Genomic DNA, 57,671 nt, shown 5'->3' with positions numbered 1-57,671 from the left:
GTTGCGCATGCCGGCCATCTATGCAATGTCAGTGGGTATTTTGTTGAATGTCCTGGAAGTGGACCTGCCTGTTTTCTTGTTTAAACCGGGAGAGTATATAGGTGACGCCATGATTGGAATGGCTTTGTTGACCTTGGGAGCACAAGTGGCACAACTGACATTCCACCCCAAGCTAATGATTGTTTATGTCAGCTTGGCAGTAAGGCTGGCTCTGGGTCCCGGGTTAGCGGTTCTTTTGATATGGTGTCTTGGTTACGAGGGACTGCTTGCCAAGGCGCTCCTCGTCTCATCAGCAATGCCAAGCTCGGTGAATAGCGCAATAATCGCCCAAGAATACAAGAACGAACCGGAGCTTGCGGCACAGACTGTTCTTGCTTCGACGACACTCAGTATGTTTACGGTGACGCTCACAATCTATCTTTCCAACTTGCTTTATTGAAAGGGAAACCTTTAAAGGTGTATGTTCGGCCATTCCATGATCCAGGTGAAAGCTGTCATCACAGGATCAAGGTAACAGGGGGATTTGGTATAAACCTTGCCGGGGTGGAAGGCCCCGGAGAGATTTCGCAGAGCGCTGCATAAGGAAGCTTACCAGTCGCCTGCGAAAACACAAGGTATTTCCGCAGCGGTGGATTTGCACTATCCTGATCACGTGACAAAGGTCTGTCCAGTTTTACAGCATCAGTGTAAAACGTAAAAAGTACAAAATCTGCGAAAAACCTATTAAAAAGAGATAGCCTCTCGTGCTAGTTTTAGCTTTCTATCAAGAAAAGCTTTTGAGACTTGTCGTTGTTCTGGGGTATTGGCGGCTTCCATAATAATATCCACTTCAGGCTTATAACGTTGAAGCAACTGAAAATACAAGTCATAGTTGAGTTGCCCCTTTCCCGGAGGAACTGTGACAATCTGCCCTTGTTCGATGATTCTGTCTTTTGCATGACAGGCGATAATCCGGCTTCCCACTCGACTGAAGGCATGTTCGATAACTTCATCCTGTCTGAAGAAATTATCGGACGTGAGCAAGTTTCCGGGATCTAAAACGACGCCTAAGTTGCTCGCGGGTAATTGTGCCATCATTCTCTCGAGTGTATCGATATCACCGATCAAGTGATCATTCGCTGGTTCGATTCCGATGAAAACGCCATGTTTCTCTGCTTCAGCTAAAAGAATTTCCAGGCTCTCTTGTAACACCCTCCAATCATCGGAAGTGAAGCCGCCCGGCATTTTTCCTACTTCTGACTTCTGCTGCCACAACGCAGCAGTCGAAGAGAGGCGCAAATCGAATCAGTTCTTTGAACCTTTCCAGATTTTCGTGGCGTTTTTCCAGATCCCTCTCATAAAGATGTAAGTAGCAGGCAAGTACCGAGATAGAAATCCGGTGTGCAGCGAATGCAGCTTTGATATTTCTTGCCAGGCCTGGACTTAAATATCCCGGGCGTTGGAAATCTGGAGAATCGATCGCTTTCCACAAAGCAAGCTGGACATGGGAAAACCCTTCTTTTCCTGCTGTTTCAGCCAAATCATCATATGGTTGTTTTCCCAGTAGATGTGCTAATACTCCTACACTCATCACGTCACCCCACTAATTTAATATATTAAAAGATGGTGAAAGGTAATCAAGCAATGGAATCTCCATTTTCTTCATGTTTTTGCAGACCAGATTGGCGATTGTTATTGCTCCTTGTTCGTTAAAGTGCGTGTTGTCTTGTAATCCGTCTGGATAATTCTTAGACTCGCCTTGTTCTATCCACATGAACAATTTTTTTGAATCTTTATGACCGAGTGCTTCCAACAGTGCCGTAGTTTCTTTCGTTAAATCGATTAACGGGACTGATTCCCGTTCTGCCAAGGCACGCATAGCATCTGGATAATTTCCATGGGTGTCTTTCAAACTTCCGATTTCTGAAAAAATCCTACGCTGCACTGGGGTCAGTAAAACAGGGCAGGCTTGCTTTTGCCTGGCGACCGCAATATACTGTTTCAAACAGTCTTGATAAGTAGTGAATGGATCTGTACGTCTTTCGGGGTCGGGCTTGTTATCATTGTGACCGAACTGGATGAACAGGTAATCGCCAGGATGCAGATCATTAGTTATTTCATTTAGTTTGCCTTCTGTGATAAAACTTTTGGAACTCCTGCCTCCGGCTGCCCGATTGATGACTTCAGCTTCCGATTTAAAGAAACGCGGAAGAGCCTGCCCCCAGCCTGCTTGTGGGGCTCGATCCTTTCCATAGTTACTTACAGTCGAATCTCCAGCCAGAAAAATTCGTACCCTATTCATGTTTATCCCTCCTCATCCAGTCGCCAATCAAGGAAACTGCCGGCAAGAACCGGATATTTTCAACTCGGGTTCCAAATAAATGGCTGATTCTAAAGGCTTTTCCTCAATGGCTGCCATCAATGCTTCTGCGAGCTTTTCGGCAACAGTATCCAGCGGTACACCGACGGTCGACAAAGATACTTCCATTCCTTCGTTTTGAGGAAGATTATCGTAACTGATAATGGAAATGTCCTCTGGAATTCGCAAGTCCTGCTCATGAAAAGCGCGCAGGATACCTTTTGTCAAATCGTGGCTTCCGCTGACAACCGCAGTAGGCAATTCATGCTGTTGCACCATGTTTTTTACTGCGGCATACCCGTCATATTGTTCCAGTCCAGATACTTGAATCAACCGTCCGGTTACCGGTAGCGAAGCGGAAGAAACAGCCGATTGGAATCCACTTACTTTGTCGGCTTGCAGTCGGTCTTTATCTTGCATATCACCTACATAACCGATGTGTCGATGTCCCATCTTAATCAAGTGCTCGACTGCTGCTTTGATGGCCTTATGGCGGTTGGCATCAATGACCGGATATGGCGTATTGCCGCTGGCAATGCCATAAGTAACCATTGGCACCAACGTATCCAGGTCCGTTTGACTGGTTCCTTCTTCGAAAGTGAGAATCGCGTCGACCTGATACCTGTTAAAGGTCTTCACAGCGTCCTCTAATTCATTGATGGAAATCAAGGTCGTATAGGATAACTGCTCCAATTGTTTGTTCAACCTCGTGACCAATGCAGCATGGGCGGCCCGCTCAATTGTCGGCCAGACAACGCCGATGGTATGTGACCTTTTCGATACAAGGCTGCGGGCTGCGGCATTGGGTTGATATCCTAGCTGCTCTGCCAACTCGATAATGCGTTTTTTGGTAGGTTCTTTCACCAGGGGACTGTCCCTCAATGCCTTAGAGACGGTGGAGTAACTGACCCCTGCAGATTTTGCTATATCTTTAATCGTGACGCCCATGAATGTTCCTCCATTATGATCAGAATGTATACCAAGTATATAACGGCAGGGTGCAGGAGACAACGAAGCCAAGATACGGAAGAAGGCAGCCAGCCACCAGGCTCCCATTGACAGAATATTCGTTGCACTCTATAATAATAACAACGTTGTTATTATTTTTCAAATTAATCATACAGGAGGTTAAACATGCGTGAGTCCACTATCGTGATACATGAGCGTGACAATGTAACAATAGCCCTTCGGGACTTGACTCCGGGAGAATCCATTATAATCGAAGGGGAAGAAATCATTGTCCAGCAGGCAGTCCGGGCTGGACATAAACTCGCAAGAAAACCTATACCTCTAAATGAAAACGTTGTCAAATATGGTTATCCGATTGGCAAGGCATCCAGCCCGATTGAAATCGGAGAGTGGGTGCATACCCATAATGTCGAGACTAATTTGTCGGGGACATTGGACTATGAATACCAGCCGACAACAGATAAAGTAACGAGTCAGGGACAATCGGAACGAACTTTTCAAGGTTATGTAAGAAAAAATGGAGAAGTCGGCATCCGAAACGAGATCTGGATCATCAACACAGTCGGCTGTATTAACAAAACAGCAGAAGTCGTGGCGAAAATGGCCAATGAACAGCACAAAGATGAACAAATTGACGGAGTTTTTCACTTTTCGCATCTATTTGGCTGTTCCCAGCTTGGAGATGATTTGCATAATACACAGAAATTATTGAGCAGTCTAGTGCATCATCCGAATGCGGCAGGTGTACTGGTAATGGGCCTCGGCTGTGAAAACAACTATATAGCTGAGTTTAAAAAAGTGATAGGGGATTTCGACGAAGACAGAGTCAAATTCATCAGTGTGCAAGAGACCACTGATGAAATCGAGCATTCCTTGGATTTGATTGATGAACTGGCTGATTATGCCCGTTCCTTCAAAAGAGAAACTTTACCAGTTTCCAAATTGAAGGTCGGACTGAAATGCGGCGGATCGGACGGCTTTTCGGGTATTACCGGGAATCCGCTGCTCGGCGCCTTCTCAGATAAGCTGATTCAGCAGGGTGGTGCTACCGTCCTGACCGAAGTTCCAGAGATGTTCGGGGCGGAAACAATATTGATGAGCAGAGCGAGAGACGATGAAACTTTCCATAAAATCGTCGATCTAGTCAATGATTTCAAGGAATATTTTTTGCGCCATGACCAGAATGTTTATGAAAATCCTTCACCTGGAAACAAGCAAGGCGGGATTACCACGCTGGAAGAGAAATCGTTGGGGAATGTGCAGAAAGGCGGATTCGGGGAGGTTGTCGATGTATTGCCATATGGAGAAAGGATGGCATCTGAAGGGTTGAATTTGCTCCAGGGACCTGGAAACGATTTGGTTTCCACAACAGCACTAGCGGCTGCCGGAGCACATCTTGTCCTCTTCACGACTGGCCGGGGAACCCCTTTTGGCGGTCCGGTCCCTACAGTGAAAATTTCCACTAATTCAGCCCTCGCCGAGAAGAAAAAGAACTGGATCGATTTTAACGCAGGTGCATTGGTAGAAGGAAAAAGCAAAGAAGAACTGACGGACGAATTTTTTGATTATATAGTCGAGCTCGCTTCAGGCAGCAAACAGACGAACAACGAAAAATTTGGTTTTAAGGAAATTTCGATATTTAAAGACGGTGTTATTTTATAGACGGACATTCAAAAGAGGAGGGAAAGCATGGGGGTCAAATTAAATTGTAGAGCCCTGGAGGAATCGTTTACTGATCAGACATACCGAAAATCTGACAAAAAACACCCGGAAAAAGTGCTGCAAATCGGGGAGGGGAATTTTCTCCGCGGATTTGTGGATTGGATGATCCACCAGATGAACAAACAAGGAATTTTCAATGGTTCCGTAGTGGCCGTTCAGCCAACCCCGCATGGGCGTGTACTTCCGAAACTTAAAGAACAGGATTGGCTTTATACCACAATACTTCGCGGTATTTCCGATGGAAGGAAAGTGGACGAAGCAGAAGTGGTTCCTGTTATTTCCAGAGGAATCAATCCTTATGAAGAATGGGGGCAAGTACTGGAAACGGCTGCATCTGAAGAGTTGGAATTAATCATTTCCAATACTACCGAGGCGGGAATCACCTATGTGCAAGAACCTTATCGGCATGATTCCTCGCCGATGTCCTTTCCCGGAAAGCTAACCGCTCTTCTTTACCATCGCTATCGATACTTTTCAGGTGACATAAATGCAGGTGTGCATATCCTTCCTTGTGAGCTGATCGAGGAAAATGGCGGAAAGCTTAAATGTATTGTTAAACAGATTGCAAGGGATTGGAATCTGTCTGAAGGTTTTTTACGGTGGCTGGAAACTGCCAATCGATTTTACGATACGCTGGTCGACCGGATTGTTACAGGATATCCAAAATCGAATGCGGCAGATTTTTCAAGTAAGCTCGGCTATGAAGATACCTTTCTTACAGTGGGAGAGCCATACCATTTATTTTGTATTGACGGATCTGAAGAGATAAAGCAAGTGTTTCCCCTGGATCAAGCCGGTTTGAATGTTAAATGGGGAGATATAGAACGATACAGGGAATTGAAGGTCCGTTTACTGAATGGGCCTCACACAATGATTGCTTCTGCTGGTTATCTGGCGGGTGCAGATACGGTGCTGGATGTCATGGAGGATGAAACGCTTCGCATGTTTGTCGAATGTGGATTTGATGAAATCGGTGAGACACTTCCTTTCGCCAAACAGGAAAAACTTGATTATGCCGAGGAGGTAAAACACCGGTTTTTGAATCCGTATAATCGACATTATCTTCAAGATATCAGTATGAATGCCGTGGCCAAATTCAAATCCAGACTACTTCCCACTCTCATCAAATACACTGAGAAAACAGGACGTATTCCCGAATCCGTGGTTCTAGCCCTGGCGGCCATTCTCGTCTTTTATCGTCCGGTACATATCAACGATACCGGGATTGTCGGCGTAAGGAATGGACAAAACTATCAAACTCGCGAAGGTGAGGTTGTCAGCAAGGCACTGGCGAAAAGTTGGGAAGAATACCGACTGGAAAAGGTCGGTGTCGAGGAATTTGTTTTTTCCGTTTTGGGGAACCGTGCCATTTGGGACGAAGACTTAAACGAAATAGAGCAGCTGACACAGACGGTCGGCAAATATGTCCAGCAAATCTTTTCTGTGGGGATGAAGGGTACAATATCGCAAATGCTTCAAAAAAGTTACTCTTCGTTATCGTGAATCGAGGGCGAAGGTGAAAATATGTCTTGTTATCCTTTCAATTCTTTGTTAAAATCATACTATATCGAACAAAAACGAACATAATGATACGGAACAAGAGAGGAGATTGGTTATGGGCGAACTATTCTCATTAAAAGGTAAAACCGCACTAGTGACGGGTGCAACCAGGGGACTTGGCCAGGGCATGGCCGTCGGTCTTGCAGAAGCTGGGGCAAACATAATCGGAACGGGGACAAGCGATTTGCGTGAGACCCAAACGAAAGTGGAAGCCGTCGGTCGAACCTTCCATGGTTTGAACAAAGACTTATCCCGCCAAAGGGCTGCAGTCGAGCTTGCCGATGAAGCGATTGAATTAGGAGGAACCATTGATATTCTCGTCAATAATGCCGGGATTATCCGTCGATCGGACTTGGAGGATTTTACAGACGAAGACTGGTATCAAGTAATCGATATCAATCAGCATGCAGTTTTTCAGCTGAGCAGGGAACTGGGACGGCATATGTTGGAGAATGGTTCAGGAAAAATCATCAATGTAGCTTCGATGTTATCCTTTCAGGGCGGCTTGAAGGTGCCTGCCTATACAGCTAGTAAGCACGCTGTTGCCGGATTGACGAAGTCATTCGCCAATGAGTGGTCGAGCAAAGGGATTAATGTAAACGCTATCGCTCCTGGATATATGGCCACGGATAATACAGCTCCAATTAGAGAAAACAGTGAACGTAACGCTTTCATTACATCGAGAATCCCGCAAGGCAGATGGGGAACCCCGGATGATTTAAAAGGTGCCGTGGTATTTCTTGCCTCGGACGCTGCCAATTATGTGAATGGCCATGTGCTGTGCGTAGATGGCGGATGGATGAGTTCATAAAAAATTAAGGAGAGGGGAAAAAGAAATGGAAATCAGGCATGCGACCAATCCAACAGATGTGAAACATTACGACACAGAAAGAATCCGAAAAGAGTTTTTAGTGGAAAACCTTTTTAACATCGGAGAATTGAACCTTGTTTACTCTCATTATGATCGTCTGATCACAGGAGGGGCAGTACCGGTAAAAGAGGCGCTAAAGCTGGAAGCCGGCGATCTTCTTAAAACAGAATATTTTCTGGAGAGACGGGAAGTGGGGATTATCAATATCGCCGATGGCGCCGGAATAGTTACAGTTGACGGAGAAAAGTATGAATTGAACAAACGGGATTGTGTCTATGTTGGTCTCGGACATGAGAATGTAACTTTCGCCAGCCAGGATAGCAGTAGTCCTGCCCGGTTTTATATTGTCTCTGCGACCGCCCACAAACAATACCCGACCAAAAAAATCGCCATTGAAGAAGCAACGCCTAATCATTTGGGTTCTGACAGCCAGTCCAACAAGCGGACCATCTATCAATATATCCATGCCGGTGGTATCCAAAGCTGTCAGCTTATGATGGGGATGACGCTTCTGGCGCCGAACAACATGTGGAACACGATGCCACCGCATCTTCATGACCGCCGCATGGAAGCATATTTATATTTTGATATGGAGGAGGATTCCCGTGTCATTCACTTTATGGGACGACCGGATGAAACGAGACACATTGTCATGAAAAATGAACAAGTCGTTTTTTCACCGCCATGGTCCATCCATTCTGGTGTAGGTACCAACAACTATACGTTCATTTGGGCGATGGCAGGGGAAAATTACACATTTACCGATATGGACGGCGTATCCATGGATGAACTAAAATAACCCTTTCCAACAGAAAATTGAGCGAGCCTTATCCGGTTCATTGTTTCTAAACAGTGAATCGGATTTTTATTACAAACGTCTTTTGCGTTTCCTTGAAGTTCTACATCATCAGCTCCAGGCGGAAGGAGTGTGTCGTAATAATGCCGCATGTACTATCCTGAGCTGAGAAATAACTTTTTCCCGGAAACAGCTAATTAAAAGAAGACATGATCGGGGAGTTGGAAAAAATGGGGAAGACATTAGAGCGGTTTTTCAATGATGAATATACAAGGAACACCGTTGAGAAACCAGCGCTTGAACAGTATCAAAGTAAGTGCTTCGAGCTGAAACAGAAACTGAAAGAGTTGTTGGGGGATTTTTCCGAGTGGGATAAAGCGACGTCGAGCCCTGTAATTGAAGATGTCGAGCAATTTGACTCTTATCGGCGGGAACGAATGCATGTGCGATTAGGCAATCAGCTTGAGGTTCCTTTCTATGTGCTTACACCCAGGCAGGAAAAAGCGGCTTATCCAGTTGTCCTTGCCCTGCACGGACATGGTTATGGTCCCAAACAAATCATCGGGCTTACGAAACAAGGGAAAACCGAGTCCATTTCAGCTAATCAGGCAGACTATGCATTACAATTGGTGGAACAGGGGTGTAAAGTGTTCGTACCGGCATTATTGGGCATTGGGGAAAGGATTTTTCAAATAGATGCCAAGGAAGGGAAAGACAAGTCGTGTGAGCGGCTCGCCCGTTTGTTTTTAATGCAAGGAAAAACGCTTCTAGGTGCCAGGGTTTGGGAAACCGGAAAGTTACTAGATGTCATTTCATCCTTTGATGATGTTCTTCCATGTAATATAGGAGTATTTGGCTTTTCCGGCGGGGCTGCAGTAGCTGGTTTTACAGCGATCTTAGACGAGAGACTGAAGGCGACGGTGTTGGCGGGGTATCCAGGTCTGTTTCGGGACAGCATTCTGCAGCAGCCTCATTGCCTGGACAACTATCTTCCTGGCATTCTAAAACTATCTGAGTTGCCAGGCTTGCTAGGACTCATATCGCCGCGCCCATTTTTTATAGAATCGGGAGAAAAAGATCTACTCTTTCCAGTAGAAAGTGCCCGCCTTGCTATCTCGCAATTGGAAATGATTTATCAGCAAAACGGCAAACCAGGAGCATTTGATTTTCATATTCACGACGGCGGTCATGAAGTCGATGGTAGCGAGTCCTATGCCTGGCTTATACAGCAGCTTAGATAGCAAAACGCTAGAGGTTCTATGAAGACATTCTATCTCGATTATGGTAGGTTAAAAATATGTGTAACTGCAGGAGGGTTGATATGCTATCAATTGAACGCTATCAACAGATATTAGCTGAACTGGAAAAAGAGAAGATTATCAAGGTATCAGCTCTTAGCAAACAATTAGGGGTTACCGAAAAGACGATCAGAATCGATTTGGAAACCCTGGAGAGCCGCGGGTTGCTCACCCGGATCCACGGCGGAGCAATGTTGGTGGAGTCAGAGGAACGATTGTTGCCGATCGAGGAACGGCAGTCCAGTCAAAACGAGATAAAACAAGCGATAGCAAGACGTGCAGTTCAATTGATTTCGCCAGGAGAAACAATCCTGATGGATGGAGGCAGTACGACAGTGGAAATCGCCAAGCAGCTAGGAGACAAGGATGTCACTGTCATCACGAATGATTTGAATATCGCTCACGTATTGCAAGCCAAACCGAAAGTGCAGCTTCTGGTTCCGGGTGGAGAGAGGATTGCCGATTCCAGCTCTCTTTTTGGCACACAGGCCACCGAGTTTCTGCAAAAGCTGCATGTAAACCGGGTGTTCTTTGGAGCTACGGGTGTATCGGTGGAGCAAGGATTATCTGTATTCACCAGTTTGCATGCAGATTGGAAAAAACAAATCGTAGAATGTGCAGATACAGTGACACTTGTCGCTGATTCTTCCAAGTTCGGCAAAGTGGCCCTCATCCAGTTCGCCGACATTGCCCAGGTAGATGTCATAGTCACGGATGATCGTCTGGATAAGACTTTTCACCAGAAGCTAAAAGGAAAAAACATTCAAGTATTGCTTGCAAAAAAATAAAGGAGGATTTTGGCATGGATGTGGTAACTCTAGGAGAAAGCATGGTTCTATTCACACCGGATACAGAAGGACCGCTCCGTTATGTCAGCGGCTTCCATAAAACCGTCGGCGGGGCGGAGTCAAACCTGGCGATAGCCTTGACGAGGTTGGGGCATCAAGCAGGCTGGATCAGCCGGCTCGGTAACGATGAATTCGGATTGTTTGTCCGCAATTTCATTCGCGGTGAAGGCGTCGATACATCGAAGGTCTCCTTTGATGAAAAATTGCCGACAGCTGTTTTTTTTAAAGAAAAGCTTTCTGCAGGCGATCCGAAAATATATTATTATCGAAAACTGTCCGCTGCCAGCGGATTAACACCTGATGATCTAGATGAAGAATACATAAAACAGGCGGCCTACCTTCATGTGACGGGCATCACGCCAGCTTTAAGCGAAACTTGTAAACAAACAGTCCTGGAAGCAATCCGCCTGGCTAAAGCGAACGGTTTAAAAGTGGTGTTTGACCCCAATCTCCGTCTGAAGCTGTGGTCCGAACAGGAAGCGGCGAAGACGTTGATGGAAATAGCAGCTCTAAGCGATATTGTGCTTCCGGGACTAGATGAAGGCGAGCTGATGACCGGCCACAACGAGGAAAAAAAAGTAGCTGAAGAACTGTTGGAGAACGGTGCAGATGTGGTGGTCATTAAACTCGGGGCAGCTGGTGCTTATTATGCTGCCAAGGGGGAAGCCGATTATGTAGAGGGGTACAAAGTAGACAGGATTATAGACACCGTTGGAGCCGGAGATGGTTTTGCAGCAGGCTTTATATCGGGACAGCTTCGTGGTTGGACGCTTGCCGAATCCGTTAAGTTGGGGAACCGCATAGGGGCCTATGCTTTGTCCGTCGCCGGTGATGTGGAAGGATATCCTTTCTGGCACCAAGTCGATCGCGAGCAGGAAAACAAGGAGATTTTGCGCTGAACAATAAGGAGGCAGAAAAAATGGAAAAAGCTGCAATAATGAAGAAAATGGTCGAAAATGGGGTCATAGCTGTTATTCGTAAAGTACCGGGAAAAGATGTAGAGAAAGTGGCTGAATCGCTGATAAACGGGGGGGTAAATGTACTTGAAGTAACGCTTGATGCTGAAAATGCCAATCAAATCATTCAAAGTCTAAGCAATAAGTTCGCCGGGAAAGCGGTGATCGGTGCCGGTACGGTTCTAGATGCGGCCTCCGCAAGAACAGCCATAGAACATGGGGCACAGTTTATTGTCAGTCCGCTTCTCGAACAAGAAGTAATCGAGGCAACCGTTGCTCTTGACAAAGTTTCTGTTCCAGGAATCATGACTCCGACAGAAGCGATGAGAGCGGTTAAGCTGGGCGCCGATATCGTCAAGGTTTTTCCAGCTTCGGCAGTTGGTCCTTCTTTCCTCAAAAATGTCAAAGGACCATTACCTGATATCACAATGATTCCAACCGGAGGCATTACGATAGAAAATGCTGCCGATTTCATCAAAGCGGGAGCAGCTGCGGTCGGAGCTGGTGGAAATCTTGTCGACAATCAGGCGATCAGAGAAGGGAACTTCACTCAGATTGAACAAGTCGCTGCCAAATATACGATGGCGGTTAAACATGCCAGGGCCAAGATATGACAGATTGCTAGCTTCACGAAATCATAACGACAAATCCCTTGTCATGAAAGGTAATTATTTGACACAACAAAGGAAAAGATTTATGTTTGTGAAGATAGTAGCATAAGGAATATTGCCTCTTGCCCATGGGTGTGTGCTCACGGATTGGAAGATACATAGGATGTAATGTTCTTGCTTCGTCGAGCGTTGGCAAATAGAAGTCTTTGATATTCTGGAAATGGTAGATTTTTCCTGCTTTTAAGTGTTCCTCATTGGAGGTATTGCACTTTTATATAAAAGAGAAAGGTGGACGATGAATATGAGCAACAAACCGAAAATTGTCGTTCTTGGTGCTGGTTATGCCGGCATGATGACGACTAAACGACTGACACAAAAGCTAGGCCAAGAAGAAGCAGACATTATTCTGGTCAACAAGCATAATTATCATTATCAATCCACGTGGCTTCATGAAGTTGCTGCGGGCACGATCGATGTCAACAAAGTCCGTATGCTTATCAGTGATGTTATCGATACGAACCGTGTGAGACTTGTCTTCGATACAGTACAGGAAGTGAAAAAAGATGAGCAGCGCGTCGTTCTGGAAAACGGTGAGCTGGAATATGACTATTTGGTGTTCTCCTTAGGATTCGAGAAGGCATCTTTCGGGATTCCCGGAATGGAAGAAAACTCCCTGTCAATTGAAAGTGTGGATAAAAGCCGCTTGATCAGTGAACATATCGAGCATCAGTTTGCCCGGTATAGCAGTGGGGAAGAAACAAGCGACGAGGCGCTGAACATCGTTGTAGGTGGATCTGGTTTCACCGGAATCGAATTCGTCGGAGAACTAGCAGAAAAAGTGCCGGAACTCTGCCGGAAATACGATATCGATCGCAGTAAAGCCCGTATCATTAATGTAGAGGCTGCACCTTCGATACTCCCTGGATTTGATGAAGAGCTTGTTGCTTATGCCCGTAAATCTTTGGAAGACCGTGGTGTAGAGTTCCGTATTGGCACGAAAATCCAGGAATGCAGAGAAGATGCATTTATTGTGGGTGACGACAACGAAGAAATTAAAGCAGGCACGATTGTCTGGACTGGCGGTGTACAAGGAAGCTCTATACTGGATAAGTCCGGTTTTGAAGTGTTCAAAGGCAAAGTCAATGTAAACGGCGACCTGCGTGTGCCGGGCCATGATAATATCTTTATTCTGGGCGACTGTTCCTGGGTAATGGATAAAGAAAACGATCGTCCATATCCTCCGACCGCCCAACTTGCTATCCAGGAAGCTGACACTGCTTCCGACAACCTTGCTGCATTGCTGCGTGGCGGCAAGCTGGAAGATTTCGTTTTTGATAACAAAGGGACGGTGGCTTCATTGGGCGGCAGCCATGCAATGGGAAGTGTATTCTCCGGCTATAAATTGTATGGAAAAACAGCCCGTGCCATGAAGAATGTCATTGATAACCGTTATTTATTCATGCTTGGCGGACCAAAGCTTGTCTTGAAAAAAGGGAAACTTCGTCCATTTTAATAACTAATCATCAAAACGCTCAGGGAGGGAAGTAGGTTGAAAAACACATTTCTAGTAACACTGCTTGCGGTCCTTTCTACGGTTGTCTATGCCGTAGTTTTGAGGAAACAGGAAGACAACAAACATTTTTGGTAATAAGCGTAACCGGAATCTTTCAGGGGTTCCGGTTTTTTCTTTAGGTTCTTATCACAGTCGTTGGTTTCATGTTTTTACTGTTTTTAACAAACAAGCGGTATAGCTTGAATGATACATCTTCATTTGCGGCAAGCGAGTTGGAGTACGACACTGCGGCCAAGACCCTGTGTTTTCCGCAGCGACATTCCTCGCTCTGACACTGTCAGAGTCACAATGAGGCCTCTTCTCCGGAAAAACTTATAGATGAATATTCACAGTTGAATGAAAAGAAGATGGAAAAGGAGCTTGCACTTTCCCGAGGAAAAAGATAAAACGAAAATGCAAACGTGCGTTCCTGTGATTGGTTGTCCGTGTTATAATGGAGGAGCATTACATGGAGTTTAGACAGTATTCCCCTTCTGCATTCCCTTCACAATCCGTTCCGCTATACATTCCTCCGAAAAAAGTGAAAATGGGTGATGACATATGAAATTGATTTTAGCTGAAAAACCTTCTGTGGCGAAAAATATTGCAGACGCTTTGCATATACGAACAAAACTGGATGGTTACTTTCAAGGCAATGACTATTTGGTTACTTGGGCATTTGGTCACTTGTTGCAATTATATGATGCAAAAGATTACGACCGTTCGATGACAAAATGGAGAATGGAAAATTTTCCTTTCATACCGGAGAAGTTTCTGTATAAAGTGAAAACGGACATCCGCAACCGCAATCGGGCCGATGGAGGGGCCCAAAAACAACTTCAAGTGATTAAGCGCTTGATGAAGCTGCCCGACGTGGTAGCAATCGTCTCTGCGTGTGACTATGACCGGGAAGGCCAGTTAATTGGTGACAGCATCATCAATTATATCCAACCGCAACAACCGGTTTACCGATTATTGATCAATGAGTGGACGAAAGAAGAAGTGCTTCGCGGACTAAAAAACATGCAACCCAACGATAAGTTGCGACCGCTGCAAGATGCAGGAATCAGTCGCCAATGGGCGGATTGGGTGATCGGTATCAATCTGACCTCTGTGGCTACACTCAAATACCAGCAGGGAAGTGGGAAGGCACTTAATATCGGCCGTGTTCTGATGCCGACATTGAAAATCATTTATGACCGGGATAAAGAAATAAAATCATTCGTCCCCGAGGATTATTTCAAGCTGACCGCGACTTTTACCGCAAAGTCCGGGGATACGTTTCAAGGCGTGTATCAAGAAAAAGAACAAGAAAAATTCAAGCAAAAGCAGCCTCTTGAGGACATCGCCGATGACATTACGGACAAGCAAGCCACCATCATAGATAAACAAGTGGAGAAAAAGAAGGAGTTCCCTCCATTCCTGTTCAATTTGTCCAATTTACAGGGGTATATGACAAACAGATATAACGGATGGACATCAGATAAAGTGCTAAAAGTCGCTCAATCCCTTTATGAAAAGAAGTGGATCACTTATCCCCGTACAGCAAGCACAGCTCTGGATGAAAGCCTGACTGGAAAAGCTGCTGCTGTATTGAAAACGTTGGCTGAAGACGTTCCGTACAAGGAAGAAATCCGTTTCTCGAAGTCAAAACGAGTCTTCAACAATGCAAAAGTGGAAAGTCATAGTGCGATCATGCCTACTTATTTAAAACCAAAACGGCTTACAAAGGACCAGGAACTCGTCTATCAGGCAATTAAGAACAGATTTATCATGCAGTTCATGCCGGTAGCAGAATACGAAGAAACGAGGCTCTATACTAAAGTAAAAGAACCGGAATTGCCGGGCTTGTTCTATACAAAGGGCAGAGTACAGTTGAAAGCGGGATGGAAACAGGTAGAAAGTATCCAGTCAAAGGAAACGATCCTTCCTTACGTAGAATCCAAAGAAATGGTCACCGTTAAGGACAGTGAAGTTTCCTCCCATGTGACAAAGCCTCCCAAACCTCACACTGAAAAAACATTGTTACGATTAATGGAAACATGCGGCAAGGTCCCGAAGAAGAAAGGACAAGGTGAGGAAGAAGAAATGACAGAAGTGCTGTCCGGCTTTAGCATTGGTACTCCGGCGACAAGGGCGGAAACAATAAAGAAATTGAAAGATGTAGGTTATATTACGATGCAAAGAAAAAATTTGATATGCACCGAGCTTGGAAACAAACTTGTGGAAACCTTTCCGATTGACCGGTTGTTTGATTTAGAATTCACTGGAAGATTGGAGAAGTCCCTTGCGGATATCGAAAAAGGCAATATGGATAAGGACCGCTTTTTGCAAACGGTGTTCACTTTTACCAAGCAATCTGTAGGCACGATTAAGCAGGAAACGGAAGTGACGATAAATAAGGTTGTCCGGCAAAAAGCATCTAGAGAGGTGCTTGGGAAATGTCCTGTATGTGGAAGCAAGGTTGTCGAAGGCAGCAAAGGATTTGGTTGCAGTAATTGGAAAAGCGGCTGTAAGTTTGTCGTTTGGAAAAATGACAAATACTTGGCGACAATGCGGAAACGGGCGACCAAAACGTTAGTAAAAGCATTGTTGAAAAATGGACGAGTATATGTAAAAGGCTTGACAAGTAAAAAAGGAAAAAAATTCAACGCCTATTTAAGCTACCAAAAAAATGCATCAAATGATTACTTCAGTTGGAAAATGGATTTTAATAAATAAATCGAAAAAGTTTGTCAGATGTTATGACAATAACGAAGCGGAGACCAACAGCCTGTGTTACATTTGACTCACAGAACATAACTGCAGACCAAATGGAACCTCTGCCATCCGCCATTTGGTGGTTAGCTGCAGGTTTTGTTCCGAAAGTTTGTGTCTCCCTCTTTTCTTTGCAAGGTGTCTGAGTGATTGCCGCCCATCCAACGGTAATCGCGAAAAGCCAAACCGGCTCTCCAAACAGTCGGTTTGGCTTTTTTGTTGAAGTAGCAGAGAAAATCAATCAGGAAGCAACATGGCGCTTCAGTGCGGAATAGCGTGTCAGCAGAAATAAGTTATGAACGCACAGCAGGTTTTGTGGGAGGCTCGATCCGCTTGTCCACGGCACGCAGGTTTATTCCCTTTATAAAGGGAGCACCACCGCATTTGACAGAGAGGCTCGAAATAGCCACTTCCTGTTCATTGGTAGCATACATTAAGTGCGTTTGGTTAGTAATTGTTGTGAAGGATTAGCTATGTAATCATTCCCGATATTTCTCAATACTCGTTTTGACAGACTCCATCATCTTTTGGAATGAATCTGCTGCAGCAACCGTGTCTCGCTTCTGGATTGCTTCCAACAAAGCTTCATGAAAAGGATAGCTCTGATTGAAAATATCATCCTGGCCAAAGGGCTCATTCCAGAATTGGTGGAAAGTGTCCCAGACAGAATCGATAATACTGGTAAGTAACGGATTGTTGGCTGCTTCATATAAAGCCCGGTGAAATCCGGCATCGGCGCGATTTGCTTGCTCTCGTTCACCTTCTTTAATGTGATCTACATAGTCGGATAAAAATTGCCGCATGATGGAAATGTCTTTACTTGTCGCTTTGTGGACCGCCAAGTCAACAGCTTTTCCTTCTAAAGCCGTTCGGACATCAAGCGCATCCAGTAAAAATTTCTTTTCATTTTCCACATCGAAAGCAGTCCTGATATAAAAAGGTTTTGCGTCTTTTATAAATGTCCCTTTTCCATTCAATACTTCAACAATGTCTTGTGATTCAAGCAATTGCAGTGCTTCGCGGAGAGTGGATCGGCCAATCCCCAAAGCACTCATTAATTCGGCCGCAGCAGGCAGCCGATCTCCGGTAGTAAGGTTTTCATTTTTAATATACTGTTTAATTTCATCGGCTACCATTTCGGATAGCCGTTTTTTCTTTACTGTTTTCATGTAATAAGCACCTCGCAAATCAATTACCTTCATTATAGCAAAAAAAGCAAATAAGAGATGGAGAAGCAAGAGGAATGAAATAAAAAGATAAATTATCAGAAAAATTTAACCTTTCATACAGGTTGATAGTATGATAGTATAAATACACATATTACTACAAACAGAAATCCTGCAAGAAAGAAGGATGAAAAAATGCATTACACCGATGAAGAAATCTGCACACAATTAGGGGAGTCTTTCAGTGACCATCATGGAGCTGTGTCACCGCCTGTTTACCAAACGAGCCTGTTTGCGTTCGAATCATTTGAAGCTTTCACGGAAGCGCAGAAAAGAGAGCGCGAACATTACGTTTATACGAGGGGTGTCAATCCTACGACAGAAATACTGGAAAACAAGCTCGCTTTACTGGAGAGGGGGGAGAAATGTAAGTGCTTTGCATCTGGCATGGGGGCCATAAGCAGTATCTTTTTATCCTTGCTGCAAAGTGGTGATCACGTTTTGTTTGTGAACAACATTTACGGACCTACCATACAACTGTTGGATCACTTAAAACGCTTTTATATCGATCATAGTACTGTAGGCAATAGTCTGGAGGAAATAGAACAGGCTATTAAACCGACTACTAAGCTCATTTATGTAGAAAGCCCGGGAACCATGTTAATGAAAGTAGTGGATCTTCAACAAGTCACACGGATTGCCAAAAAAAATGAAATCATCACGGCTATAGACAATACGTGGTCCACGCCTATTTTCCAAAAACCTTTACTCCATGGATTCGATCTATCGGTTCATTCCTTGACGAAATATATAGGAGGGCATAGTGACGTTGTAGGCGGAGCGGTAATTGGAAATGAAGAACTTATTGATACTATCTCGAAATTTGGTTTTCAACTAAATGGAGCGGTTTTGTCTCCCCATGATGCAGCCTTGATTATCAGGGGACTCCGGACACTTCCCATCAGGCTAAGGCAGCATCAGCAACATTGCCTGAAGGTGATCGATTACCTGAAAGGCAAGGAAGAAATAAAAAGTATTCACCATCCAAGTCTTCATTCTTTCGAAAACCGTTTTATCGACAAGCAAATGAAAGGTTTTTCTGGTTTGTTAAGCTTTGAATTAAAAGATGCAGGCTTCGAGCAAGTCGCCCGATTTATTGATCATTTATCGGTGTTTAAAATCGGCGTAAGCTGGGGAGGTTTTGAAAGCTTGGTAAATGCTCCGGTGAAAAAGGGGAATGAAGAGGAATTGATTAAACAAGGACTGAGCCCGGGACTGGTTCGTTTGTCGATTGGACTTGAAGGTGCGGAATTATTGATTCAGGATTTGGAACAAGCTTTTAAGGGTTTAAGCGGGAAAGCGGAAATCCAATAATGAAAAGGAGAGGTTAAAAAATGAACGATGCAAAAACAAAACGGCCATCGATTGGGATGGCGATGATTCCGATAGGCCTGGCCATAGCCATTTTCATCATCGGGATCGGTATATTGAAATATCAGGCTGAACTGATGTTAATCTTTGCTGGTGCCTTGTTCGCCTTATTTGCGACGTTTTATGGCCGTTCATGGGAAGAAATTTTAGTAGTGATGGGTGATAAAATCAAAAAAGCCTTGCCGGCTATATTGATATTGTTCAGTATTGGTATGTTGATCGGTACCTGGATGATTTCAGGAACGATACCGTTTTTTGTTTATTATGGACTGGAAATCATCAACCCTGCCCATCTTTACGTGATGGCTTTTCTGGTGACGGCCATCGTCTCGACTTGTGTAGGAACCTCTTGGGGCTCAGCCGGAACCATAGGGGTGGCACTGATGAGCATTGCCCAGACTATGGATTTATCCATGGCTGTTACTGCAGGTGCTGTCGTATCCGGTGCCTATTTCGGTGATAAATTATCGCCGCTTTCCGATACAACCAACATGAGCTCGCTTGCTGCGGGGGCGAATTTGTACGAACATATTCGCCATATGCTCTATACATCGATACCTTCTTCCATTGTAGCGGCCATCGTATTCTTCCTGATGGGCCTGCAAATCGACTCAACTACAGACCAACTTGCCAATGTGGATGAAATGCTTGGCGGGCTAAGACAACTGTTCAATTTGAATCTCGTTGTGTTGCTCCCGGCTGTTATAGTGATCGCAGGTTCTCTTATGAAGAAATCTCCGTTGATAGTGTTGTTTGTCTCAGCGTTGACTGCGATGCTAGTGGCATTGGTTTTCCAGAATGCCACCGTTGGCAATCTGGTTACTTCGGCCGTAGAAGGATTTAACGTGGAGATGATCGCTTCAGCAACAGGCACCGATGCTTCCATCATTGGACAAGATATGCAGGATTTACTCAATAGAGGAGGGTTATACTCTATGTATGGGGCTACATTCTTTGTATTTTGCGCTTTTTTCTTTGCATCAGCCCTGGAAGTTTCCCAAGCCCTTAATGTTGTATTGGAACAGGTGATTGTCCATTTGCGCTCGGTGGGAAGTGTGGTAGCTGCCTCGTTGGTTACCGGCTTTGCAGTCATAAATTGTACTTCCAACGCATTGGTAACGTACTTCTTGGTTCAGGATATTTATGGAGGCGTTTACAAAAAGAAAAAACTGCATCCAGTCAACTTGTCGCGAAGTATGGAGGATTCTGTTACGGTCACGGAAGCTTTGATGCCATGGACAGTTTCTGGCGTTTTCATGGCTACTACGCTGGGGGTAGGAAACTTTGAATTTCTGCCTTGGGCGATATTCAACCTGGGCGGCATCGTTTTCTCTGCTTTGTATGCCTTCCTTGCACCAGTGACTGGCGGATTTGGAATTCGTAAACTGCAGGAGGAGCCGGAAAGCGGTAAGGCTTCTTCTAAAACTGCTATCTAAGAGTAAAATACAGCCTGGCAACATTTTCATTGTGTAAAGTGCAGGATTTCTTGAGAACTCTGCTGGAATTAGAGGGGAAGGTTGGAATTCTCATGGAACGTACTTATCCACCTCGCTGGGATGACCCAACTTCTTTCCAAAGATGCAACTGGATTTTGTTTTAACCAAACAGTTTCGTGGAAAAATTAACGTGAAAGTGATAATATCTAATTTGCCGTCTTTTCAAACAAGGCGAATGTAGAGAAAAAGGAGGGTAACCATGGCTGAAAAGATTACAGCAGAGCAATTTAAAGAACTGACAAATACGATGGACAAGCCACTCATCCTCGAATTCGGAGCTGACTGGTGACCAGGCTGCCGTATGTTGAGACCGGTGGTCTCAAGCGTTTCTGAGCAGCTTGATACTGTGGACTTCTACTATGTGGATGTAGACGAGTCGGCAGAATTGGCTGAACAGTTCGGGGTTCAAAGCATCCCGACATTGGTAAAAATAAAAGATGGCGGAGAAGAAGCGGATCGTTCTGTCGGTTTTATGCCGGAGGAGCAGGTCAAAGCCTTCGCTGAGTCATAAATGCAAAAAAAGGTGCCCACGTCATGGACGGTTGGGCACCTTTTGATGTAATCTCCCTTTATACTTCATGTGACGCAGAGGGTGTGAGAGGTTCGGGCGTTCATACGCGGAAAGAGCGACCTTATTTCCTCTGCAGCTTTTAGGACACCCCCTATTAATTAGCCTTTCGAAAAAGAGAGGGTGGAGTGAAAATCACCCCACCCTCCATATTTGACAGAGACCTTTAACTTAACAGCTGAAATGTATACCCTTCCTGTTTAATGGATTGAATCAACGCAGGAAGAATTTTAACTGTCTGCTCAAGTTCGTGCAGCAAAATAATCGCTCCGTCCTGTAAGTTGGGAAACGTATTGTCAACAATTTGCCGGGGATTGTCTTTTAGCTCCCAATCAATCGAGGCTATTTTCCAAAGTACTATGGTCAAACCAAGCTCCTTTGCGGCACGTTTCGTGTTTTCATCATATTGGCCAAAAGGTGGCCGGAAATACGTTATTTTTTGACCGGTAATCGATTCCAAACTTCTGACACTGCCGGCCAGCTGTCGATATTGTGCTTGGTAATCGAGTCTGGTCATGTCTGGGTGTGTAATCGTATGGGTGCCGACTCGATGTCCTTCTTCAATCAATCTTTTCCATGGTCTAGCTGGATAGAGTAGTTTGGATTGCCAAAAAAACATAGCCGGCACGTTTTCATGCTTTAATATATCTAGTATTTCTGGCAGTACACTGCTTGGTCCATCGTCAAAGCTCAGCATCACGGTTTTATCCTTCGGTTCCGGAAGGGTTGTGATAATTTCTTTGTCCTTTGAGTCGTACACGACTCTTGATTGATCTGCAATTCATGGACTATATGCCATTTTTCCCCTCCTCTATTTAGTTGTAACCACAGCTCACCGGTTCTTTGTTTTCCCGTTTTCTTCTTGGGATTCGTAGGTCTCAAGATATTCCCGGTCAGTAAACTGCTCTGGTTTCCCATCGAATATAATTTTCCCTGCTTTCAATGCTACAATCCTGGTCGCATATCTTTTAGCTAGTCCAACATCGTGGACATTGATGATGGTCAGTAAATGGCGTCTTCGATGCATCTGCTCGAGCAGGGAAAAGATATGGTTGGATGTCCCTGGATCGAGACTGGAGACTGGTTCATCCCCCAGCATGACTTGCGGTTGCTGTACAAGTGCCCTTGCAATACCGACCCGCTGTTTTTGTCCTCCGCTCAATCGCTCGACTCGCCGATCTGCCATGCTGGATAAGTCGACATCTTCAATTACCTGTTTTGCCTGTTGCTTTTCCTGATCATTAAACCAACCGATAAGGTTTTTCAGGTTGCTTCGATAGCCAAACGTACCAGTAAGCACATTTTGCATGACGCTCAGGCGGGGAATCAGATTAAAATGTTGAAAAATCATTCCCATCTGCCGACGCACTTTTCGTAATTGTTCTTCAGACATTTTTGACAGGGGTCGGCCGTCCCAACGCACTTCGCCTCTCGTAGGTACTTGCAGCCCGTTGATACATCGTATCATGGTGGACTTTCCCGAGCCGCTTTTTCCGAGGATACAGACGAATTCGCCCTGTTCCAGGGTTAAAGTTATATCCGACAAAGCTTCCTGTTCACCGCCGGGATACCGGACAGACACTCCATTTAATTCCAGCAATTGGCGCACCTCCTTATATGACTCGATTTCTGACATAGCTGCCCAATAAGTCGACAATGATGACGATGACCATGATAATCAATACATCCAGCGAAACAGAGGAGTATTGAAAGGTTTTGAAGTCATTGAATAAACGCTGGCCGATACCGCCGCCGCCGATGAAACCGAGAACAAGCGATGTCCGAATCGCCACTTCAAGCCGATAAAAATAGTGTGACAGAACATTCGGCCAGATTTGCGGAACGATACTGAATAAATGGGCAAACCAATTTTTGGATCCGACCGCTTTCATCGCTTCTTGCGGTCCTGGATCAGAGGCTTCTACTAACTCGGAAATCAATTTTCCCAGGACACCGATATTATGAAATGCAATCGCCAGAACAGCCGGGAAAGGACCTAGTCCTAAAGCCGTCAACAAAATCAGACCGAACACGATTTCCGGGATGGAGCGCATGAAACTCAATGCAAATCGTGATAAATGGTAGACAGGCTTGGTTGGAGAAGTGTTCCAGGCAGCGATAAAGCTGATTGGCAGCCCGAAAAACAGCCCGATAAAACTTCCTAAAAAGGCCATGCCCACTGTTTCCAAACTATCACTGATCATACCGGGCAATTTGGAAGTATCCATCGGAAACCACTGTGCCAAAAAATCGATCATATTGCGAAAATCACGAAATTTTGATAAATCAAATTCGGTCAGACGCATGCTGAAATATAAGAGTAGACAAAGGATAAGCACTGTCACTAAATTTTTTCGTTTAAACCACATGAAAATCAGCTCTATTCTTCGATAACGCCTTGTTTGACAGCTGCATCAAGGATGCTTTTATAATCTTCATTCGTCGCTGTCGTAAAACCTGTTGCTCCAAAGGCATTAAGGATTTCTTCATCATCTATACCCTGGAAAGTTTCCTGCAATGTAGCAATGGTTTCTTCATCCGTATCTTGATGCACGGCCCACGGATATTGGAATAACTCTTCTGATTTCCAGATTGTTTTGATTTGATCGCCGTCCACTTTTCCTGATTCGACTAACTGATTAAAGATAGCACTGTCAATTGCTCCGGCGTCGACTTGTTTGTTTTGCACCGCCAATGCAGTCGCATCGTGAGAACCTGTGAAACGGACAGAATTAAAAGAATGGTCGTCTTCCGATTGATAAACACCTTGGTCTTGAAGTTCGATTTCTGGAATCAATGCACCCGAAGTTGAATTGGGATCACCAAAAGCAAAATCAATTTCTTCCGGATTTGCAAGTAAGTCTTCTAAAGACCCCCAAGGATTGTCTTTGTGTGTAATGATATAGGAGTGATAATAAGGTTCACCATCTATTAATTGCGTAATGATCGCTTTAGCTCCGCTTTTTTCATGAGCGACTACATATGTCAGCGGACCAAAGTACGCCATGTCGATTTTGTCGTAATTCATTGCTTCCACTACACCATTATAGTCAGGGTATACATCGACTTTTACGTTCTCTTCCATTGCTTCGTCTAAAATGGATTGAAGTTTATCCATCGCCTGCTGCATTTCGCCTTCTGTTTGTGCAGGTATTACTCCGATAGTGAACGTGTCCTCTGCATTGTTATTCTCTTGTTCGTCGGCTTGATCATTCTCCTGGTCATTCCCGCAAGCGGAGAGAAGTACTGACAAACTTATAATGATTGCTAAGTATATCCATTTTTTCATCTCTTGATCACCTCATGATTTCATTTGCCGGCTATTTTTACTATTATCCAAGAAGAAAAAGGACTCTTTTGAGCCCTTTTTCCCTAAATACAGAAAGTTTATACTACAGAAATACGTCCGCAGTTTTCACTGGTGACGTCACCGATTATTGCTGAGGGTACATTGCTGTTTTGCATTTTTTGTTGTAACTCGTCAGCTTCGGCTGCTGGCACAGAAATCAGCAGGCCGCCGGATGTGACAGCGTCACACAGGATCAATTGGTCCAAATCACTAATCTGATCACTGTAATCAATGCAATCGGCCAACCATTTATGATTCTTCTTCGAACCACCAGGAATGACATTCTTTTCAGCCAATTCTTTTGTACGGGAAAGAAGTGGTACTTTATCATAATGAATGGTGATGCCGACATTGCTGCCTTCAGCTATCTCCCTTGTATGACCAAGCAATCCAAAGCCGGTGACATCTGTACATGCATTCACGGTATGGCTTTCCATCGCTTCGGCAGCATACTTATTCAAAGCAGCCATTACTTGCATCACTTCCTCGGTTGTCTGGTCGTCCAGCAAGCCATTTTTGATGGCTGTCGTCAAAATCCCGACTCCGATAGGTTTAGTAAGAAGCAGCTTGTCGCCCGGTTTCGCACCAACGTTCGCGCGGATCTTGTCAGGGTGAACGGTTCCGGTGACCGACAATCCAAACTTCGGTTCCTGGTCGTCGATAGAATGGCCTCCGACCAATACCGCCCCTGACTCGTTCACTTTGTCAGAAGAACCGGCGAGGATGTCGGCGAGAATGCTCTTATCCAATTCGTTGATTGGAAAGCCGACAATGTTCATTGCCGTAATTGGCTTGCCGCCCATCGCATAAACATCGCTCAAAGCGTTTGCTGCCGCAATTTGTCCAAACATATAAGGATCATCCACGATGGGAGTGAAATAGTCCAAAGTTTGTACGAGGGCTGTCTCATCATTGATTTTATAAACACCTGCATCGTCTGAAGTTTCTAGACCGACGAGCAGATTTGGATCTGGAACGGATGGTGGTAAGTGACGCAGCACCTGCGTCAGGTCCTCGGGACCAATTTTGCATCCTCAGCCACCTTTGCTTGATAAAGAAGTCAATTTTATTATTTCTTCTTTCGACATATTTCTCACACTCCTTTGCTTCCTTAAGGACTGAAATACTGCCTTCTGAAAATTATGCGACCAATTACGTAAGCTGTTTATAGATTCCCAACAGTTTTTTGGCCTCTTGTTGACTGGAATGGTGTTCAGAAATATAGCGGCTAGCAGCATGTCCTATGGACTGTCTTAAATTGTAATTATTCATGATTTTTTCGGCATAAGCAAGAAATTCGTTTTCATCATGGTAAACAAATCCGTTCTCGCCATCGATGACAATACTACGATTCCCTTGATTGTCCGAAACTAAAACTGGTAAACCAGCAGCCATCGCTTCCAATATTGCCGAGGGTTGGCCTTCTGCGATCGAAGTGTTTAGCAGAACATCGGCCGCCTGATAAATGCTTCCCATTTTTTCATGGTCTATTTGTCCTAGATAGCTAACCCAATGGTTGTTTTTAGCAACCAATTGTTCCACTTCATTTCCTTCTTCTTCTTCCAGTACAGGGCCGACCAACGCCAAGCGGGTGGTTGGGTATTCGGTGTACAGCTTTTTCATCATGTTGATGGCCGCTGGTACATTTTTCACTTTTCTTATACCTGCCGGAAGGACAAATAAAGTGGTACCTGGTTCCTTCTCATAATTGTCTCCGGAAACCGGAAATTCATCAGTGCCTTGTGGAATTACATGAACTTTTCCGGCGATATCAGGGACTTCTTCTAACAGGGTGATCTTTGCTTCCTCGTTAAATACATGAACGGCCCGTGCTCCTGTCAAAGAAGCGATCGTATCAGTTCTAGTCGATTCCTCGTATAAATAATGGCTTAGGTCCGTACCGGTAACAGTAATTACATATGTTTCCGGCTTCTCGTCCATCTGTTTATAATACTGATAAAAACGATAGGCATGAAAACCGTGTATTAAATCGGCAGCGGGAAAATCTTTTGGCGGTTTTTCTTCCGTGATCGATACGATGTCTGTTTCGATGTTTAATTTTTGCAATGCCTTGGAAATCCGCCGGACTGTCACGGTGTTCCCCCGCTGTTGATGATAATTTGGCGTTGCGAGGACAATCTTCATCATACACCTCCTTTGGCAAAAAAGGTTGGTACGGGCGTAGTTGTAAGTTTCAGCTCATCCATATGGCTGGATGACCTTACTTTACCCGGAAGAGAACATAATAAGCCGCAATTCATTATGTGGAATTGCGGCAGTGCTTTCCTATGTATTGGCGGGACTGTGTGGGAATCGAACCCACCGGAGACGGCACGCGCCTCCCTCAGGGTTTTGAAGACCCAGGGGAACACCAGTCACCCATCCAGCCCCATCAGTCATTATCGCCAAGCCTCACCAAGTTTATAACGATTTTACCAGTGGTGCAAGTACAAAGCCTCAGTAGTTTTTACCAGCTTACATTGCAATCAGGGGAGAGGCAGATACTATGCTGGATACTGTAGGAAAAGAGGTGGAAAAATGGGCAGGGATGAACATCGCCATTCAAGAGGTAAAAACAAAGTGAAATTGCCTCAAACACCGGCACATGAAAAAGACAAAACAGGCGTAGATATCGATATGTCGAAGAACCCACGCGTCCAATTCGGGATTAACGAAGAAGAAAAATAATTGGTCATATCCAAGGGGGGTCAGTCCCTGAAATCCGCCTTACAGCTCATTAGGTAGGGGAAAGGGGACTGACCCCAAAAGCGTCAAAAATCTGAATTTTACTGGTTTTTAATTCTTGCGGGGACAGACCCAGTAATTCGCGAACGAAGTCGCGATGCTGATACTGTAAGGTTTTAGTGCTGCGTAGGGTGGTACTCTAGTTTTTCGCTAAGAGTGAGGGACAGACCCCCGTGGTGTTTGTCGATAGGGTTTTATGTTGTTGGGGACTGACCCTTCCTCCTGACCCTTCCTCCTTTCTCTCTGCTTCCTGATTCTTACTACTTGAATCAGGCTCTTAAGATGATTACAGTTATAAGTACCAAGACAGAATGAAAGAGGGTGGGATGATGGACGATACTTACTATACAATCGGTATGGCCGGTCACATCGATCACGGCAAAACTACATTGACCAAGGCATTGACCGATGTCGATACGGACCGGTTGAAAGAAGAAAAAGAAAGAAATATTTCGATTGAAGCAGGATATGCTCCTTTACATACAGAGGATGGTACGCACGTATCTATCGTGGATGTTCCAGGTCATGAACGGTTTATCCGACAAATGATAGCCGGTGTGGCTGGCATTGATTTGGTGGTATTGGTAGTTGCTGCGGATGAAGGGGTGATGCCGCAGACGAAGGAACATCTGGAAATCCTCCAATTTCTAGGAATAAAACGATGTATTGTCGCTATAACGAAAATCGACCGGGTAGATGAAGAACTACAGGAGTTGGTGGGAAGTGATATTAAAGAAGCATTGACAGGCACGATTTTCTCGGATGCTGAAATGGTGTTTGTGGATGGTGTTTCTGGAAAGGGAGTGGAAGAGCTCCGGCTGACCATTTTCTCCGCTCTGAAGCAGGTGGAATTTCGAGACCGGTTTGGTTCTTTTCGCCTTCCGATCGATCAAGTTTTCACTGTTCAGGGACAAGGAACCATTGCCAGAGGAACTATATATGAAGGAGTGGTTCGCCAAGGAACTCCGCTGACGATTTTGCCCGCTGGAAAAATAGTAAGAGCACGCAACATTCAGGTTCACCATAAAGATGTCCAGGAAGCAAGGGCAGGCCAGCGTACTGCAATAAATGTCACCGGTGTGGACCGTGAGGAGATCAACAGAGGAGATGTGCTGGTAGCATCTAATCATTTCCTGGTCAGTAAGACAATTGATGTGGCTATGAGACTGGTGGATGGAATGCGACATCCTATAAAACAGCGCGCTCCCGTTAAATTACATATCGGAACATCCGAAGTGATGGGCAAAATTGTGTTTTTCGATCGCAATGAAGCACAAAAATCACCGGATGAAATTCTTTGTCAGCTTCGTTTGGATGAGGAAGTTGTCGTGCGTCGGGGAGATCGTTTCATTATCCGGAGACCGACTCCGGTAGAAACAATCGGCGGTGGCTGGGTTATTGACCCGAAAGGCGAAAAATACCGTTTCGGTGCAAAAACGATAAAGATGCTTGAACAGAAAAAAGAAGGTACACCGGAGGATTTAATCTCCACAGTATTACATGAGCATACCTTGTTGAATGAACAGCAAATCATTCAATTCACGTCGTTAGACAAATCAGTCGTTTTAGAGGCGTTAAATCGAGGAATCCAAGCGGAACGATTTATCCGAACAGGAAAAAACTTTGTTTTAACGAATACGTTTGATAAAGGCAAAGAATCCCTGGTTGAGTGTTTGGAAAGCTATCAGCAGCAGAATCCAATGCGTCCTGGTATTAACAAAGCAGAGTTGCGCCAGCATTTTCGCGATACTTTTCCCAAGCCGTTTATCGATTTTGTCATAACGGAAATGGTGGAACAGAAAATGGTAAAACAGCAGGAACAGTACTTGGCAACAGCGGATTTTCACCAGCATTTGCCGCCACGCTGGAAAGCGAGATTGGAAGAAATTATTGAACAGCTAAAAGCGGATGGCCTGCAAATCAGAAAATGGGAAGAATATTTTGTTGGTAGCCCGCTGCCTGAAGAAATGGGTGGTGAATTTAAAAATTATTTGCTGCAAACCGGCCAGGCTTATGCCCTTACAGAAGAAATGCTTATCGATCGGCAAGTGTTCCTGGATGCCGTCGAAAAGTTGAGAAGGCATACAGATGAAACCTTCGGGCTTCAGGACGTTAAGGAAGTCTGGAACATTTCCAGAAAGTATATGATTCCACTTCTTGAATTACTTGATCAATGGGAATGGACGATCCGGGAAGATGGCAGCCGGCGTTGGCTTCCTTCGGGAAAGTGAATTGTCGGATATCTTTAGTCAAATAAGTAAAGAGGAGGAAGAGAAACGAATGAGATACGAGGTATCGATAGAGTTCTGCATGCAATGAAACTATGCACCAAAAGCCGCAAGTTTTGCGGAACAGTTATTTACTCATTATCGGTCATCGATTGCATCCCTTCATTTGGTACCCAGCTCGGGAGGGGCGTTTGAAATCTCCGTGAATGGCAAGCTGCTTTATTCAAAATTAGAAACAGGAGCTTACCCCGAATGGAAAGCGATTGTCGATAAAATGGATCATTTATAATAAGATAAGAGAGTCGTCGATACTGCGGCTCTTATTTTATTTGACTGGGTATCCATCATCGAATTGATAGGTTCAAGTCCAATTTTCAGGCTATAATGAAAGTAGAGTATAAGTTAGGGTAAATGGAGGAAAATGAAATGAAACATTTGCTGCGGGAGCTACCGCCTGTCCATGAATTTCAGCAGCACCCGAAATTCCGCCACCTTTCAGAGCAATACGGCATTCCTGAAGAGGAAGTCACTGGATACATAAAGTCCGCATTGCATGAATTGCGCAATGCGCTGCTCGAAGGTGTCAATCCTGCAGGAGAGGCTGGGGGACAATATTTCGCCGAATACATATGGCGAGACATCGAAAAGCGTCTGCAATGCTTTCAACAGGAGAGGCTTCGTCCGGTGATCAATGCAACGGGAACGGTTTTGCACACTAACCTCGGCAGAGCACGGCTTAGTGCGGAAGCCATTCGTCATATGGAGCAGGTGTCAGCTGGATATTCCAATTTAGAGTATGATATTGAATCTGGGAACAGAGGTTCGCGTCATGATATTCTCGAGGATTTACTCGTGAAGCTGACGGGAGCGGAGGCGGCAATGGTGGTAAACAATAACGCTGCAGCTGTCTTCCTCGTCTTGCGGGCATTGGCAAAAGAGAAAAATGTGATAGTTTCACGGGGGCAACTAGTCGAAATCGGAGGATCTTTCCGAGTCTCGTCCATCATGGAAGAAAGTGGAGCGAACTTGGTGGAAGTCGGCACGACGAATAAAACCCACCTATACGATTATCAACAGGCAGTGGATGAGGAAACAAGAATGGTCTTAAAAGTTCATACCAGTAACTTTAAAACAGTGGGTTTCACGGAGTCTGTAGGTACCAAAAAATTGGCAGAGTGGAAAAGCCGTTATCCGGATATCATTTTTTATGAGGATTTGGGAAGCGGCGCGCTATATGATTTTAAAGCAGAGGGGATTGGAGACGAGCCGATAGTCAGAGAGGTCATCAAGGATGGCGCTGATTTAGTATCCTTCAGCGGGGATAAACTGCTGGGTGGTCCGCAGGCTGGCATCATAGCTGGAAAACGGAAATTCATCCAACAATTGAAAAAACATCAGCTCGCCCGTGTTCTCCGTGTCGATAAAATGACATTTGCCGGTTTGGAAAAAACCTTGCGTGCTTATATAACTGGAACTGCGGCAGAACAGTTGCCCACAGTCCGGGATATTGTGAGAAGTCCGGAAACCATCCAAAAGCAAGCTGAAACGCTAATCACGAGAATGACGGACGAACTTCCGCACCTGCATTTCGAATTGATGGAAGATGTCTCGCAAATCGGCGGAGGTACGATGCCGGCAGTCGAGTTGCCTACTTATGTGGTGGCAATTACCCTTCCTGGACTGACCGCACAACGTTTGGCAGATAGCTTGCGATTGGGAAATCCGGCTATTATCCCACGGATTAAAGGGGAGAAAGTGTTACTTGATTTAAGAACCATCTCAGAGGATGACATGCAAACTCTCTATGGCCAGATGGTCCGTTTATTCAAGAAAGAAAACTGACTGGACAAGACGTTGTTCTTCTAAAACGATTCGCTTCCACATCAGCTCTTCAATCTTAATGGCCGCCGCCATTCGGCTGTTTCTTGCAGGAAAAATGGGAGTGAAGGTCGTGAAGGTGCGGGTCGAGAATATTTGAATAGTAGCTGAAAAGCTTGCGGCTTATGTAGAAACCGAACGAATTCATTGAATTCGTTCGGTTTTTTGATATATGGCCACATCTTCCGTTAAACTTCCTTTAATCCCGTCGTCGTATTGCTGCGGCATGCGAATTATCTTTCCGGAGTGGTATAGCCTGCCATATATGGAGAAACAAGGCTGGAACATATCATAAATCTTTTGGAAAAACCGAACGGTGACTGGACCAGAATTGTATAACTGGATTTTCTGGATTTTGGGGCAGGATTTTTCTGACCGGCATGGAATATATATGATTGGGAATCAACAGTAGAAAACGACAAAGCAGGTGGAGAGATGACATACATAATCGAAACGATGAAGTTCCCGGTCGACAACTTTTTAGGTATGCTTTTATACGTAGTATTGTTTATGCTGACGGCAGCATTGCTGGTGGGAGTTCCGCTTCATTATCTCCCTTATCAAATACCTTATGCTGTTAAAAACGCCGCAATCGGAACGGCGGTTTTCATCGGTATCTTTATATGGTGGCTTTTGATATTTTAGAAAGAATTATATACTCCGAACACTATTTCCTATTTGAAGGTATTATCATTTTCTGCTTTATGTTTCCACTCAGGCTGCAACAGAGAAAAAACCAACGCATCATGGGATTGCTTGTTCTGATACAAGTATCCTCTCAAAGTGCCCTCTTCCGTGAATCCCCTATTGCGAAGCAATTGATTGGAAGCATGATTTTGCGGGAAAGTAACCGCGCCAAGCCGGTATAACCCGAGCTTTTCAAAACTGTATTCCATTATCTTGTTGATTGCTTCGGTTGTATACCCCATTCTCCAAAAATCAGGATGGATCTCATAACCGATTTCAGCTTTTTTACTATAGGTGCTTAGATTATTCAGCCCGGCACTCCCGATAAAACTGTTGCTTTCTTTTAGAAGCAAGCCCCAGCGAATGCCGCGTCCGCTCTTAAATGTTTCATGCAATGAGTAGATCATTTCCTCTGCTTGTTCCATGTTCACCAGGCTGTTCATACCATAATATTTCGTTACTCGATCATCAGACATGATGCTAAAAAAACTCGCCGCATACTGCTTGTTTATTTCCACCAATTTCAGTCTTTCTGTTTCAAACTCCGGAAATCTCATTTTCAGTCCACCTCTTTTACAAGTTCCTAATATAGGAGAAAGTTGTGGTCAATGTTATCCTAACTTTTCATACGATTCAATCTTTTTTAGCTCTGTTTCATGATTTAATTGTAAGAAGAATGGAGGAAGGTGTTTATCCATTGTTCAAGTGGAAAAGGAATAATGCCTAAAACAAAGCCGGACGTATTCAAATCTTAAGGATTCGAACTCGTCCGGTTTTTGGTTTGATTTTCACTGCCTGCTTTTTTGAGTTGGCAAATAATGATTTGGAAGCATGTCTTTGGAGCGTGTACTGTTCAATACCATTACCTTCATGTTATAAGCGGCTGATACTGTTCTTTGAGTTGCTCCTTCAGCGTCGAAAGGGTTATAGGAAAGGTGGGTTCCCCCATATAACCAGGCGCAATTTCGTACTGCCCGAAGGCGATAACCAAATCCCCATCTTCGATATAAAAAGATTGGTCACTAGTAATGCTTTGAAAAGCGCTCGCTCCTGTAAATGGATCGTCAGGGTGGAAATAGCTTCCTTCCCCAGCTTTTTCTTGCTCCTTGATTTGCCGATGAATTTCCTGATTGATCATTTCTGCGTAGTCGCTGTTTTCATGGAAAAGATCAGAAAGAATTAACTGCTGATTATCGTTCAGGTCGATATTATAGTAATCGGTTACTGTAATCCCATGTGCACCGCCTGTATAGGTGTAGGTAGACACGGTGAAAGACAAAATCTGATCAGTATTCTTAAGATTGTAGTCGATTTTCAATTCATAGGGATTAAAAGGCCTGTTTTCCTGGTCGGCATTCTTTTGAGCCTGTTTTGCCTGAACAATGATCTCTTTCTTTGCTTCCAGTGCTTGTTTTTTGATTTTATTATTCAGCTGCTTTTCGAATTTTCTATCGGAAAGGCCATTCACGATAGGTACGTTTAAGTCGATGGTGACAAAATCAGTTTTTTCCTGAATTACTTTTGACCCAATGATAATACTTCCAGTGTCGGATTGGTCGTCTGCAGGTTCGACCGATAAAGCTCCCGCGGGATGCGGAAGAGCGCAAAACCAGTAAAAAATTGCAGTCAGAAATACGATATTCGTTTTATTCATATATGACTGTTACCTCCTGTATTTTTGATTAGCTTTCCATATTTTTCAGCAATAATGCTTGGGCGGGAAAAATAGCAGGAATAATTCCCCTCACAGCGAAATAATAAATCGTCGAACAAATAATTTTGCATTCAGGAAGGGTGATGGCAGATGATACAAGTAAAACAAATCGAACCGGAGAGTACATACTCATTACGTCATCGGATTTTAAGGCCGAACCAAACAATACAAGAATGTTTGTATCCGAACGACTTTGAGTGGGATGCTTTCCATTTAGGGGCTTATGTAGACGGGAAGTTGATCAGCGTTGCTTCTTTTTACCCGGAAAATCATCGGGCGTTTACAGAATCAAGGCAGTTCAGGTTACGTGGGATGGCGACCTTGGAGGCATATCGTAAACAAAAAGCAGGAAGTGCTTTGATTCAAAGGGGGGAAGCAATAATGTCGGAGAAGAAGGCCTCACTGTGGTGGTGCAATGCCCGTACAAGTGTCAGTGATTATTATCGGAAAATGGGGATGGACTCAGAAGGGGGGATTTTTGATATCGAGCCAATCGGCCCCCACCGCTTAATGTATAAGCGGCTGGGTGAATAGGGAGAGGAGAATCTGCTGTTATAACATCAACTGGTAAAACCATACGTCTTGCCAATTTTCGAATTTGTAGCCGACCTCCCTGAAACTGCCGATGAATTCGAAGTGGAACTGTTCATGCAGCTTAATACTAGCTTGATTTCCGGCGGTTATCCCACTGATCACTGAATGATAACCGAGGGTTTTTGCTTTCTCAAGAACAGCCTCCATTAGCCATTTTCCAATTCCTTTTCCTTGACTGTCGGGATCTACATAAACGGAAAGTTCGCAGGTCCATTGATATGCTGGTTTGTCCCGATAGGCACTTAAACAGCTGTAACCAGTGATTTTTCCATCATCTTCGGCGACTAACAGCGGGTATCTGTCCCCGTATTTGGAGAACCATTTTTTCCGTTGCTCGATCGTTTGTTTCTTCAAATCAAATGTAGCAGTCGTATGTTCAATTGCGTGGTTATATATGGCCAGCAAGGAAGGGATATCTGTTTGTTCTGCATTTCTAATCAACATAAGGCGGAATACCTCCAATCGTATCTTTCCTCATTTTAAAGGAAAGAGTGGGAAATGAATACTGTGCAGTCTTGTGGTCGATGCAGTAAGCTGACATTCATTAACAAGTCGTTAAGAAGGACTGCGAAAAATCCGGATGTTCCTCTTTTGATATTCCACTCCGTTTATAATCTGGATTTTTCTATGTTTTCCGGCTGTTTGTCAGTTCGAACTGCCGAAACTGGAGGGTACAGATTTGCTTGATTGCAGGAGTTGCTTCTTCCAGAGATAGGGGGGAATACAGTAGAAAAAAATTGCTGCATGCTTATAGGCGGGGACTGTCCTTTTTTGGGTGAAATTTGTTATGATAAAACGGAAACTACTTAATGGAGGATACTATGAAAGACATTTTACAGTTGAAAGACAAACATATTGTGGTTATGGGTGTGGCCAATGAACGCAGTCTTGCCTGGGGAGTCGCTAAGTCATTGGCTAAGGCCGGGGCAAAATTGACATTTACATACCGTAAAGAGCGTTCATACCAAAAATTGATCAAGCTTTTGGAAAAGAGCGAAGTTACTGCTGAACATGTAGCTGTTTGTGACATTAATGAGGACGAAAGTATCAAAGACGCATTCGCCGCCATCCATGGGAAGGCCGGCAGGATCGACGGGATCGTTCATTCGATTGCCTTTGCGCATGGAGAAGATTTAAAAGGACCATTTGTAGAAACCTCCCGCAGTGGATATGCTTTTGCACAGGATACCAGCGCTTATTCGTTGATTGCTGTGGCCAGGGAAGCCAAGCCTTATATGACCAATGGCGGCTCGATTATTACGATGAGCGCCTTGGGCGGGGAAAGGACACTCGAAGGATATAAAGTAATGGGGGTCGCCAAAGCGGCTCTGGAATCCTCTGTCCGATACTTGGCGTTAGATTTGGGAGTAGACGGCATCCGGGTCAACACGATATCAGCTGGTCCGATAAGGACACTCGCGGCTAAAGGGATTCCTGGGTTTAACGAAATGCTTCATGACATCGAATCCAGAGCACCCCTAAAACGAAATGTGACACAAGAAGAAGTAGGAGATATGGCGGCAGTTATGATGAGCCCGCTTTCGAGAGGTGTGACTGGCGAAACTGTCCATGTGGATGCCGGGTATAACATAATGGCCTAAATGCCAATTGGCGTCTTTGCAAGGATTTTTTTCTTGCAAAGGCGTTTTTTATTTAGGTAGAGGGTGAAGATTCCTTTCTATGTGGCGGGGGAGGTGTTCGATTTGAAAAGGCGCTGCACTGTATAGCTGGACATACAGAAGCCGATGCTAAGAAAATTATTGGAATCGCGAACCTGAAGAATGAAAGGGAGAAAAATAGAGAGTACTCAGGAGAAGAACAATTAGGTGTTATACGAATAAACAGAGAGGCTGCCAAGGAAAAGTATGGACTGTAACTTCCGGATGTATATTAATTATTGGTTGGCAAATAGTAAACAGGCCACAGTCTATTACAATGGAGGTCAACTGATGAAAAAAGCGTTTGTTACTGTTGCAGCGGCCGTTGTGTTAAGTGGTTTAACTGGATGTAATACGAACAACCAGGAAGCACAAGATCCGAATAATGATGAAGGATTTCGCCAAGTCGGTTTTCATGGTGGAGGGCAGAATACCGGAAACCCTGATAACGAAAACGACAATGGTCAGTTCTTCCTCAACCCAGGTGGACAGGGTCAGTATCCCAATCTAAGGGAAAACCCTCCGTTAAGACGGGAAAACGAGAATTTCCAACAGGATTTCAGGCAGTTCAGCCAAGGAAACGATCAATCGGATAATCGGCAAAACAACCAGCAAACAGACCGTCAGACAGGTGAAACGAACAATGATGCGAATATCGGTGACGTGCAACGGGAAGTCATCCGGTTAACGAATGTCGAGAGACGTAACAATGGACTTCAAGAACTGAAAGCCGATACGGATTTAACGGAAGTGGCACAGGAAAAATCGGAAGATATGTCCGAGAACAACTACTTTTCGCATACTTCACCGACATATGGCTCTCCATTCGATATGATGCAGCAATACAATATTGAATATCGATCAGCAGCAGAAAACATTGCTTCAGGACAACAATCAGCCGAGGCTGTGGTGCAAGCATGGATGGACAGTCCGGGTCATCGGAAAAATATCCTCAATGGAGAACTGACCCATATTGGCGTCGGATTCGATTCCGATGGCAACTATTGGACACAAATGTTTATCCAAAAGTAAAAAAAAGGGATTCACCACTTCTTGGTGAATCCCGCTTCACTAATCCTTGTTTTGGTCGCTCTTCTGACTGTCCTCCTCCGAAAGTTCATCCATTATTTCATCTTTCATTTCCTCTTTGACTTCTTGTTTGATTTCCTCATACATTTCCTCGTATACTTCTGATTTTACATCATCCATTAATTCTTCTTTGAATTCGGTTTTGATTCTGGAAATACGGCGTTTCCGTTTACGAGTTCCTTCGAGTTTTAAATCTTTACTGAACATCATCAGAATGGCGATCACCATCAATAGCATGATAATAGCAAAGGGCAAAGCGGCAATGATGGAAGCCGTCTGCAATGCATCCAGTCCGCCGCCGCCGCTTAACAACAGAACGCTGGCCGTCCCTGCAATCAGGAAGCCCCATACGAGCTTTGCCGACATTGTCGGTGCCAGGCTGCCTTTGGAAGTCAATGCTCCCAACACATAAGAAGCCGAATCGGCAGAGGTGATGAAGAAAATAAGGATCAACAGGATGGCAAGGACGTTTGTGATACCGCTTAGCGGCAGTTCCCCGAGTGTGGCGAACAATGCTAATTCTACATCACCGGTGACCAGCTCGGCCAATCCGCCGGAACCGAACATTTCTACATTCAAGGCGGTACCGCCGAAGGTAGTAAACCAAATAATCGCCAATAAGGATGGGACAATCAAAACGCCGGCCATGAACTCCCGGATAGTTCTACCGCGAGAAATCCTTGCAATGAATAACCCCATGAACGGTGCCCAGGAAATATGCCAGGCCCAGAAGAAAATGGTGTTTGTGCCAAGCCATTCGCTGTCGGAAAAGGGGGTCATCGTCAGGCTCATCGGAATTATATTTGAAATGTAACCGCCCAATGTGGAAACAAAGTTCTCGGCGATAAACAATGTCGGTCCCACGATAATGACGAATAGTAGGAGTAGTCCGGCGACAACAAGGTTCACGTTGCTCAACAACTTGATTCCTTTGTTGACCCCTTTTGCGGCTGATATCATGAATAAGCAGGTGACAACAATGATGATCAGAATTTGCGTCCAGGCATTGTTCGGGATGGAACTGATATAAGACAAACCGCCTGTGATTTGCATCGCACTTAGGCCGAAAGTGGTCGCCACACCAGTGCAGGTAGCCAGGACTGCCAATATATCGATAGTCTTACCGAGCCAGCCATCAGTCCGGTCACCTATCAAAGGGTAAAAGGCGGAGCTGATCAGTGCAGGCCGATCTTTTCGGAATTGAACATAGGCAAGTGTCAAGGCAACAATGGAGAATATCGCCCATGGGTGTAATGCCCAATGATAAACCCCGTATCGAAGACCGGCGATCGCCGCTTCTCTGGTTTCGGGTTGATAGCCGACAGGTGTATCCAAATAGTAAAGTACAGGTTCGGCAACTCCCCAGAAGACAAAGCCGACGCCGATTCCGGCTGCAAACAGCATGCCGATCCAGGAGAACCAGGAATATTCCGGCCTGTCATCAGGTTTTCCGAGACGGAGACGTCCAAAAGGACTGATAGCCAAAACAATCACGAATAGGACAAAAAATGCAGTGATCAGCATATAAAACCAGCCGAAACTTTCAATCATCCAGCTGAGCGCGTCACTGGCTGCTTCTTGCAGCGTGCTTGGAGAGCTTGCTCCCCATAAAACAAATAAAGCTACCAGGATTGCTGAAATGACAAATACAATTCCCGGTTTTTTGGTTGAATAGGTATAATTATTTTCCGCCATAAATTAGGTCTGCGCACTATCGGCGCAGATCCCCCCTTTCTTTTTTCAGGAATAAATGTTTTGGAAATGATTTTGTCCAGCTTCAGCGCCTACCCCCTCGAGGTCTTTAAGTCCATCCGCTCTGTGGCGGAATCATGCCACGCCGAGGCTGTTCATAAGCTTGTGCCTCAAACCAAGAACTTTGGCAGAGGTGGTTATCAGCGCAATTTTTCAGGTATGAAGTATAAATGCGACCACACCTCTGTCATCGCCTGTCTGATCGTCTTTTTTCTGAGCAGGCGCACGCGCTTTTTATTATAAATAGATTGTCGGGAAGTGTGTAAAATAAAAAGCGGATGATGATTCGAAGCTGATCCTTTGAGTATGTATTGCTATTTTTTAATACCCTTGGCGTCCCATATTAAAACCGTATCATTAATAAGTCCACCTTGGATATGGTCCGTTTTATCGATTCTTTCGGCATTACGCGCCCTCTAGACTAGTCATTTGCCAGTAACTTCGGTCTGGTTTTATCATGGAAGGGAAAAGGGTATATCTTTATTATCTTGGACACATGCTGTTTGAGTGATGATCAATATTGGAGGAACACGTATATGAATGACGCTTATTATTCTTTTTTAATCCCTTCCTATAATGAGTCAGACAATGTCCGGCTGATTCATGAAGCGCTGACAGAAGAGTTGGAAAAAATAAATTGCGCTTATGAGATTTTGTTTGTCGATGATGGAAGTGAAGACGATACCTTTAAGAAAATACACCAGTTGGCAAAGGAGCATCCAGCGGTTAAGTATGTTTCTTTTACAAGAAATTTTGGGAAAGAGGCAGCATTGCTTGCCGGCCTCAGGCATGCTCGAGGCGATGCAGTCATCATTATGGATGCCGATTTACAACACCCTACATATTTAATCGGAAATCTGATTGAAGGTTTCGAGGAAGGCTTCGATCAGGTCGTGGCCAAACGTAATCGAGATGGCGATTCTCGATTACGTTCTTTCTTATCAAAAATTTACTACAAATGGATCGATCAGGTGGTCGATGTAAAATTAAAAGATGGAGAAGGGGATTTCCGTCTTTTGAGCAGAAAAGCGGTGGAAGCCGTGCTCGAGCTCTCAGAAGGAAACAGATTTTCTAAAGGATTGTTTTCTTGGATAGGATTTGAACAGAAAACAGTATATTACCGGAACCATATCAGAGGAAATGGAGACTCTAAGTGGTCTTACAAAAAATTGATCAATTATGGCATCGAAGGAATCGTTTCCTTTAATCAAAAGCCGCTGCGTATATGTCTTTACGGCGGACTGATCATTATGTTCCTGGCTTTGCTTTATATTTTTGTCATGCTTATAGGAATCATCCGCACGGGTATTGATGTCCCAGGCTATTTTTCCATCATCTCTTCTGTTTTGTTTCTGGGAGGGGTACAGTTGGTCAGCTTGGGTATCATCGGTGAGTATGTGGGCAGGATTTATGCCGAAACGAAGCGCAGGCCGCATTATCTAATAAGAGATACGAATCTGGACAGGGATTTATGATGAATTGGATCAATAATGAGTTCACCCGATTTGTAGTTGTCGGCGGATTGAATACCGTTAATTATTACCTGGTATATTTAATTTGTTTTAACCTGCTTGGATGGCATTATTTAGTCGCGCATATTTCCGGATTCTTCGTCAGTCTGGTGCTTTCTTTTTTTCTGAATGTTTATTTCACCTATCGAGTAAAACCGACGTTTTCTAAGTTTTTGCAGTTCCCATTATCTCAACTGGCCAATATAACATTATCCTCTTGTCTAATGTATGTATTTGTCGATTTACTTGGCTGGAACGGGAATGCAGCTCCATTCGCTGCCTTGTTTATCACGGTTCCAGTCACATTTTTGATTACCGGAAAAATATTGAAAAAGTAATGGTGGCAATCTATGAGAAAAAATAACTATTTCGCGAAGCTGATTGGGTTCAGTGTGTTGGCTGCTATTGCAGCTCACGGATTTTTTTTATATCAGTGGAGTCAGGGCGGGTTGATGGCCGGTCCGAACGACGGCCTTTCACAAATGGCTCCGTTCAGAAGCATGCTTTACCAACAATTTACGGACGGGAATTTCTTCTATTCATATATTTACGGGCTTGGGGGCAGCACATTCACTCAGCTTGCTTATTATTATGGAATTAATCTTTTTTTCTATATAACCATTATAGCTGTTTACGTTTTAGAACTATTGTCGCTTGTAAAAGAACCGAACGTATTGTTTTGGGCGGAAGCTACTGTATTTATAAGTGTTGCACGAATGACGATCGTGCTAGTCATGACCACTTGTCTTTTCCGCTATATGAAGTTGAATACAATTCCCTCCTTTATCGGAGCATTTTTATACGGTGCCTGTGTCATGTATTTCCGTCATGTTACATACTGGGAGTTTTTTGGCGATGCTTTTCTTTGGCTGCCGTTGTTGGTGCTTGGTGTGGAAAAAATCATGCGGGAACAAAGGCCTGTCTGGTTGATTATTGCAGTGGCCATGTCCCTGTTTGATAACTTTTACTTCGCTTTTATCAATTTTTGTTTTATCGCACTGTATGTTTGCTTACGTTGGGCGATCCGATTGACAGCGGAGGAACCGAAACTGAAAAAGCAAATTCGCCAGTTTGCCCTTTCGGTGATTTTAGGCTTTGGGATCGGATCAGTAGGCTTTTTCCCTGCTGTATGGGGTTTTTTTCATAATTATCGCCCGGAATATGAGCAAGACATCCCTTTGTTGGACAATACCAGCAACATATTATATGACAGCCATCTGTATTTGCTACCTGCAGTATTTGTGCTGTTTCTATTCGTATTTCCTTTGTACCGCATCCGGGAGTTTCGGTTGTTTGCATTGTTGGGAATATTATTCACTTTTATGCACTTCGTTCCGTTGGCGGCCAGTTTCTTTAATGGAATGTCTGCGCCACAGCACCGGTTTGAATACTTGGGTTTTTTCTCGATAGGTGGGGTTGTTGCAGCCGGTTTACAGCACTTCCATCGGTTCGATTATCGAGAATGGATACCAGCTGGAGTATTGATGGCTTATAGCTATATCGCATTTTATGTGATGGATGATTCCTTGTCTTTGAAGGATAAGCTTCCTTTCCTCGCGGTGTGTGCTGCGACTGGAGTATCGTTCTTGTCTGTTATCGCTGGAAGATTTCGCTTAGTCTTGCCATGGTTGGTCGGTTTTATTGTCCTGTCCCATCTAGTAATCGTCAATCAATTCCAACACGATAAGCTTTATGAGGCAGGAAGGGTGAAGGAATCGACACAAGAATATGTTGAGAGCAATGACTATCTTTCGGAAGAACAACAAGGCTTGATTGATCGTGTGCTCGCCTCAGATAATCGAGTCCTGTCCCGGATGGAATGGAAGACAGATGGAAGGAACAACACACCGATGATTCAAGGGTTCCCGGGGACAAGTGTCTATTCGAGTATCTTAAACGAGGAATTGCTGTTCTTTTATTATGATGATTTGCAGATAGATATGAAAAGGGAGAGTGTCAGCCGTTACTCAGGTTTTGGTGACCGCGCAAATTTGCACAGTCTGTTTGGCGGTAAGTATATCATGTATGAGAAAAAACAAGAGAAGAACATTCCCTATGGGTTTAAAAAATATATGGAAAGTGACCACTACGTCGTTTATCAAGACGCCTTTAGTCTTCCTTTTGTTCGTACTTCGGACGTGGTCTACACGGAAGAAGCTTTGGCGGATGCTTCCGTGCTTGACCGGGAGCATGCTATGTTGGATGGAATAATACTCGAGGATGGGGAGGGATCGTATCAATCAGCCATGATCGATACTGTACCTAATCTGATCGAGCAAGCTACTATAGAACCAGTGGATGCAACTTACCATGATGGTCAGTTGAATGTTTCCGGCGAGACAGGCGGGATAGACATTCATACAAACCGGATTGATGTATCTTCTTATGAGGATTATTATGTATCTTTCTATTTATTGAACAACGATAAGAAAGCACCGCTTTTTCCTTTGCATGTCAATGAGTTTAAAACGAGCAGGAAATCAAGACAATCAATCTACAGGACGAAAGTTGACGAAATCACGATACGTGTGCCGAAGGAGGAAGTTATTTCCCTCAGGGTTCCTGAGGGAAGCTATACACTCAAAAACCTTCGCTTATATGGGGAAGATTACCAGGAACTCGAAGAAGCAGCCGCCAATAAGCAAAACAATGCAGAAGTGGATTTGGATGGCAACCAAATTGACATATCGCTCGATAACAAGGAAGGGGACGACTATCTTACGATACCAATACCTTACGAAAAAGGCTGGCATGTTTATGTAAACGGAGAAAAGCAGCAAATTCGAAAAGCGAATTATGCTTTCCTGGGTACGCGAATTAAACCAGGTCACAATGACATTGAAATGATTTACCATCCTCCTTACTTTGGTTATACCGCAACTTTGGCGTTACTGTCGGCGGCTGGATCGTTTTTCTGGATTTTTTGGAGGAGGAATAAAAGAAAAAAGCGAGTGGAACGTGCGCATGATTCAATTGCCAAAAATGAATGATAAAGCCTTTCAATCAAGTTTTGATTGAACTTGTCAGGTTGAAAAGTGGGAAGTAACATAAGGGTGCTTCTCACTTTTTCGTAGGAGTGGTACTAATAAGAGGTGGAAATGCCTTTTTCTCTCCCCGGGAGGCTGTTTCACGGAACCGAAGTAATAATACTGTTGCCCATCCTTGGTAAAGAGGAGAAATAAAGATGATATCGAGTAGTTCCGGACAATGTCGAATGCATGCTATGGATGTCGGTACAATGTCCGGTTATGTTTTGGCCTTTACCGTTTTTTTTCAGTCGCCTTCTGGATAAAAACGTTCTTTTTTCCTGACCCCAGGCTCTGCCAATAAAGATTCTTTGCTTATGGCAAAAGTAATGCATCCCTTGCTCTCTTACTTCGCATAACTTCTCCATAGAATTGCCAACAAAAGGATCATAATGATATCCAGCCTCGCTCCAAAAGCAAAGGATAAAAAACCAGCATGCAACATTGGGATTTTTGTAAGCAACAAGGCTGTAATCATGATCGTCAGCAAAGGAATCACTGTTCTTTTTACGTAAAATTGAAATAAAATGAAGCCGCCTCCAATTACTTCGATCAATGCTACTAGTAAAAGAGCAATGGCAGGATAGGGTATGCCAATGTTTGCGAATATTTCCTCAAAGCTGGGATCGAGCAATTTGACCAGACCAGAGGTAATGAATACATAAGCGACACCATATCGAATTAACTGCAAAGAATGAATCGGTCCGTGCAATTTTTTCTCCTCCTCGATTGTTTTTATTACCTTATGCGGTGTTGAGGACAGCCTATGCTCTAAAAAAGATAAATTTTAAATTTTCGGAAAGGTATTGCTTTTAAAGGTAAAATAAATTACTCTATAAAGTAAGGGGGCGGTGGAATGGAAAATTTGAAGCTCAATGTTGATTTACTGCGCAAACGGGTTCCCAATTTGACAGTTGCAGCCCGTTCTGTCGGTCTCAGGCCAGCGACAGTTTCCAATCTTTGTACAGGTAAAATCCCTTTGGAAAGGGCAGAGGTAAGGACACTGGTCCGTTTAGCATCCTTGGCAAATTGCAAATTGGACGACTTGATCATTCAAAGAGGAGGAGAAAAAATGATTGAAACCGGAATCAAGACTTTGGATTTGTTCGCTCCGCTTGTAAGAGAAGGAAAAACCGGATTGGTAGCAAGACCGGGAATGGGACAGCTTGTTTTATTGGCCGAATTATTTTACCGGTTGAAGAAGCAAGGGTTTCGCTCCTTGTTTTTAGCTGAAGATTCAAACACCAGCATCGCCGATGCACTCGCGGAAGCCGATTTTTACAGTACTTCCGCCGACGAAATTTTCGCTCGCATTAAGGAATACCAGCCATCAGATATTATCCTGGGAGTGGACCGCAGAATTTATTTATCCGAAGATTTTTATCAATTAGAAGATCATTTCTTTGAAAACGGTATCAAAAACATCACCTTTGCTGTCGTTGATACGAGTGGAGAGGCGGTTGACGAAGAGTTGCCATATGGACCGCTTGAAACCCTGTGGGAATTCGACATGGAATTGGCGGCCAAGCAGGCATATCCCGCTGTCAATCCTTTAACTTCCATCTCGACTGTTCTGGAAGAAATTAATTTGGACAGCGGCCACATGGAGGTTCAGCAGCAAGCACGTAAAATTCTTCGGAGATCTAAAGAATTAACCTATCTGGTGGAACAGCGAGGGAAGAACAATCTATCAGAGGCCGACAAAATCACTTTTGAAAGGGGAAAAAAACTGGAAGCATATTTAACCCAGCCTTTATTTGTGGCAGAGGATTTTTCCGGTCAGCGAGGACAATCTGTAGCACTTTCAGAAACCTTGGAAAATGTAAAAGCAATTTTGGATGGTAAAACAGATGAAATAACTGCAGATGAATTGAAGTATATCGGGTCACTTCAGGTTTAAGGATGTCTAGTATGCAAGTTGTTCGTTGCAATGGAGGAAGAAACATGGTATATTAATCAAGCGATGAGCTAATTTGCGTAAGACGAACAGACATGCTCTATGCTAAACGCCGAATGTGGTCGGCGGTCTTTCGCCGCAAACGTAGAGCCCTCTGCCAGGACAGAGGGCTCTTTTATATGTATTCAAAGATAGTGGATTAAATGGCTCTATGCTGACGTGGTGATGGGGGTTTTACTGGTTATAATCGCTGTTTTAAGGGAGGAGTCTTGTTGGCGTAGTGTAAAATCATACACTGCAGTTGACGGAGAACCGACATGACCAATATAAAAAAAAGCTTGGGACAAAAGTATTGCGACCAAAATAAAAACCGAACGATTTGGTTCGGTTTTCATATTGCTTAAAAAAGCAAACCGCTCTATCCTTCTCTTATGAAGTGTGCAACACTCCACTCCGGCAACCTTTTCATGTTGTTGGCGCACCCTCCATTTCCAACGAATAAAGGAACCTCGCCATATACATCTTCGTTATTGTCTAGATACTTAAGCGAATAGAAGATTACGGTTCTATCTTGTCTTGATCTTGTAGTGGTCAGACCGCTAAAACGTAGCGAAGGCAAGATACTGTGGTTGCCACGCGTACCTGCTTCCACTTGCTTAGAGCACCAATGGCTTTCTAGGAGGGTTTTAGCCCTTTCTTTCCCCGGAAGTGTCTCCTATTATGCTTTCGCTATTCATTTTCTGAGTTTAAAATACAGCAGTGCCATGATGAAAGACTCTCTTCTCTATAACGCAAAGTCTGTCAACAGGAGAGCGGTTATCGATTCTTCTCGTCCGGTTATTAAAGTGGTTTTTTATTATACCCGAGGTCGTTACTCATTTGCAGCAGTTACGCTTGCCTGCTTTCTGTATTCCGTCTGATACCATGCGACAAACAAATCGACAAAGAGAGGGTCCCATTGCGATCCCTTTCCTTCTATCAGAATCGCCATTGCTTTTTCAAATGACATTGCTTTTCGATAATTGCGATCGGAAGTCATGGCATCGAAAGCATCCGCTACTGCCATAATTCTGCCGAATATAGGGATGTCCTCTCCGGCCAGTCTGTCGGGATACCCTTTGCCGTCAAAACGTTCGTGATGATGGCGGACGCCAGGAAGCAAAGGGACAATTGCATCGCTGGGATGGATTTCTTGCAGTATTTGTTCACCGATCACTGGGTGCAGCTTTATTGTTTCGTATTCTGATTCCGTAAGCTTGCCGTCTTTTAACAATATTTCATCCCGAATGCCGATTTTTCCAATATCGTGCAGCAATGCAGACTGCCTTAGCAATGCGAGTTCACTTTCCGACAGCCCGGTTCTGCGTCCGATATGCTGCGCATATTCTGCAACCCGTAAAGAGTGCCCTGCGGTATATGGATCTCTGGCATCAAGAGTGGCGGCGAAAACAGTGAAAAAGCTTTCGTGCAATTGTTCGGTCATCTGTTTCTTTTCAACGATGGAATCTACCATGTGATTGAAACCATTTATTAAATGACTGAACTCATCTGAATAATAATTGTTTAATTTCTCCAAGTTTCCTGCTTCTACTTCCCTCATGCCATTTTGCAATTGTTCGACTGGTTCATGAATATCTCGGGTGAGCAGGTTTGATCCAAACAGGGCAAAAAACAAAACGGTCAACACAACGACTACAGCCCAAACGATATACTCCGTCATGAAAGATGAACCAAATTCATAAAGCCGCAGAGTTGTCGCTGCCGCGAATAGCAGCATTGGGAAAACGCTTAGAAATGCTGCACTGAAATAAAACTTCTTATTTATTGCAAGTAACATATGTGCACCATGGGAAATGTCCTTTTGATAGAGGTTCAGCCCTTTTTCTTTTAAAATCTTCAGAACCTGTCGCATGACGAGGCTCGTCAAAAAGTATTCAATCATTCCGTGCATGAAAGCGATAAGCAATGCCGCAAAACAAGCAATAACTGTATAATAGTAAGGAATGGAAAGCCAGCCCATCGTTATGGCCAGCATCGTCAAAATAGCGGAAGGGGCTGTGATCCCGACAAAGTGCGGTAAGATGATCCGTTGAAAGGAAAGCAGCGGAAAACGATGCGCGCGTTGGTAGGCAGCTTCCAATCCCATGAGCGTCGGCCGTTTTTGCCGCATTGCTTTTTTTATCGGAGCAATATGCTTGGAATAAGCACTAAATTCAATAAACAGCATCAACAGGAAGGAAACTACGACAATTCCTAGAAAAACAGCCGTTTCCTGTACGGAAAATTGTAAGGGATGCAGCATGAAAATACCGCAGAAGCCAAATACAGCAACGAGGGAGCCAATTAAATAGTTGAGCATTAATTTAATGGCCAGTTTGTTATATGACATGGGGTTACCATCCTAATTCGTATTGTTGTAGTGATATCCCCATTATAATAAAAAATGTCGAAAAAATGGGGAATTTGCCACAAGTTTTTTGATTGGTACCAGGAATTTTGTGATACGATTGTTTTACTTGTGAAATGTTCTTATTCGAACTTGTTTGTTAAAATGAAATATAGAATTAGTGGATAATAGGGGGGACAGGATGAAAAATATCGTGGAAGTTAAGGGACTTGAAAAAAACTACAAAAGTTTCCGTGCAGTGACAGGTGTCGATTTTGAAGTGGGAGAAGGCGAGATATTTGGTTTTCTTGGCCCGAATGGAGCTGGAAAAAGCACTACCATCAACATGCTGTCGACGATCATCAGACCTTCAGGGGGTAAAGCCAGCATTAACGGATTTGATATCGTAGCGGATAAAAATAAGGTCAGGGCGAGCATCGGCCTTATTTTTCAGGAATCTACACTGGATGAAAAACTGACTGCCAATGAGAATCTCATGCTTCATTGTAAATTTTACCGTGTTCCGAAAGATAAACGGGAAGAGAGAATAAAAGAAGTATTGGAAATCGTCGATCTCGAAGACAAGCGGGGAAATATAGTGGATACCTTTTCAGGAGGAATGAAACGCAGGCTGGAAATCGCCCGAGGTCTGTTGCATTATCCCAGGGTCCTGTTTCTCGATGAACCGACCGTAGGACTAGATCCTCAAACAAGGAACCATATATGGGAGTATATTCTCCGTCTAAAAGAAAAGGCAGGAATCACGATTTTTTTGACGACCCATTATATGGACGAGGCAGAAATATGCGACAGGGTCGCCGTCATGGACCATGGGGAATTGATCGCTCTTGATACACCTGATCAATTGAAAACCAACGTTGGAGGAGACATCATCGAAATCGAAACGGAAGACAACCAAACAGCGTGGAAAATACTTAAGGAGAAATATGAGGTAGAAGTAAACGAAGCGGGTGAATCGCTTACTTTTCAAGTCGATAAAGGGAGCGAATTTCTCGTTCAATTTGTCAAAAATTTCGATATACCCATAAAGACGGTCAACCTCAGGCGTCCGACATTGAATGACGTTTTTTTAGCGTTGACCGGAAGAGAAATACGGGAAGAAGCGGCTTCATCCAAAGAGAAAATGAAAAGCAATATGCGAAAGGGGCGTGGATAGGATGGAAGCTGTTTATGCAATTTGGCAGCGCGATGTCCTGAAATTTTTCCGGGATCGGGCACGACTCATTGGTTCTTTTGCCATGCCTTTTATGTTTTTGATTCTTTTTGGAAGCGGCATGAGTGGGGCGATAGGATCGATGATGGGCGGTGAAGAAGCCGCCGGACCGTTGCGTGATTTTGACTTCGTCGAATTCATGTTCCCCGGGATAATCGGGATGACCGTTTTCAATACAGCTATTTTTTCTGCATTGTCGGTTGTTCAGGATAGGGAATTCGGCTACTTGCGAGAAATCCTGGTTTCGCCGATGTCGAGAACGTCCATTGCAATCGGAAAAGTTCTGGGAGGAAGTACCGTAGCCTTATTCCAAGGATTGATGATGCTCGTTTTTGTTCCATTCATCGGGGTTTCCATCACGTTACCGATTATCCTCGAATTGATTCCTGTCATGTTTCTAGTGGCTTTTGCCATATCATCGATCGGTCTTTTAATCGCAACAAGCTTAAAAACGTCTCAAGGATTTCAAATGATCATCCAAGTTTTGATTTTTCCGATGTTGTTTTTATCGGGGGCGTTGTTTCCTTTGAACGGCATGCCTGCCTGGATGGATTTTTTAGTGAAAATCAATCCATTGACCTATTCAGTAGATATGTTTAAAAAAATCATTCTTCAGCCGGAAAATTTAGCACCAGCTTTGCGGGAGGCCATGGGGCTGAACCTGTCTGTTTTCGGCCATGTCATTTCTTTTTCAGAGGAAATGATCGTTGTCCTCGTTCTCAGTATCCTGTTCGTCGTATTGGCTACCGTACGATTCAACCGTTCAGAAGCCTGAATCTTCGTTTTATCCAGAATGAAAAATCTGTAAAAAAGGAGCAGGGGATGACAAAAAATCAATCCGATATAAAAAGCAGCGGCATGAAAATAATTACGAACGAACACAACAAAACGTATATCCAACAGCGGGATAATCACTCTGTTGTGCTGTTGGCGCGAGACGGGGACTCGTTCATTTTAATCCGTCAATATCGTGAACCAGTAAATGATTATATTGTCCAGCTTCCTGGCGGAGGTGTGCAGCCCGGAGAGGACTTAGACTCGGCAGCAAAACGAGAATTCGAAGAAGAGACAGGATTGCACTGTGAAAAAACGGTCTATCTAGGAAAAATGCTTGCAGCATCTTGGATTACAAACGAAGTAACGCATGTTTACTATAGTGAGTCCATTAGCAGTGGACCGGGACAAAAATTGGAAGACCATGAGAAAATCGAAGTACTAAACGTTCCGGTAAAAGAGTGTATCGAACAAATAAAGCAAAATGTATACAACGATACAGAACTGTGTTTTGCAGTGCTTCATGCTTTGTTGGGAGGTTTTCTATTCCGTGATTGACAATAATTTGCCGCCCGGCCGGCCATAATAAAAGGAGACGATTATTATCGGAGGGTAGCAAATGGAAATCAAAAGCGAGTATACCAATTGTTATAGCGAATATGGCAGGATGAAAAGAGTGGTCTTGTGCGAACCTCAATATATGACGATTCGGGATGTCATCAACGAAGTACAAAAGAAATTCAAAAATGAAGGGATCCATATAGAGAAAGCAGTGATGCAGCATCGTCAATTCGTCAGCAGGCTTCGCGAATTCGGTGTTGACGTTGTATTGCTTCCATATCATAAAAAGTTTCCTGAACAGGTATTCACACGTGATATCGGTTTTACTCTCGGTGAAACGATTTTTGTAGCAGAAATGGCCAGCGAAGTCAGAAAAGGGGAACAGGATCAGCTGAAGCAGTGGCTTGAGGATGAAGAAATTTCCTATTATAACCTTATTGGCAACCAAATAGAAGGCGGGGATGTCATGATTGACCGTGATGTGGTTTATGTAGGCCTCAGCAATCGTACAAACCGGCAGGCGGCTGAACATCTGAGCAGACTATTGACCAACTTAGAGGTTATTCCGATTCCTTTTGTTGAAAAATATTTACATCTCGATTGCGTATTCAACGTCATTTCCCCTACAGAGGCATTGTATTATCCCGAGGCACTCGGACAAAAAGAAATCGATTTGCTTGCTGCAAGATATGATTTGATTGAGGTAACAAAAGAAGAGCAGTTCAGACTTGGCACGAATGTCCTGAATATCGGAGACAAACGAGTCTTCAGCCTTCCTGTAAACAAACAAGTAAATGAGCAGCTGCGTGCCAGAGGCTACAAGGTAATCGAAGTGGATATAACCGAAATCATCAAGTCCGGCGGTTCTTTTCGTTGTTGTACACTGCCGTTGCTTAGAAAAGAGTGAAAACCTTAGCAGAGGTCATTTTTCTTGGAGGGAGCGAGAATTAGGGATCGGCGCCCAATTTAGTAAATTTAATAAGATTCAATAGCGAAAGGTATGTTCCGATAAGTTTGTCCTGTTTGTCCTGCTAATCGGAACATACCTTTTTTGTCGGTGGTGGGCAAGGTGATTGCGCTGTTGCTCTATACAAGCCCGTTGTATTTCATCATTCAATAAAATCAATGTTTTCCACTACAATTTGTTCAGGATCCCAGTCTTCATATGGATTCGTATCAATTAATTCAGCAGTCACTTGTTGACCGAGTTGAAACGCATCTGGGTTTTCCACCATGATGGGATTGCCGTCAATATAAAGCAATTGTTCCTCTTCATCGATCAACGTAATTTCTCCTTTTAAATCGATTTTTTCTGCTTGATTATTTTGTTGGCAGCCGGTTATCAGAATAAGCGAAACTGTGATCGCTATCATCAGGGGGCGGATGGTAAGTGTCCTATTCATGGGTCCTTCTCTCCTGCTGAAGAATGTTGTTCCTAATTGGTACCCATCTGTTCAATTTGATAAACACGGAGGATGAATGGTGATTAGTGGTTTGGAAAAGAGGTCTGACAAAGGAAATAAGTAAGTTGCTAAGAGGAAACAGTCCATCTGAGTTTAAAAAGGGGAGGTAAACTCTAAATGCATATATTGGAACGGTGTTTCCTCTTATTATATATAGACGATTTTCTCTGTTTAATTGTTTCATTTTTTTTCGGTTTTCTCGTGATTATATCAAATGCATAGAAGTGGAGGATTATGGGCAGATTACAAGGGATATTTTGTTTAAAGCTTAAAGCGGAAGCTGGTCAGCTGCTTAAAGGAGTGGACATGTTTATGAAAACGAAAATCATTCTGTTATCGGGTTTAATGGTCATCGTAGGACCCTTCTCCGTTTTTGCTTCGCCAGAGAAAGTAGAAGAATCTTCTGTAGAGCATAACTGGGAACGGATGGACACGGAATACGAAATAGTTCCCGTCGATACTCATACATATACTGTTTGGCGCAACTTTATCCGGAAAACACGCAAATGCGATATTTCTCATCGTATTAAGACGGATGTCTGGTATTGTGACTTGCATCATCATACCCGGAGCTCTTCTTCCATCGATGAGATCATCCACAGTGAAGAGCATAGCCATTAACCTTTGGAAGTGACGGATAAAACTTGATTCGGAAGAAAGGGGGAGTGTTGTGGATCATTTAGAAACAGCAAGAGCCATGTTTGGTACGACGATGGCTTTCCATATCATATTTGCTACATTGGGCGTCGGTATCCCGCTTATGGTTTTGTTTTCTGAGCTGTTGTATCAAAAAACAAAGGATCGGGATTTTGCCGTGATGGCAAACCGCTGGACAAAAGGATTTGCTGTTTTGCTCGGAGTGGCGATTCCTTCCGGGACAATTGCCGGTGTGCAGCTGTCTCTGTTGTGGCCGGGGTTCATGGAAGTGATCGGCGAAGTAATGGCTCTGCCTTTCCAGATTGAAATTTATGCTTTTTTTGTGGAAGCATTATTCATGTCGATTTATGTGTATGCAGCCGATCGAATATCCCCTTGGATGCGGATTGTCAGCTTGTGTCTTGTAGCTTTGGGAGCAGTCGCGTCGGCAATACTGATTACGAATGTTCATGCATTCGAAGGGACGCCTGCCGGGTTTCGCATAGAGAATGGAGAAATTGTCGATGTAGATCCTTGGGCAGCCTTCTTTAACCCTTCTTTTTTCACTACTGCAGGACATGTGGTGGTTTCGGCGTATACGACAGGCGGATTCGTGATTGCGTCGATTGCCGCTTTCAAAATGTTGAGACAGCCGATAGGCAGCAGACTCCGCCGCTTTCACCAAAAAGCATTACTGCTCGGATTGACGGTCGGTGGAATATTTTCCTTACTCACAGCTTTCAACGGCCATGAGTCTGCACAGCTTTTACACGAATACCAGCCGGAAAAATTAGCAGCTGCCGAAGGCCTTTTTGAAACACAGGATTATGCTCCCCTAGCCATAGGAGGTTTTACAGACAGAGAAACAGAGGAAGTAAAATGGGCGATTGAGATTCCCTGGGCACTAAGTTTCTTGTCAGGCAATCGTTTTGATACGGTAGTCCAAGGGTTGAATGATTTTCCGGAAGAGTGGTGGCCGCCATTGTATGTCCATACTCTGTTCAATGCCATGGTAGGAATTGGTTCCTTGCTCATCCTTATTGCTGCAGGTGGCTTAGGCTGGTATAAATTTATAAAAAAACGTCCTTTTCCCAAGCCATTGATGGGGTTGTTCATCGCCTCGGGTCCATTGGCGGTACTGGCAATCGAATTTGGATGGATATTTGCTTGTACAGGCAGACAGCCATGGGTTATTTACCGGATGATGACGACCGAAGACGCTGTTACCGGCTCGACACAACTCGGCATCCTTTTCCCGCTGTTTGGGCTTGTTTATACCGTTTTAGGCATAGCGGTAATTCTCGTTTTGCGTTTCTATTTTAAAAAGCATCCTGTTCAGAATGAAATTGATATGCAAGAGTAGACGGAAGAAGGAAGGAGAGAGTGTCTCATGCCGGATGTTTTAATTGCCATTACGGTCCTGTGGGGGTTTATATTTATCTATTCGGTTATGGCTACCATGGATTTCGGAGCCGGCTTTTGGTCGATGGTATATATCAACAAGGAAAGGACCAATGCAACCAATATAGCAAATCGTTATCTTTCCCCGACTTGGGAGGTCACCAATGTGTTCATTGTAGCTATAGTGGTTGCGTTATTCAGCTTCTTCCCGGGGGCTACATTCACTTTAGGGACCGTCCTGCTGATACCGGGAAGTATCATCCTTTTGTTGTTGGCTGTACGCAGTGGCTTCTTGGTGTTTTCTCACATTGCAGAAGAATACCGCAAACCGTTGACGTATATTTCTGGGATTACAGGGTTTATAATACCTGGTTTGCTGATCCTGGTCCTTCCTGTGACACATGGTAACTATATCGAGGTTCGGAATGGGGTGGAACAATTGCTTTTCGGAGAATTGATGACCAGTTTTCACGCCTGGACGTTTATCGGGTTTGCAATCAGCAGCACCTTGTTTTTGTCATCTCTGCTGTTAGCCGATTTTTCCAACCATGCGGATGAAAAAGAAGCCTATCGGATTTATCGGCGTGACGCGCTCTTGTTGGGACCTGTTACGCTGCTGATGGCTCTCCTTGTCATGTTGACCATGCGTTATGAAGCTGTATGGCTTTATCAGGGGATGATGGAACATTTGCCGTTTTTGTTGGCATCTGCCTTTGCATTTTTACTGGCAGGAGTGTTTCTTTATCTCCCGTTAGGCAAGCGCAAATTGGGTTGGCCAAGGCTGGCTGTCATCGTTATCGTCCTGCAATATTTACTGGCAAGTTATGCGTATGGAAGGGCCCATCTTCCTTATCTGGTGTATCCGACAATCACTATCGAGGATGGTTTCACCAATCCGGATGCCTTTCGGGCATTGTTCGTTTCTTATATCTTCGGTTTCGCTATTTTATTTCCTGGCTTCATCTATTTTTGGAAGTTGTTCATGAAAGATAAACGGTATGCGAAACAACAAAAATCAGGATACAGCGAATAGCGGCGGGGCAAGACCGGTCCATTTGCGCGCCAGCCCCGCTCGTTTACTATAGGCTGTCAGTGCGAAGATTCATAGTCGGCGATATCTTGTTCGTAGTTGAGAGTAACGGCGATTTCATCCCATCCATTGAGCAGCATTTCTTTTTGATAGGCCGGCAGGTCAAAATCGGCTGAAAAACCTTGGCTGTCGGTTATTTGCTGTTCCTGCAAATCTACTGTTATGCGGTATTGCCGGTTTTCTGATTTTTTTATCAGCTCTTCTGTATTACTTTCGTTCAACCGGATGGGGAGGATTCCGTTTTTCGTACAATTATTATAAAAAATATCGGCGAAACTAGGAGCGATTATCACTTTAAATCCGTAATCCTGTAACGCCCAAGGTGCATGTTCTCGCGAGGAGCCGCAGCCGAAATTTTCACCTGCCACCAGTATGGAAGCACCGACATACTTTTGGTCATTAAGGGAGAATTCCGGCTTTTCTTTTCCATCATCTGTGAAACGCCAGTTATAAAATAAAAATTCGCCAAATCCTTGTCGTTCTATTCTTTTGAGAAATTGTTTCGGAATGATTTGATCCGTATCGACGTTGGCTCTATTCAACGGGTAAACCAATCCTTCATGCTTTTTTATCGGTTCCATTTTTTCACCTCTTATGATTGCATTGTGGCTTCGGTAAATTTTCTGACGTCGACAAAGTGACCTTCAATAGCAGCTGCCGCAGCCATTTCGGGGCTGACAAGGTGTGTCCGTGCCCCGTTGCCTTGACGGCCTTCAAAGTTTCGATTGGAAGTGGACGCGCAGCGTTCTCCTGGCGGTACAATATCATCATTCATTGCGAGACACATGCTGCAGCCTGCATCACGCCATTCGAAGCCCGCCTGGGTAAAAATGACATCCAAGCCTTCCGCTTCGGCAGCAGCTTTGACACTGAATGATCCGGGGACGACAATGGCTTGCACTTTTTTGTGTACCTTCTTGCCTCTGATCACATTCGCTGCTCTTCGCAAGTCGCTTAACCTGGAGTTTGTACAGGAGCCGATAAATACGTGCTCAATGGGTACAGTATCGATCCGTTGTCCTGGCTCAAGGTCCATATACTCCAGCGCTCGTTCGATTTCTTCTTTCTTGCTGGTTGTCTCAGCGTGTATTGGATCAGGGACAGAGGCACTTACAGGTATGCACATCCCTGGATTCGTCCCCCAGGAAACCTGTGGTTCGATTTCCTCTGCATCGATGACAACCGTTGCGTCGTAAACAGCGCCAGGATCGGTTGCCAGCGCTTTCCATTCCTTGGAGATTGCTTCGTATGCTTCCTGGTCTTGTGGCACGTGTCGTCGTCCGCGCAAATATTCGACCGTATTATCATCTGGACTGATCAATCCTGCCCGTGCACCTGCTTCGATAGACATGTTGCATACTGTCATCCGCTCTTCCATAGTCAGTTCGCGAATCGCTTCGCCAGTATATTCTATGACATATCCTGTGCCGAAACGGACACCGAACTTGGCGATGATGGCCAATATCAAGTCTTTGGAAGTTACGCCTTTTCCCAGTTTGCCGTTCACTTGGACATTCAGGCTTTTTGGTGGGACCTGCCATAGTGTTTGTGTTGCGAGGACGTGCTCGACTTCACTGGTACCGATCCCGAATGCCAATGCACCGAATGCACCATGTGTAGAGGTATGGCTATCGCCGCAAACAATTGTCTTGCCCGGTTGAGTCAAACCCAGTTCAGGTCCGATTACATGAACGATCCCCTGGTCGGGATGGTCGATATCTGCAAGTGAAATACCGAATTCCTTGCAATTATCTTTCAGTGTTTGCATCTGTTTCTTTGAAATAGCATCTTTGATGATATTGCGATGTTTTGTAGGAACATTATGGTCCATTGTTGCATAGGTAAGCTCCGGTCTGCGGACGTTCCGGTTTTTCATTCTGAGCCCTTCGAAAGCCTGGGGAGAGGTGACCTCATGAACCAAGTGCAAGTCAATATACAGTAAATCGGGTTTATCCTGCTCTTGATGGACGACATGCCGCTCCCAAATCTTTTCAATAATCGTTTTTGGTTTGCTCATTTTCCCAACTCCCTGCAATCAAGATTTTATAGTTTGGTTATACATAACAATTCAGGATACTGACGGTAGCACTTTGTGACTTTATCAATTCCACAATCATTTTCGTCATTTCCGCCGTACCGACCTTGTGACCGTTAACAACTTCTAAATCGGCAGTGTGATAGCCATCGTCGAGGATGGCCTGGACCGCTGTTTCAACTAAATGGGCTTCCTTTTCCATTTGGAAGGAATGCCTCAACATCAGGGCAGTCGACAAAATCATGGCTAAAGGGTTGGCTACACCTTTACCGGCAATATCCGGGGCTGAACCATGGACTGGTTCATAAAGACCGACACCGGCTTGATTCAAACTGGCCGAAGGGAGCATTCCAAGCGAACCGGTTAAGACGGATGCTTCATCGCTTAGAATATCGCCAAACATGTTTTCCGTTACAATCACGTCGAAAGATCCCGGATTTGTGACAAGTTTCATCGCAGCCGCATCGACAAGCATGTGCTCGACCGTTACATCTGGATATTGTGCTTGTTTTTCCTCGACTATTTCTCTCCAAAGCTTGCTTGATTCCAAAACGTTTGCTTTATCGACAGAAGTGAGATGTCCTTTCCGGAGCTGAGCGCTTTGAAAAGCTTTATCGACAATTTGTTCGATTTCTTTTTTAGTATAGGCGAGTGTGTCCACAACCGATTGTCCGTCAGCACTGCGTCCGCTAGGTGTACCAAAGTATAAACCACCGATAAGTTCTCTCACGATCAACAGGTCACTGCCGTTGACTACTGATTCCTTTAGCGGGGATGCATGCAGCAGATTGGGAAAAGCTTTTACCGGACGGAGATTCGCGAACAGATTGAGTGCTTTTCGGATACCCAGCAGTCCCTTCTCCGGGCGGAGGTGGGAGGGAAGGCGATCCCATTTTGGTCCGCCGACCGCTCCTAGCAATACGGCATCTGCCTGTGCACAGGCGGTCACCGTGGAATCCGGAAGGGGGGTGCCGTGCAAATCTATTGCACACCCGCCAATGTCCTGTATCTCAAATGTAAAGCT

At 44.3% G+C, this 57,671-nt stretch carries 54 protein-coding genes, 1 tRNA gene and 1 pseudogene (2 of these 56 cut by a window edge); 34 read left to right on the top strand and 22 right to left on the bottom strand.

The genetic code is table 11. From position 1 onward, the window contains the following. A protein-coding gene (locus ABVF09_RS01715; protein WP_026570612.1) for an AEC family transporter crosses the window boundary here: on the top strand, nucleotides 1–439 show its final stretch. It extends 482 nt beyond the left edge of the window; only the last 439 of its 921 coding nucleotides appear in the window; its start codon lies off the left edge, out of view; the stop codon is at nucleotides 437–439. 284 nt (nucleotides 440–723) lie between these two features. Here ABVF09_RS01715 and ABVF09_RS01710 read toward each other — a convergent pair whose 3' ends face one another. From ABVF09_RS01710 to ABVF09_RS01695, 4 genes are read right to left on the bottom strand one after another with little or no spacing between them, the layout of a single operon-like run. Further along, nucleotides 724–1,224: a sugar phosphate isomerase/epimerase family protein gene (locus tag ABVF09_RS01710; protein ID WP_371068474.1), complete on the bottom strand. Its 501-nt coding sequence runs from the start codon at nucleotides 1,222–1,224 to the stop codon at nucleotides 724–726. Beyond that, a complete protein-coding gene (locus ABVF09_RS01705; protein ID WP_371068473.1) occupies nucleotides 1,199–1,570 on the bottom strand; it encodes an apurinic/apyrimidinic endonuclease family protein in 372 nt (123 codons plus the stop codon). The genes ABVF09_RS01710 and ABVF09_RS01705 overlap by 26 nt, the downstream gene beginning before the upstream one ends. A gap of 12 nt (nucleotides 1,571–1,582) precedes the next feature. Then, nucleotides 1,583–2,281, bottom strand: coding sequence for a rhamnogalacturonan acetylesterase (locus ABVF09_RS01700; RefSeq protein WP_026570610.1), 699 nt, complete (start codon nucleotides 2,279–2,281; stop codon nucleotides 1,583–1,585). A 27-nt stretch (nucleotides 2,282–2,308) separates the two neighbouring features. Next, nucleotides 2,309–3,286 carry a LacI family DNA-binding transcriptional regulator gene (locus ABVF09_RS01695; RefSeq protein WP_371068472.1) on the bottom strand — a complete coding sequence of 326 codons (978 nt, stop codon included), beginning with the start codon at nucleotides 3,284–3,286 and terminating at the stop codon, nucleotides 2,309–2,311. A gap of 186 nt (nucleotides 3,287–3,472) precedes the next feature. On the opposite strand from ABVF09_RS01695, the gene ABVF09_RS01690 reads away from it, so the two are divergent. The 10 genes from ABVF09_RS01690 to ABVF09_RS01645 all read left to right on the top strand — a co-directional run bounded on the left by ABVF09_RS01690 (nucleotide 3,473) and on the right by ABVF09_RS01645 (nucleotide 16,242). Next, nucleotides 3,473–4,969: a UxaA family hydrolase gene (locus tag ABVF09_RS01690; protein ID WP_371068471.1), complete on the top strand. Its 1,497-nt coding sequence runs from the start codon at nucleotides 3,473–3,475 to the stop codon at nucleotides 4,967–4,969. Between the two features lie 27 nt (nucleotides 4,970–4,996). Further along, a complete protein-coding gene (locus ABVF09_RS01685) occupies nucleotides 4,997–6,532 on the top strand; it encodes a tagaturonate reductase (RefSeq protein WP_371068470.1) in 1,536 nt (511 codons plus the stop codon). A 112-nt stretch (nucleotides 6,533–6,644) separates the two neighbouring features. After that, entirely contained in the window at nucleotides 6,645–7,400 is a 756-nt protein-coding gene (gene kduD, locus ABVF09_RS01680) for a 2-dehydro-3-deoxy-D-gluconate 5-dehydrogenase KduD (RefSeq protein WP_026570606.1), read from the top strand. A 25-nt stretch (nucleotides 7,401–7,425) separates the two neighbouring features. Further along, nucleotides 7,426–8,259, top strand: coding sequence for a 5-dehydro-4-deoxy-D-glucuronate isomerase (gene kduI, locus ABVF09_RS01675; protein ID WP_371068469.1), 834 nt, complete (start codon nucleotides 7,426–7,428; stop codon nucleotides 8,257–8,259). A gap of 227 nt (nucleotides 8,260–8,486) precedes the next feature. Next, nucleotides 8,487–9,497 carry a dienelactone hydrolase family protein gene (locus ABVF09_RS01670; RefSeq protein ID WP_371068468.1) on the top strand — a complete coding sequence of 337 codons (1,011 nt, stop codon included), beginning with the start codon at nucleotides 8,487–8,489 and terminating at the stop codon, nucleotides 9,495–9,497. 80 nt (nucleotides 9,498–9,577) lie between these two features. Further along, nucleotides 9,578–10,342, top strand: coding sequence for a DeoR/GlpR family DNA-binding transcription regulator (locus ABVF09_RS01665; protein ID WP_026570604.1), 765 nt, complete (start codon nucleotides 9,578–9,580; stop codon nucleotides 10,340–10,342). A 14-nt stretch (nucleotides 10,343–10,356) separates the two neighbouring features. After that, complete coding sequence (locus ABVF09_RS01660) at nucleotides 10,357–11,301, top strand: sugar kinase (RefSeq protein WP_371068467.1); 945 nt, start codon at nucleotides 10,357–10,359, stop codon at nucleotides 11,299–11,301. Between the two features lie 20 nt (nucleotides 11,302–11,321). Beyond that, nucleotides 11,322–11,972, top strand: a complete 651-nt coding sequence (locus ABVF09_RS01655; protein ID WP_026570602.1) for a bifunctional 4-hydroxy-2-oxoglutarate aldolase/2-dehydro-3-deoxy-phosphogluconate aldolase — start codon at nucleotides 11,322–11,324, stop codon at nucleotides 11,970–11,972. A 298-nt stretch (nucleotides 11,973–12,270) separates the two neighbouring features. Beyond that, on the top strand, nucleotides 12,271–13,482 hold the full coding sequence (locus tag ABVF09_RS01650) for an NAD(P)/FAD-dependent oxidoreductase (protein ID WP_026570601.1): 1,212 nt from the start codon (nucleotides 12,271–12,273) through the stop codon (nucleotides 13,480–13,482). Nucleotides 13,483–14,082: 600 nt separating this feature from the next. After that, nucleotides 14,083–16,242 carry a type IA DNA topoisomerase gene (locus ABVF09_RS01645; protein WP_371068466.1) on the top strand — a complete coding sequence of 720 codons (2,160 nt, stop codon included), beginning with the start codon at nucleotides 14,083–14,085 and terminating at the stop codon, nucleotides 16,240–16,242. A gap of 515 nt (nucleotides 16,243–16,757) precedes the next feature. Here the strand turns inward: ABVF09_RS01645 and ABVF09_RS01640 are convergent. After that, nucleotides 16,758–17,447, bottom strand: a complete 690-nt coding sequence (locus tag ABVF09_RS01640) for a FadR/GntR family transcriptional regulator (protein WP_371068465.1) — start codon at nucleotides 17,445–17,447, stop codon at nucleotides 16,758–16,760. Nucleotides 17,448–17,639: 192 nt separating this feature from the next. Between ABVF09_RS01640 and ABVF09_RS01635 the strand changes: the two genes are divergently transcribed. From ABVF09_RS01635 to ABVF09_RS01625, 3 genes are all read left to right on the top strand, one after another. Next, nucleotides 17,640–18,818, top strand: coding sequence for a trans-sulfuration enzyme family protein (locus tag ABVF09_RS01635; RefSeq protein ID WP_153461864.1), 1,179 nt, complete (start codon nucleotides 17,640–17,642; stop codon nucleotides 18,816–18,818). A gap of 20 nt (nucleotides 18,819–18,838) precedes the next feature. Beyond that, on the top strand, nucleotides 18,839–20,311 hold the full coding sequence (gene nhaC, locus ABVF09_RS01630; protein ID WP_371068464.1) for a Na+/H+ antiporter NhaC: 1,473 nt from the start codon (nucleotides 18,839–18,841) through the stop codon (nucleotides 20,309–20,311). A 364-nt stretch (nucleotides 20,312–20,675) separates the two neighbouring features. Then, nucleotides 20,676–20,882 (top strand): thioredoxin family protein, encoded by a 207-nt coding sequence (locus ABVF09_RS01625; RefSeq protein WP_161629535.1) that lies wholly within the window; start codon nucleotides 20,676–20,678, stop codon nucleotides 20,880–20,882. 223 nt (nucleotides 20,883–21,105) lie between these two features. Here the strand turns inward: ABVF09_RS01625 and ABVF09_RS01620 are convergent, their stop codons facing one another. From ABVF09_RS01620 to ABVF09_RS01590, 7 genes are all read right to left on the bottom strand, one after another. Beyond that, nucleotides 21,106–21,699 carry a polysaccharide deacetylase family protein gene (locus ABVF09_RS01620; RefSeq protein ID WP_337189814.1) on the bottom strand — a complete coding sequence of 198 codons (594 nt, stop codon included), beginning with the start codon at nucleotides 21,697–21,699 and terminating at the stop codon, nucleotides 21,106–21,108. Between the two features lie 72 nt (nucleotides 21,700–21,771). Beyond that, nucleotides 21,772–22,539, bottom strand: a complete 768-nt coding sequence (gene phnC, locus ABVF09_RS01615; protein ID WP_026570595.1) for a phosphonate ABC transporter ATP-binding protein — start codon at nucleotides 22,537–22,539, stop codon at nucleotides 21,772–21,774. Between the two features lie 13 nt (nucleotides 22,540–22,552). Beyond that, nucleotides 22,553–23,308 (bottom strand): phosphonate ABC transporter, permease protein PhnE, encoded by a 756-nt coding sequence (gene phnE / locus ABVF09_RS01610; protein ID WP_026570594.1) that lies wholly within the window; start codon nucleotides 23,306–23,308, stop codon nucleotides 22,553–22,555. 11 nt (nucleotides 23,309–23,319) lie between these two features. After that, nucleotides 23,320–24,228: a phosphate/phosphite/phosphonate ABC transporter substrate-binding protein gene (gene phnD / locus ABVF09_RS01605; protein ID WP_371068463.1), complete on the bottom strand. Its 909-nt coding sequence runs from the start codon at nucleotides 24,226–24,228 to the stop codon at nucleotides 23,320–23,322. 98 nt (nucleotides 24,229–24,326) lie between these two features. Continuing rightward, the gene (selD, locus tag ABVF09_RS01600) at nucleotides 24,327–25,376 is read right to left on the bottom strand and encodes a selenide, water dikinase SelD (RefSeq protein WP_200865434.1); all 1,050 of its coding nucleotides are present in this window, start codon (nucleotides 25,374–25,376) and stop codon (nucleotides 24,327–24,329) included. Between the two features lie 64 nt (nucleotides 25,377–25,440). Then, nucleotides 25,441–26,433: a glycosyltransferase gene (locus tag ABVF09_RS01595; protein WP_035426746.1), complete on the bottom strand. Its 993-nt coding sequence runs from the start codon at nucleotides 26,431–26,433 to the stop codon at nucleotides 25,441–25,443. Between the two features lie 149 nt (nucleotides 26,434–26,582). Then, nucleotides 26,583–26,679: transfer RNA gene (locus ABVF09_RS01590), tRNA-Sec, on the bottom strand. A gap of 147 nt (nucleotides 26,680–26,826) precedes the next feature. Here ABVF09_RS01590 and ABVF09_RS01585 point away from each other — a divergent pair. From ABVF09_RS01585 to ABVF09_RS01565, 5 genes and pseudogenes are all read left to right on the top strand, one after another. Next, entirely contained in the window at nucleotides 26,827–26,976 is a 150-nt protein-coding gene (locus ABVF09_RS01585; RefSeq protein WP_371068462.1) for a YfhD family protein, read from the top strand. Between the two features lie 386 nt (nucleotides 26,977–27,362). Further along, on the top strand, nucleotides 27,363–29,264 hold the full coding sequence (gene selB / locus ABVF09_RS01580; protein WP_371068461.1) for a selenocysteine-specific translation elongation factor: 1,902 nt from the start codon (nucleotides 27,363–27,365) through the stop codon (nucleotides 29,262–29,264). A 100-nt stretch (nucleotides 29,265–29,364) separates the two neighbouring features. Further along, nucleotides 29,365–29,550, top strand: a pseudogene (locus ABVF09_RS01575) (Rdx family protein); the annotation flags it as partial. A 137-nt stretch (nucleotides 29,551–29,687) separates the two neighbouring features. Continuing rightward, a complete protein-coding gene (selA, locus tag ABVF09_RS01570; protein ID WP_371068460.1) occupies nucleotides 29,688–31,103 on the top strand; it encodes an L-seryl-tRNA(Sec) selenium transferase in 1,416 nt (471 codons plus the stop codon). 471 nt (nucleotides 31,104–31,574) lie between these two features. Beyond that, entirely contained in the window at nucleotides 31,575–31,784 is a 210-nt protein-coding gene (locus ABVF09_RS01565) for a hypothetical protein (RefSeq protein WP_026570588.1), read from the top strand. 29 nt (nucleotides 31,785–31,813) lie between these two features. On the opposite strand, the gene ABVF09_RS01560 is transcribed toward ABVF09_RS01565, so the two are convergent. Together ABVF09_RS01560 and ABVF09_RS01555 are read right to left on the bottom strand one after the other, a co-directional pair. Beyond that, nucleotides 31,814–32,383 (bottom strand): GNAT family N-acetyltransferase, encoded by a 570-nt coding sequence (locus ABVF09_RS01560; RefSeq protein WP_026570587.1) that lies wholly within the window; start codon nucleotides 32,381–32,383, stop codon nucleotides 31,814–31,816. A 311-nt stretch (nucleotides 32,384–32,694) separates the two neighbouring features. Then, nucleotides 32,695–33,480 (bottom strand): DUF3298 and DUF4163 domain-containing protein, encoded by a 786-nt coding sequence (locus ABVF09_RS01555; RefSeq protein WP_051390423.1) that lies wholly within the window; start codon nucleotides 33,478–33,480, stop codon nucleotides 32,695–32,697. Between the two features lie 150 nt (nucleotides 33,481–33,630). On the opposite strand from ABVF09_RS01555, the gene ABVF09_RS01550 reads away from it, so the two are divergent. Continuing rightward, nucleotides 33,631–34,074: a GNAT family N-acetyltransferase gene (locus tag ABVF09_RS01550; RefSeq protein ID WP_371068459.1), complete on the top strand. Its 444-nt coding sequence runs from the start codon at nucleotides 33,631–33,633 to the stop codon at nucleotides 34,072–34,074. A gap of 18 nt (nucleotides 34,075–34,092) precedes the next feature. Here ABVF09_RS01550 and ABVF09_RS01545 read toward each other — a convergent pair whose 3' ends face one another. Further along, a complete protein-coding gene (locus tag ABVF09_RS01545) occupies nucleotides 34,093–34,578 on the bottom strand; it encodes a GNAT family N-acetyltransferase (RefSeq protein ID WP_026570585.1) in 486 nt (161 codons plus the stop codon). Nucleotides 34,579–34,955: 377 nt separating this feature from the next. Between ABVF09_RS01545 and ABVF09_RS01540 the strand changes: the two genes are divergently transcribed. Next, nucleotides 34,956–35,735: an enoyl-ACP reductase FabI gene (locus ABVF09_RS01540; protein WP_371068458.1), complete on the top strand. Its 780-nt coding sequence runs from the start codon at nucleotides 34,956–34,958 to the stop codon at nucleotides 35,733–35,735. 348 nt (nucleotides 35,736–36,083) lie between these two features. After that, a complete protein-coding gene (locus ABVF09_RS01535) occupies nucleotides 36,084–36,824 on the top strand; it encodes a CAP domain-containing protein (protein ID WP_026570581.1) in 741 nt (246 codons plus the stop codon). A gap of 39 nt (nucleotides 36,825–36,863) precedes the next feature. On the opposite strand, the gene ABVF09_RS01530 is transcribed toward ABVF09_RS01535, so the two are convergent. Continuing rightward, nucleotides 36,864–38,576, bottom strand: coding sequence for a BCCT family transporter (locus tag ABVF09_RS01530; protein ID WP_153461852.1), 1,713 nt, complete (start codon nucleotides 38,574–38,576; stop codon nucleotides 36,864–36,866). 60 nt (nucleotides 38,577–38,636) lie between these two features. Here ABVF09_RS01530 and ABVF09_RS01525 point away from each other — a divergent pair, with 60 nt between their 5' ends. The 4 genes from ABVF09_RS01525 to ABVF09_RS01510 all read left to right on the top strand — a co-directional run bounded on the left by ABVF09_RS01525 (nucleotide 38,637) and on the right by ABVF09_RS01510 (nucleotide 43,134). Beyond that, nucleotides 38,637–38,876, top strand: coding sequence for a hypothetical protein (locus ABVF09_RS01525; protein ID WP_371068457.1), 240 nt, complete (start codon nucleotides 38,637–38,639; stop codon nucleotides 38,874–38,876). A gap of 293 nt (nucleotides 38,877–39,169) precedes the next feature. Next, nucleotides 39,170–40,108 (top strand): glycosyltransferase family 2 protein, encoded by a 939-nt coding sequence (locus ABVF09_RS01520; protein WP_371068456.1) that lies wholly within the window; start codon nucleotides 39,170–39,172, stop codon nucleotides 40,106–40,108. Further along, nucleotides 40,108–40,482, top strand: coding sequence for a GtrA family protein (locus ABVF09_RS01515; protein ID WP_026570579.1), 375 nt, complete (start codon nucleotides 40,108–40,110; stop codon nucleotides 40,480–40,482). The genes ABVF09_RS01520 and ABVF09_RS01515 overlap by 1 nt, the downstream gene beginning before the upstream one ends. 12 nt (nucleotides 40,483–40,494) lie before the next feature. After that, on the top strand, nucleotides 40,495–43,134 hold the full coding sequence (locus tag ABVF09_RS01510) for a YfhO family protein (RefSeq protein ID WP_371068455.1): 2,640 nt from the start codon (nucleotides 40,495–40,497) through the stop codon (nucleotides 43,132–43,134). 382 nt (nucleotides 43,135–43,516) lie between these two features. Here the strand turns inward: ABVF09_RS01510 and ABVF09_RS01505 are convergent, their stop codons facing one another. After that, the gene (locus tag ABVF09_RS01505; RefSeq protein WP_153461846.1) at nucleotides 43,517–43,882 is read right to left on the bottom strand and encodes a DoxX family protein; all 366 of its coding nucleotides are present in this window, start codon (nucleotides 43,880–43,882) and stop codon (nucleotides 43,517–43,519) included. 144 nt (nucleotides 43,883–44,026) lie between these two features. On the opposite strand from ABVF09_RS01505, the gene ABVF09_RS01500 reads away from it, so the two are divergent. Next, nucleotides 44,027–45,070, top strand: a complete 1,044-nt coding sequence (locus ABVF09_RS01500) for an ATP synthase beta subunit C-terminal domain-containing protein (RefSeq protein WP_153461844.1) — start codon at nucleotides 44,027–44,029, stop codon at nucleotides 45,068–45,070. Between the two features lie 868 nt (nucleotides 45,071–45,938). Here the strand turns inward: ABVF09_RS01500 and ABVF09_RS01495 are convergent. Then, the gene (locus ABVF09_RS01495) at nucleotides 45,939–47,456 is read right to left on the bottom strand and encodes an HD-GYP domain-containing protein (RefSeq protein WP_371068454.1); all 1,518 of its coding nucleotides are present in this window, start codon (nucleotides 47,454–47,456) and stop codon (nucleotides 45,939–45,941) included. Nucleotides 47,457–47,655: 199 nt separating this feature from the next. On the opposite strand from ABVF09_RS01495, the gene ABVF09_RS01490 reads away from it, so the two are divergent. The 4 genes from ABVF09_RS01490 to ABVF09_RS01475 all read left to right on the top strand — a co-directional run bounded on the left by ABVF09_RS01490 (nucleotide 47,656) and on the right by ABVF09_RS01475 (nucleotide 50,929). Next, nucleotides 47,656–48,630, top strand: a complete 975-nt coding sequence (locus tag ABVF09_RS01490) for a daunorubicin resistance protein DrrA family ABC transporter ATP-binding protein (protein WP_035426743.1) — start codon at nucleotides 47,656–47,658, stop codon at nucleotides 48,628–48,630. Nucleotide 48,631: 1 nt separating this feature from the next. After that, on the top strand, nucleotides 48,632–49,462 hold the full coding sequence (locus ABVF09_RS01485) for an ABC transporter permease (protein ID WP_026570574.1): 831 nt from the start codon (nucleotides 48,632–48,634) through the stop codon (nucleotides 49,460–49,462). A gap of 47 nt (nucleotides 49,463–49,509) precedes the next feature. Beyond that, the gene (locus tag ABVF09_RS01480; RefSeq protein ID WP_026570573.1) at nucleotides 49,510–50,019 is read left to right on the top strand and encodes an NUDIX hydrolase; all 510 of its coding nucleotides are present in this window, start codon (nucleotides 49,510–49,512) and stop codon (nucleotides 50,017–50,019) included. Between the two features lie 61 nt (nucleotides 50,020–50,080). Beyond that, nucleotides 50,081–50,929 (top strand): dimethylarginine dimethylaminohydrolase family protein, encoded by an 849-nt coding sequence (locus ABVF09_RS01475; RefSeq protein WP_026570572.1) that lies wholly within the window; start codon nucleotides 50,081–50,083, stop codon nucleotides 50,927–50,929. Between the two features lie 202 nt (nucleotides 50,930–51,131). Here ABVF09_RS01475 and ABVF09_RS01470 read toward each other — a convergent pair whose 3' ends face one another. Next, entirely contained in the window at nucleotides 51,132–51,425 is a 294-nt protein-coding gene (locus ABVF09_RS01470) for a hypothetical protein (RefSeq protein WP_026570571.1), read from the bottom strand. Between the two features lie 294 nt (nucleotides 51,426–51,719). On the opposite strand from ABVF09_RS01470, the gene ABVF09_RS01465 reads away from it, so the two are divergent. From ABVF09_RS01465 to ABVF09_RS01455, 3 genes are read left to right on the top strand one after another with little or no spacing between them, the layout of a single operon-like run. Beyond that, on the top strand, nucleotides 51,720–52,106 hold the full coding sequence (locus ABVF09_RS01465; protein WP_051382045.1) for a hypothetical protein: 387 nt from the start codon (nucleotides 51,720–51,722) through the stop codon (nucleotides 52,104–52,106). 49 nt (nucleotides 52,107–52,155) lie between these two features. Further along, complete coding sequence (locus ABVF09_RS01460; protein ID WP_026570570.1) at nucleotides 52,156–53,484, top strand: cytochrome ubiquinol oxidase subunit I; 1,329 nt, start codon at nucleotides 52,156–52,158, stop codon at nucleotides 53,482–53,484. A gap of 27 nt (nucleotides 53,485–53,511) precedes the next feature. Continuing rightward, nucleotides 53,512–54,555, top strand: coding sequence for a cytochrome d ubiquinol oxidase subunit II (locus tag ABVF09_RS01455; protein WP_026570569.1), 1,044 nt, complete (start codon nucleotides 53,512–53,514; stop codon nucleotides 54,553–54,555). A 56-nt stretch (nucleotides 54,556–54,611) separates the two neighbouring features. Here ABVF09_RS01455 and leuD read toward each other — a convergent pair whose 3' ends face one another. The 3 genes in view from leuD to leuB are tightly spaced (at most 37 nt apart) and all read right to left on the bottom strand, a layout consistent with a single transcriptional unit that may run on beyond the window. Then, entirely contained in the window at nucleotides 54,612–55,193 is a 582-nt protein-coding gene (leuD, locus tag ABVF09_RS01450; protein WP_026570568.1) for a 3-isopropylmalate dehydratase small subunit, read from the bottom strand. A gap of 11 nt (nucleotides 55,194–55,204) precedes the next feature. Beyond that, a complete protein-coding gene (gene leuC, locus ABVF09_RS01445) occupies nucleotides 55,205–56,629 on the bottom strand; it encodes a 3-isopropylmalate dehydratase large subunit (RefSeq protein WP_371068453.1) in 1,425 nt (474 codons plus the stop codon). Nucleotides 56,630–56,666: 37 nt separating this feature from the next. Further along, on the bottom strand, nucleotides 56,667–57,671 hold the 3' portion of the coding sequence (gene leuB, locus ABVF09_RS01440; protein ID WP_371068452.1) for a 3-isopropylmalate dehydrogenase. 102 nt of this gene lie beyond the right edge of the window; the window shows 1,005 of its 1,107 coding nt (coding positions 103–1,107); the start codon falls outside the window, past its right edge; the stop codon is at nucleotides 56,667–56,669.

This window comes from Sediminibacillus sp. JSM 1682029, from assembly GCF_041366435.1.
In the GTDB taxonomy this organism is placed as follows: Bacteria; Bacillota; Bacilli; order Bacillales; family Amphibacillaceae; genus Sediminibacillus; species Sediminibacillus terrae.
The sequence above is the reverse complement of the archived record's forward strand: the minus strand, read 5'-3'. Positions and strand labels throughout refer to the sequence as shown.

Excerpts from the sequence above, each read along its gene's own strand:
- ABVF09_RS01485 (WP_026570574.1), top strand. The coding sequence starts at position 48,632 with ATGGAAGCTGTTTATGCAATTTGGCAGCGCGATGTCCTGAAATTTTTC.
- ABVF09_RS01695 (WP_371068472.1), bottom strand. The coding sequence starts at position 3,286 with ATGGGCGTCACGATTAAAGATATAGCAAAATCTGCAGGGGTCAGTTAC.
- ABVF09_RS01455 (WP_026570569.1), top strand. The coding sequence starts at position 53,512 with ATGCCGGATGTTTTAATTGCCATTACGGTCCTGTGGGGGTTTATATTT.
- ABVF09_RS01535 (WP_026570581.1), top strand. The coding sequence starts at position 36,084 with ATGAAAAAAGCGTTTGTTACTGTTGCAGCGGCCGTTGTGTTAAGTGGT.
- ABVF09_RS01480 (WP_026570573.1), top strand. The coding sequence starts at position 49,510 with ATGACAAAAAATCAATCCGATATAAAAAGCAGCGGCATGAAAATAATT.
- ABVF09_RS01475 (WP_026570572.1), top strand. The coding sequence starts at position 50,081 with ATGGAAATCAAAAGCGAGTATACCAATTGTTATAGCGAATATGGCAGG.
- ABVF09_RS01555 (WP_051390423.1), bottom strand. The coding sequence starts at position 33,480 with ATGAATAAAACGAATATCGTATTTCTGACTGCAATTTTTTACTGGTTT.
- ABVF09_RS01540 (WP_371068458.1), top strand. The coding sequence starts at position 34,956 with ATGAAAGACATTTTACAGTTGAAAGACAAACATATTGTGGTTATGGGT.
- ABVF09_RS01465 (WP_051382045.1), top strand. The coding sequence starts at position 51,720 with ATGGGCAGATTACAAGGGATATTTTGTTTAAAGCTTAAAGCGGAAGCT.
- ABVF09_RS01470 (WP_026570571.1), bottom strand. The coding sequence starts at position 51,425 with ATGAATAGGACACTTACCATCCGCCCCCTGATGATAGCGATCACAGTT.
- ABVF09_RS01645 (WP_371068466.1), top strand. The coding sequence starts at position 14,083 with ATGAAATTGATTTTAGCTGAAAAACCTTCTGTGGCGAAAAATATTGCA.
- ABVF09_RS01690 (WP_371068471.1), top strand. The coding sequence starts at position 3,473 with ATGCGTGAGTCCACTATCGTGATACATGAGCGTGACAATGTAACAATA.
- ABVF09_RS01565 (WP_026570588.1), top strand. The coding sequence starts at position 31,575 with ATGACATACATAATCGAAACGATGAAGTTCCCGGTCGACAACTTTTTA.
- ABVF09_RS01655 (WP_026570602.1), top strand. The coding sequence starts at position 11,322 with ATGGAAAAAGCTGCAATAATGAAGAAAATGGTCGAAAATGGGGTCATA.
- ABVF09_RS01685 (WP_371068470.1), top strand. The coding sequence starts at position 4,997 with ATGGGGGTCAAATTAAATTGTAGAGCCCTGGAGGAATCGTTTACTGAT.
- ABVF09_RS01510 (WP_371068455.1), top strand. The coding sequence starts at position 40,495 with ATGAGAAAAAATAACTATTTCGCGAAGCTGATTGGGTTCAGTGTGTTG.
- ABVF09_RS01530 (WP_153461852.1), bottom strand. The coding sequence starts at position 38,576 with ATGGCGGAAAATAATTATACCTATTCAACCAAAAAACCGGGAATTGTA.
- ABVF09_RS01560 (WP_026570587.1), bottom strand. The coding sequence starts at position 32,383 with ATGAGATTTCCGGAGTTTGAAACAGAAAGACTGAAATTGGTGGAAATA.
- ABVF09_RS01545 (WP_026570585.1), bottom strand. The coding sequence starts at position 34,578 with ATGTTGATTAGAAATGCAGAACAAACAGATATCCCTTCCTTGCTGGCC.
- ABVF09_RS01640 (WP_371068465.1), bottom strand. The coding sequence starts at position 17,447 with ATGAAAACAGTAAAGAAAAAACGGCTATCCGAAATGGTAGCCGATGAA.
- ABVF09_RS01665 (WP_026570604.1), top strand. The coding sequence starts at position 9,578 with ATGCTATCAATTGAACGCTATCAACAGATATTAGCTGAACTGGAAAAA.
- ABVF09_RS01585 (WP_371068462.1), top strand. The coding sequence starts at position 26,827 with ATGGGCAGGGATGAACATCGCCATTCAAGAGGTAAAAACAAAGTGAAA.
- ABVF09_RS01700 (WP_026570610.1), bottom strand. The coding sequence starts at position 2,281 with ATGAATAGGGTACGAATTTTTCTGGCTGGAGATTCGACTGTAAGTAAC.
- phnD (WP_371068463.1), bottom strand. The coding sequence starts at position 24,228 with ATGAAAAAATGGATATACTTAGCAATCATTATAAGTTTGTCAGTACTT.
- leuD (WP_026570568.1), bottom strand. The coding sequence starts at position 55,193 with ATGGAACCGATAAAAAAGCATGAAGGATTGGTTTACCCGTTGAATAGA.
- ABVF09_RS01670 (WP_371068468.1), top strand. The coding sequence starts at position 8,487 with ATGGGGAAGACATTAGAGCGGTTTTTCAATGATGAATATACAAGGAAC.
- nhaC (WP_371068464.1), top strand. The coding sequence starts at position 18,839 with ATGAACGATGCAAAAACAAAACGGCCATCGATTGGGATGGCGATGATT.
- selA (WP_371068460.1), top strand. The coding sequence starts at position 29,688 with ATGAAACATTTGCTGCGGGAGCTACCGCCTGTCCATGAATTTCAGCAG.
- ABVF09_RS01515 (WP_026570579.1), top strand. The coding sequence starts at position 40,108 with ATGAATTGGATCAATAATGAGTTCACCCGATTTGTAGTTGTCGGCGGA.
- ABVF09_RS01710 (WP_371068474.1), bottom strand. The coding sequence starts at position 1,224 with ATGCCGGGCGGCTTCACTTCCGATGATTGGAGGGTGTTACAAGAGAGC.
- ABVF09_RS01705 (WP_371068473.1), bottom strand. The coding sequence starts at position 1,570 with ATGAGTGTAGGAGTATTAGCACATCTACTGGGAAAACAACCATATGAT.
- phnE (WP_026570594.1), bottom strand. The coding sequence starts at position 23,308 with ATGTGGTTTAAACGAAAAAATTTAGTGACAGTGCTTATCCTTTGTCTA.
- ABVF09_RS01635 (WP_153461864.1), top strand. The coding sequence starts at position 17,640 with ATGCATTACACCGATGAAGAAATCTGCACACAATTAGGGGAGTCTTTC.
- ABVF09_RS01490 (WP_035426743.1), top strand. The coding sequence starts at position 47,656 with ATGAAAAATATCGTGGAAGTTAAGGGACTTGAAAAAAACTACAAAAGT.
- kduD (WP_026570606.1), top strand. The coding sequence starts at position 6,645 with ATGGGCGAACTATTCTCATTAAAAGGTAAAACCGCACTAGTGACGGGT.
- ABVF09_RS01650 (WP_026570601.1), top strand. The coding sequence starts at position 12,271 with ATGAGCAACAAACCGAAAATTGTCGTTCTTGGTGCTGGTTATGCCGGC.
- leuC (WP_371068453.1), bottom strand. The coding sequence starts at position 56,629 with ATGAGCAAACCAAAAACGATTATTGAAAAGATTTGGGAGCGGCATGTC.
- ABVF09_RS01495 (WP_371068454.1), bottom strand. The coding sequence starts at position 47,456 with ATGTCATATAACAAACTGGCCATTAAATTAATGCTCAACTATTTAATT.
- kduI (WP_371068469.1), top strand. The coding sequence starts at position 7,426 with ATGGAAATCAGGCATGCGACCAATCCAACAGATGTGAAACATTACGAC.
- ABVF09_RS01595 (WP_035426746.1), bottom strand. The coding sequence starts at position 26,433 with ATGAAGATTGTCCTCGCAACGCCAAATTATCATCAACAGCGGGGGAAC.
- ABVF09_RS01550 (WP_371068459.1), top strand. The coding sequence starts at position 33,631 with ATGATACAAGTAAAACAAATCGAACCGGAGAGTACATACTCATTACGT.
- ABVF09_RS01520 (WP_371068456.1), top strand. The coding sequence starts at position 39,170 with ATGAATGACGCTTATTATTCTTTTTTAATCCCTTCCTATAATGAGTCA.
- ABVF09_RS01660 (WP_371068467.1), top strand. The coding sequence starts at position 10,357 with ATGGATGTGGTAACTCTAGGAGAAAGCATGGTTCTATTCACACCGGAT.
- ABVF09_RS01500 (WP_153461844.1), top strand. The coding sequence starts at position 44,027 with ATGGAAAATTTGAAGCTCAATGTTGATTTACTGCGCAAACGGGTTCCC.
- selB (WP_371068461.1), top strand. The coding sequence starts at position 27,363 with ATGGACGATACTTACTATACAATCGGTATGGCCGGTCACATCGATCAC.